General features: G+C 63.4%; 55 protein-coding genes and 2 tRNA genes (2 of these 57 cut by a window edge). 19 read left to right on the top strand and 38 right to left on the bottom strand.

What is annotated here, in order from left to right; genetic code table 11:
• Positions 1-4,633, bottom strand: partial view of an alpha-2-macroglobulin gene (locus LRP30_RS19785; RefSeq protein WP_249761426.1) — the 5' portion only. 572 nt of this gene lie to the left of the window's left edge; the window shows 4,633 of its 5,205 coding nt (coding positions 1-4,633); its start codon is at positions 4,631-4,633; its stop codon lies beyond the left edge, outside the window.
• 404 nt (positions 4,634-5,037) lie between these two features.
• On the opposite strand from LRP30_RS19785, the gene LRP30_RS19780 reads away from it, so the two are divergent.
• Positions 5,038-5,114, top strand: a tRNA-Arg gene (locus LRP30_RS19780).
• A gap of 2 nt (positions 5,115-5,116) precedes the next feature.
• Here the strand turns inward: LRP30_RS19780 and LRP30_RS19775 are convergent.
• The 12 genes from LRP30_RS19775 to LRP30_RS19720 form a co-directional block, all read right to left on the bottom strand.
• The gene (locus LRP30_RS19775) at positions 5,117-6,217 is read right to left on the bottom strand and encodes a tyrosine-type recombinase/integrase (RefSeq protein WP_249761425.1); all 1,101 of its coding nucleotides are present in this window, start codon (positions 6,215-6,217) and stop codon (positions 5,117-5,119) included.
• On the bottom strand, positions 6,214-6,405 hold the full coding sequence (locus LRP30_RS19770; protein ID WP_249761424.1) for a hypothetical protein: 192 nt from the start codon (positions 6,403-6,405) through the stop codon (positions 6,214-6,216). Before LRP30_RS19770 ends, LRP30_RS19775 begins: the two co-directional genes overlap by 4 nt.
• A 44-nt stretch (positions 6,406-6,449) precedes the next feature.
• On the bottom strand, positions 6,450-8,285 hold the full coding sequence (locus LRP30_RS19765) for a phage tail tape measure protein (protein WP_249761423.1): 1,836 nt from the start codon (positions 8,283-8,285) through the stop codon (positions 6,450-6,452).
• On the bottom strand, positions 8,272-8,493 hold the full coding sequence (locus LRP30_RS19760) for a hypothetical protein (protein ID WP_249761422.1): 222 nt from the start codon (positions 8,491-8,493) through the stop codon (positions 8,272-8,274). Before LRP30_RS19760 ends, LRP30_RS19765 begins: the two co-directional genes overlap by 14 nt.
• A gap of 144 nt (positions 8,494-8,637) precedes the next feature.
• Positions 8,638-8,973 carry a DUF2190 family protein gene (locus LRP30_RS19755; protein WP_249761421.1) on the bottom strand — a complete coding sequence of 112 codons (336 nt, stop codon included), beginning with the start codon at positions 8,971-8,973 and terminating at the stop codon, positions 8,638-8,640.
• 1 nt (position 8,974) lies between these two features.
• Positions 8,975-9,202 carry a hypothetical protein gene (locus tag LRP30_RS19750; RefSeq protein WP_249761420.1) on the bottom strand — a complete coding sequence of 76 codons (228 nt, stop codon included), beginning with the start codon at positions 9,200-9,202 and terminating at the stop codon, positions 8,975-8,977.
• 285 nt (positions 9,203-9,487) lie between these two features.
• The gene (locus tag LRP30_RS19745; RefSeq protein ID WP_249761419.1) at positions 9,488-11,230 is read right to left on the bottom strand and encodes an HK97 family phage prohead protease; all 1,743 of its coding nucleotides are present in this window, start codon (positions 11,228-11,230) and stop codon (positions 9,488-9,490) included.
• Positions 11,223-12,533 (bottom strand): phage portal protein, encoded by a 1,311-nt coding sequence (locus tag LRP30_RS19740; protein WP_249761418.1) that lies wholly within the window; start codon positions 12,531-12,533, stop codon positions 11,223-11,225. The genes LRP30_RS19745 and LRP30_RS19740 overlap by 8 nt, the downstream gene beginning before the upstream one ends.
• Complete coding sequence (locus LRP30_RS19735) at positions 12,530-12,997, bottom strand: hypothetical protein (protein WP_249761417.1); 468 nt, start codon at positions 12,995-12,997, stop codon at positions 12,530-12,532. The genes LRP30_RS19740 and LRP30_RS19735 overlap by 4 nt, the downstream gene beginning before the upstream one ends.
• Before the next feature lie 212 nt (positions 12,998-13,209).
• On the bottom strand, positions 13,210-14,979 hold the full coding sequence (locus LRP30_RS19730) for a phage terminase large subunit family protein (protein ID WP_249761416.1): 1,770 nt from the start codon (positions 14,977-14,979) through the stop codon (positions 13,210-13,212).
• Positions 14,976-15,197: a hypothetical protein gene (locus LRP30_RS19725; RefSeq protein WP_249761415.1), complete on the bottom strand. Its 222-nt coding sequence runs from the start codon at positions 15,195-15,197 to the stop codon at positions 14,976-14,978. The genes LRP30_RS19730 and LRP30_RS19725 overlap by 4 nt, the downstream gene beginning before the upstream one ends.
• A 415-nt stretch (positions 15,198-15,612) precedes the next feature.
• Complete coding sequence (locus LRP30_RS19720) at positions 15,613-17,475, bottom strand: AAA family ATPase (protein ID WP_249761414.1); 1,863 nt, start codon at positions 17,473-17,475, stop codon at positions 15,613-15,615.
• Positions 17,476-18,672: 1,197 nt separating this feature from the next.
• Between LRP30_RS19720 and LRP30_RS19715 the strand changes: the two genes are divergently transcribed.
• Positions 18,673-18,996, top strand: a complete 324-nt coding sequence (locus tag LRP30_RS19715) for a hypothetical protein (protein ID WP_249761413.1) — start codon at positions 18,673-18,675, stop codon at positions 18,994-18,996.
• A gap of 234 nt (positions 18,997-19,230) precedes the next feature.
• Here the strand turns inward: LRP30_RS19715 and LRP30_RS19710 are convergent, their stop codons facing one another.
• The 3 genes from LRP30_RS19710 to LRP30_RS19700 form a co-directional block, all read right to left on the bottom strand.
• Positions 19,231-19,650, bottom strand: a complete 420-nt coding sequence (locus LRP30_RS19710; protein ID WP_249761412.1) for a hypothetical protein — start codon at positions 19,648-19,650, stop codon at positions 19,231-19,233.
• Positions 19,651-20,293: 643 nt separating this feature from the next.
• Positions 20,294-20,587, bottom strand: coding sequence for a hypothetical protein (locus LRP30_RS19705; RefSeq protein WP_128933960.1), 294 nt, complete (start codon positions 20,585-20,587; stop codon positions 20,294-20,296).
• Between the two features lie 105 nt (positions 20,588-20,692).
• Positions 20,693-21,976: a hypothetical protein gene (locus LRP30_RS19700; protein WP_128944343.1), complete on the bottom strand. Its 1,284-nt coding sequence runs from the start codon at positions 21,974-21,976 to the stop codon at positions 20,693-20,695.
• A gap of 125 nt (positions 21,977-22,101) precedes the next feature.
• Between LRP30_RS19700 and LRP30_RS19695 the strand changes: the two genes are divergently transcribed.
• Positions 22,102-22,329, top strand: coding sequence for a DUF2171 domain-containing protein (locus LRP30_RS19695; protein ID WP_128933962.1), 228 nt, complete (start codon positions 22,102-22,104; stop codon positions 22,327-22,329).
• Positions 22,330-22,526: 197 nt separating this feature from the next.
• Complete coding sequence (locus tag LRP30_RS19690; protein WP_245473792.1) at positions 22,527-22,796, top strand: hypothetical protein; 270 nt, start codon at positions 22,527-22,529, stop codon at positions 22,794-22,796.
• A gap of 242 nt (positions 22,797-23,038) precedes the next feature.
• Here LRP30_RS19690 and LRP30_RS19685 read toward each other — a convergent pair whose 3' ends face one another.
• Entirely contained in the window at positions 23,039-23,227 is a 189-nt protein-coding gene (locus tag LRP30_RS19685) for a hypothetical protein (RefSeq protein WP_091894863.1), read from the bottom strand.
• 137 nt (positions 23,228-23,364) lie between these two features.
• On the opposite strand from LRP30_RS19685, the gene LRP30_RS19680 reads away from it, so the two are divergent.
• The gene (locus LRP30_RS19680) at positions 23,365-23,526 is read left to right on the top strand and encodes a hypothetical protein (RefSeq protein ID WP_164935011.1); all 162 of its coding nucleotides are present in this window, start codon (positions 23,365-23,367) and stop codon (positions 23,524-23,526) included.
• Between the two features lie 295 nt (positions 23,527-23,821).
• On the opposite strand, the gene LRP30_RS19675 is transcribed toward LRP30_RS19680, so the two are convergent.
• From LRP30_RS19675 to LRP30_RS19665, 3 genes are all read right to left on the bottom strand, one after another.
• The gene (locus LRP30_RS19675; protein ID WP_249761411.1) at positions 23,822-24,577 is read right to left on the bottom strand and encodes a hypothetical protein; all 756 of its coding nucleotides are present in this window, start codon (positions 24,575-24,577) and stop codon (positions 23,822-23,824) included.
• 183 nt (positions 24,578-24,760) lie between these two features.
• Positions 24,761-24,973: a hypothetical protein gene (locus LRP30_RS19670; RefSeq protein ID WP_249761410.1), complete on the bottom strand. Its 213-nt coding sequence runs from the start codon at positions 24,971-24,973 to the stop codon at positions 24,761-24,763.
• Between the two features lie 76 nt (positions 24,974-25,049).
• The gene (locus tag LRP30_RS19665; protein ID WP_249761409.1) at positions 25,050-25,286 is read right to left on the bottom strand and encodes a hypothetical protein; all 237 of its coding nucleotides are present in this window, start codon (positions 25,284-25,286) and stop codon (positions 25,050-25,052) included.
• A gap of 263 nt (positions 25,287-25,549) precedes the next feature.
• Between LRP30_RS19665 and LRP30_RS19660 the strand changes: the two genes are divergently transcribed.
• A complete protein-coding gene (locus LRP30_RS19660) occupies positions 25,550-25,897 on the top strand; it encodes a DUF6481 family protein (RefSeq protein ID WP_091894872.1) in 348 nt (115 codons plus the stop codon).
• A 126-nt stretch (positions 25,898-26,023) separates the two neighbouring features.
• On the opposite strand, the gene LRP30_RS19655 is transcribed toward LRP30_RS19660, so the two are convergent.
• On the bottom strand, positions 26,024-26,266 hold the full coding sequence (locus tag LRP30_RS19655) for a pentapeptide MXKDX repeat protein (RefSeq protein WP_028150975.1): 243 nt from the start codon (positions 26,264-26,266) through the stop codon (positions 26,024-26,026).
• 313 nt (positions 26,267-26,579) lie between these two features.
• Here LRP30_RS19655 and dctP point away from each other — a divergent pair, with 313 nt between their 5' ends.
• From dctP to LRP30_RS19640, 3 genes are read left to right on the top strand one after another with little or no spacing between them, the layout of a single operon-like run.
• Positions 26,580-27,602: a TRAP transporter substrate-binding protein DctP gene (dctP, locus tag LRP30_RS19650; RefSeq protein WP_091894911.1), complete on the top strand. Its 1,023-nt coding sequence runs from the start codon at positions 26,580-26,582 to the stop codon at positions 27,600-27,602.
• The gene (locus LRP30_RS19645; RefSeq protein ID WP_128941632.1) at positions 27,599-28,153 is read left to right on the top strand and encodes a TRAP transporter small permease; all 555 of its coding nucleotides are present in this window, start codon (positions 27,599-27,601) and stop codon (positions 28,151-28,153) included. Before dctP ends, LRP30_RS19645 begins: the two co-directional genes overlap by 4 nt.
• The gene (locus LRP30_RS19640) at positions 28,150-29,508 is read left to right on the top strand and encodes a TRAP transporter large permease (protein ID WP_128933969.1); all 1,359 of its coding nucleotides are present in this window, start codon (positions 28,150-28,152) and stop codon (positions 29,506-29,508) included. The genes LRP30_RS19645 and LRP30_RS19640 overlap by 4 nt, the downstream gene beginning before the upstream one ends.
• Before the next feature lie 139 nt (positions 29,509-29,647).
• Here LRP30_RS19640 and LRP30_RS19635 read toward each other — a convergent pair whose 3' ends face one another.
• The gene (locus tag LRP30_RS19635; protein WP_249761408.1) at positions 29,648-30,331 is read right to left on the bottom strand and encodes a GntR family transcriptional regulator; all 684 of its coding nucleotides are present in this window, start codon (positions 30,329-30,331) and stop codon (positions 29,648-29,650) included.
• 209 nt (positions 30,332-30,540) lie between these two features.
• On the opposite strand from LRP30_RS19635, the gene LRP30_RS19630 reads away from it, so the two are divergent.
• From LRP30_RS19630 to LRP30_RS19615, 4 genes are all read left to right on the top strand, one after another.
• The gene (locus tag LRP30_RS19630; RefSeq protein WP_128941721.1) at positions 30,541-31,149 is read left to right on the top strand and encodes a TRAP transporter small permease; all 609 of its coding nucleotides are present in this window, start codon (positions 30,541-30,543) and stop codon (positions 31,147-31,149) included.
• Entirely contained in the window at positions 31,149-32,414 is a 1,266-nt protein-coding gene (locus LRP30_RS19625) for a TRAP transporter large permease (protein WP_128933971.1), read from the top strand. The genes LRP30_RS19630 and LRP30_RS19625 overlap by 1 nt, the downstream gene beginning before the upstream one ends.
• 23 nt (positions 32,415-32,437) lie before the next feature.
• Positions 32,438-33,421 (top strand): TRAP transporter substrate-binding protein, encoded by a 984-nt coding sequence (locus LRP30_RS19620; RefSeq protein WP_128941629.1) that lies wholly within the window; start codon positions 32,438-32,440, stop codon positions 33,419-33,421.
• Between the two features lie 87 nt (positions 33,422-33,508).
• A complete protein-coding gene (locus LRP30_RS19615) occupies positions 33,509-34,435 on the top strand; it encodes a dihydrodipicolinate synthase family protein (protein WP_128941628.1) in 927 nt (308 codons plus the stop codon).
• A gap of 108 nt (positions 34,436-34,543) precedes the next feature.
• On the opposite strand, the gene LRP30_RS19610 is transcribed toward LRP30_RS19615, so the two are convergent.
• From LRP30_RS19610 to LRP30_RS19595, 4 genes are read right to left on the bottom strand one after another with little or no spacing between them, the layout of a single operon-like run.
• Complete coding sequence (locus LRP30_RS19610; protein ID WP_249761407.1) at positions 34,544-35,455, bottom strand: hydroxymethylglutaryl-CoA lyase; 912 nt, start codon at positions 35,453-35,455, stop codon at positions 34,544-34,546.
• 1 nt (position 35,456) lies between these two features.
• Positions 35,457-37,460, bottom strand: a complete 2,004-nt coding sequence (locus tag LRP30_RS19605; protein ID WP_249761406.1) for an acetyl/propionyl/methylcrotonyl-CoA carboxylase subunit alpha — start codon at positions 37,458-37,460, stop codon at positions 35,457-35,459.
• Between the two features lie 4 nt (positions 37,461-37,464).
• The gene (locus LRP30_RS19600; RefSeq protein ID WP_128933976.1) at positions 37,465-39,069 is read right to left on the bottom strand and encodes a carboxyl transferase domain-containing protein; all 1,605 of its coding nucleotides are present in this window, start codon (positions 39,067-39,069) and stop codon (positions 37,465-37,467) included.
• Between the two features lie 24 nt (positions 39,070-39,093).
• Positions 39,094-40,266, bottom strand: coding sequence for an isovaleryl-CoA dehydrogenase (locus tag LRP30_RS19595; protein ID WP_061881498.1), 1,173 nt, complete (start codon positions 40,264-40,266; stop codon positions 39,094-39,096).
• Between the two features lie 111 nt (positions 40,267-40,377).
• On the opposite strand from LRP30_RS19595, the gene LRP30_RS19590 reads away from it, so the two are divergent.
• Positions 40,378-41,406: an AraC family transcriptional regulator gene (locus tag LRP30_RS19590; protein WP_249761405.1), complete on the top strand. Its 1,029-nt coding sequence runs from the start codon at positions 40,378-40,380 to the stop codon at positions 41,404-41,406.
• Positions 41,407-41,493: 87 nt separating this feature from the next.
• Here the strand turns inward: LRP30_RS19590 and LRP30_RS19585 are convergent, their stop codons facing one another.
• From LRP30_RS19585 to LRP30_RS19575, 3 genes are all read right to left on the bottom strand, one after another.
• A complete protein-coding gene (locus LRP30_RS19585; protein WP_128933978.1) occupies positions 41,494-41,793 on the bottom strand; it encodes a DUF3551 domain-containing protein in 300 nt (99 codons plus the stop codon).
• 254 nt (positions 41,794-42,047) lie between these two features.
• Positions 42,048-42,539, bottom strand: a complete 492-nt coding sequence (locus LRP30_RS19580; RefSeq protein WP_128944372.1) for an Lrp/AsnC family transcriptional regulator — start codon at positions 42,537-42,539, stop codon at positions 42,048-42,050.
• Between the two features lie 205 nt (positions 42,540-42,744).
• Complete coding sequence (locus LRP30_RS19575; protein ID WP_249761404.1) at positions 42,745-43,050, bottom strand: ETC complex I subunit; 306 nt, start codon at positions 43,048-43,050, stop codon at positions 42,745-42,747.
• 256 nt (positions 43,051-43,306) lie between these two features.
• Between LRP30_RS19575 and LRP30_RS19570 the strand changes: the two genes are divergently transcribed.
• A complete protein-coding gene (locus LRP30_RS19570; protein ID WP_249761403.1) occupies positions 43,307-44,476 on the top strand; it encodes an OpgC domain-containing protein in 1,170 nt (389 codons plus the stop codon).
• Between the two features lie 24 nt (positions 44,477-44,500).
• Here LRP30_RS19570 and LRP30_RS19565 read toward each other — a convergent pair whose 3' ends face one another.
• A complete protein-coding gene (locus LRP30_RS19565; RefSeq protein WP_091894901.1) occupies positions 44,501-44,695 on the bottom strand; it encodes a hypothetical protein in 195 nt (64 codons plus the stop codon).
• Positions 44,696-44,957: 262 nt separating this feature from the next.
• Between LRP30_RS19565 and LRP30_RS19560 the strand changes: the two genes are divergently transcribed.
• Both LRP30_RS19560 and LRP30_RS19555 read left to right on the top strand, forming a co-directional pair.
• Positions 44,958-45,185, top strand: a complete 228-nt coding sequence (locus LRP30_RS19560) for a hypothetical protein (RefSeq protein WP_164935004.1) — start codon at positions 44,958-44,960, stop codon at positions 45,183-45,185.
• 718 nt (positions 45,186-45,903) lie between these two features.
• Positions 45,904-46,047 carry a hypothetical protein gene (locus LRP30_RS19555; protein ID WP_249761402.1) on the top strand — a complete coding sequence of 48 codons (144 nt, stop codon included), beginning with the start codon at positions 45,904-45,906 and terminating at the stop codon, positions 46,045-46,047.
• 82 nt (positions 46,048-46,129) lie between these two features.
• Here LRP30_RS19555 and LRP30_RS19550 read toward each other — a convergent pair whose 3' ends face one another.
• Positions 46,130-46,837: a hypothetical protein gene (locus tag LRP30_RS19550; RefSeq protein ID WP_249761401.1), complete on the bottom strand. Its 708-nt coding sequence runs from the start codon at positions 46,835-46,837 to the stop codon at positions 46,130-46,132.
• 1,013 nt (positions 46,838-47,850) lie between these two features.
• Between LRP30_RS19550 and LRP30_RS19545 the strand changes: the two genes are divergently transcribed.
• Complete coding sequence (locus tag LRP30_RS19545) at positions 47,851-48,063, top strand: hypothetical protein (protein WP_249761400.1); 213 nt, start codon at positions 47,851-47,853, stop codon at positions 48,061-48,063.
• Positions 48,064-48,410: 347 nt separating this feature from the next.
• Here the strand turns inward: LRP30_RS19545 and istB are convergent, their stop codons facing one another.
• Together istB and istA are read right to left on the bottom strand one after the other, a co-directional pair.
• The gene (istB, locus tag LRP30_RS19540; protein WP_249756397.1) at positions 48,411-49,253 is read right to left on the bottom strand and encodes an IS21-like element helper ATPase IstB; all 843 of its coding nucleotides are present in this window, start codon (positions 49,251-49,253) and stop codon (positions 48,411-48,413) included.
• Positions 49,250-50,752, bottom strand: coding sequence for an IS21 family transposase (gene istA / locus LRP30_RS19535; protein WP_249761693.1), 1,503 nt, complete (start codon positions 50,750-50,752; stop codon positions 49,250-49,252). The genes istB and istA overlap by 4 nt, the downstream gene beginning before the upstream one ends.
• A 271-nt stretch (positions 50,753-51,023) precedes the next feature.
• Between istA and LRP30_RS19530 the strand changes: the two genes are divergently transcribed.
• A complete protein-coding gene (locus tag LRP30_RS19530) occupies positions 51,024-51,341 on the top strand; it encodes a hypothetical protein (RefSeq protein WP_249761399.1) in 318 nt (105 codons plus the stop codon).
• A 162-nt stretch (positions 51,342-51,503) separates the two neighbouring features.
• Here LRP30_RS19530 and LRP30_RS19525 read toward each other — a convergent pair whose 3' ends face one another.
• The 5 genes from LRP30_RS19525 to LRP30_RS19505 form a co-directional block, all read right to left on the bottom strand.
• Positions 51,504-52,025, bottom strand: coding sequence for a hypothetical protein (locus LRP30_RS19525; RefSeq protein ID WP_249761398.1), 522 nt, complete (start codon positions 52,023-52,025; stop codon positions 51,504-51,506).
• A 169-nt stretch (positions 52,026-52,194) separates the two neighbouring features.
• A tRNA-Pro gene (locus tag LRP30_RS19520) sits at positions 52,195-52,271 on the bottom strand.
• Positions 52,272-52,345: 74 nt separating this feature from the next.
• Positions 52,346-52,831, bottom strand: a complete 486-nt coding sequence (locus LRP30_RS19515; RefSeq protein WP_128944356.1) for a DUF192 domain-containing protein — start codon at positions 52,829-52,831, stop codon at positions 52,346-52,348.
• 218 nt (positions 52,832-53,049) lie between these two features.
• On the bottom strand, positions 53,050-53,679 hold the full coding sequence (locus LRP30_RS19510) for a cold-shock protein (protein WP_164935008.1): 630 nt from the start codon (positions 53,677-53,679) through the stop codon (positions 53,050-53,052).
• Between the two features lie 198 nt (positions 53,680-53,877).
• Positions 53,878-54,470, bottom strand: partial view of an NAD-dependent protein deacetylase gene (locus LRP30_RS19505; RefSeq protein WP_249761397.1) — the 3' portion only. 169 nt of this gene lie beyond the right edge of the window; the window shows 593 of its 762 coding nt (coding positions 170-762); the start codon falls outside the window, past its right edge; it ends in the stop codon at positions 53,878-53,880.

Here is a 54,470-nt window from a genome sequence, read left to right as displayed (position 1 = left end):
GCGCGGTCTTGACCGGCTGGCCGTCCACTTCCATGGACAAGTTCTCCTTGGCCAGCGCCCGCGCCGCCAGCACCAGCCAAGCATTCTCCTGCGTGGAGGTGTAGGGCGTGAGCCCGCGCGCGGTCTCGACCCGCGATACCGCCTGCGTCAGCGTTGCCTTCGGCGCGTTGCCTTCACTGGCGAGCGACACCAGCGCCGCGGCATCGCGAAGCTGCGAGCCATAGTCGGTGCGGCCGAACTCCAGCACCGGTTTTGGCGCGAGACTGTCGAGGGCTGCGCCATAGACGCGTTCCGCGCGGTTGCGGTCGCCGACCAGCGCCAGCGCCGCCGCAAGCTGCGACTTCGCGATTGGGGTTGCGAGGTTGCTCAGCTTGGTATCGGCGAGATAGCGGAGATCGCCGATGGGAGCTGCGCCATTGCGTGCGAGCACATAGAGGCCATAGGCGAGCTCGCGGCCACCGTCCTTCTCCGGCTCGTTGGCATTGACGACGGAGTTGCGGATGCGGTCGAGCGCATTCTTGAACAGCACATCCGGCACCGCAAAGCCCTTTTCGCGGGCGCGGGTCAGGAAGTCCGTCACATAGGCATCCAACCAGGCATCGTCGCCGCCCGCCAACCACAGTCCGAACGAGCCGTTCGAACCCTGGCGCGCCAAGAGCCGCTCGATCGCGTCGCGGATGCGCTGGTCAACCTCGGTGTCCATGGCGAGGTGCGCGCCGGCGGCGAGATCGTTGACGTAGAGCAGCGGCATCGCGCGGCTCGTGATCTGCTCCGAGCAGCCATAGGGATAGCGGTCGAGCGCTTTCAGGATCGTCGCCGCATCGAGCGCGGTTGACAGGCTCGCCGAGACCGAGACGCTGCCGGTGCCCGGCACGAGGTCGGAGAACATGTCCGGCGTCAGCGTCAGGCTCTCGCCCTTCGCCAGCGTGCGGATCGAACGCCGTGCCAGCACCTGCGTCGCTGCTTTGACGTCGAGCGCATAGTGACGCGCGAGCGTAAGGCCGTTCGGTCCCTTGATATCTACGTCGAGCGTGGCCTGCCCCGCCGCCGTCGCGTCGATGGCCAGCGAGAACGCGTTGCGCTGCTTGGCGGCGAGCTTGACTGTGGTCGCGGGGTTGCCGGTCATCTTCACCGGGCCGGCTGTCTTCACGTTGATAACGTAGTCGCCGGCCTGGCCCTCGACATTGTCGATCTCGAGATTGACCGTGCCGCGGTCGCCGTTGAGCAGGAAGCGCGGCAGGGTCGTCGTCAGCACCACGGGATCGCGGATCACGACATCGGTGTTGGCGCGACCGAGTTTCGTGGCGGTCCACGCCACCGCCATCACGCGCGCGGTGCCGGCGAACTCCGGAATGTCGAAGCTCACCTCGGCTGTGCCATCAGCAGCAACGGTGACGATGCCCGAATACAGGGCCAGCGGCTTCTGCGTGGGCGGCGAGCCCTGAAGTTCGCCCGCACCGGCATCGCCGCCGGACTTGATCTGACCGCGCGTGCCCGACATGCCGTCGATCAGCTGGCCGTAGAGATCGCGGATCTCGGCGCTCAGGCGGCGCTGGCCGAGATAGTATTCATCCGGTGCCGGCGGCTTGTAGTTGGTGAGGTTGAGGATGCCGACATCGACCGCGACGACGACGACCTTGGCGTCCTCGCCCGGATTGAGTCCGTCAAGCCTAACCGGGATCTTCAGGGTCGAATTCGGCCGGATCAGCGCCGGTGGCGTCAGCTTCACCTGGAGTGTGCGGGTCTGCTTGTCGATGCCGAACCATTTCAGGCCGATCGCCCGGCCCGGCATGCGCTGGGCGGCCGCATCGAGCGGACGGCGCAGCGTCGCCACCACATAGGCGCCGGTGCCCCAGTCCTTGCCGATTGGAAGCTTCACCTGCGCGGTGCCTTCCTTGACGTCGATGGTCTGCGTCGTCAGCAGGCGATCGCCGAGCACGTTGATAGTCAGCTTGCCGGCGCTGCGCACATTGACGGACACCGTCATGGTGTCGCCGGAGGCGTATTGTGGCTTGTCGATCGAGGTCTCCAACAGGTCCGGCGTGTCGGCGCTGCCGTCGGAATACCAGCCGACGTCGAACTGCACCGAAGTCACCGGGCCGTCAGCGTCGTTCGACTTCACATCCAGCCGATAGCGGCCGGGCTGGGGGTTCAGCGAAATCCGCGACGGTTTGTCGGCGGCGATCACGACATCACCATCGGCAACGCGCGAGGTCGACTTGACCGGCTCGTACTCCCAGTAATTGTTCTGGCGGTACCACTGGTAGCGCGATTCCATCTTCAGGAGCTCGTAGCGCAGGCCATCGCGGGCGAGTGTCTTACCATCGGGCGAGACGAACACGACGTCGAACTCGGCCTTGTCGCCCTCGGCGACGTTCTTGTCGCCGAACAGCGTCTTGACGCCGATCATGGCGGTCGCCGGCGCGATCGGCAGCACGAGCTTGCGTTCGACGGCACGGCCGCCGGTCTCGACCATGCGGACGAAGATCTGTGCCTCCTGCGGCCGCGTCGAGGCCGGCTGCTTGTCCAGCGTCACCGGGAAGGTCGCAACGCCGTTGGCGTCAGCTTCGGGCAGGTTCTCCAGCGGCGTGCGCTCGTTCGAGGTCGTCTCCTCGTCGTCGACGCCGAACTGGTAGCCGGCAAAGCCCGGGCGCTGGCTCGCGGGGGCGACCAACATATCACCTTCGAGCTGGAGGCCCGAAGCCGGCGCGCCATAGAGGAAATGACCGTCCGCCTTCAGCTCCACTGGAGCATTAGCTTTGATCAGCTTGTCCTTGGCGGACAAGTCGAATTCGATCCGATCAGGGACGTAATCCTCGACCATGAAGGTGGTCTCGCCGACCGATGTGCCCTTTGGGTCGGTAAAGGCGCGCACCCGCCAGGTCCCGGTCGGGACGGCCGAGTTGAGCGGCACGGCGAGGGTGCGGCCGCCGGCACCCTGGTCGGACAGCACAGCGCGGCGGAATTCGACGCCGTCGGGACGCTCGATCACCAGCGTCAGTGGCCCCCCGGTGACCGCATTGCCCTGCCCGTCACGCAGCAGCGCGGTGAGATAGACGGTCTCGCTGGAACGGTAGACGCCACGCTCGGCATAGACGAAGGCATCTGCGCCGGCCGGGACTGCGCGCCCCGAGACGCCGCGGTCAGACAAGTCAAAGGCGGAGGTCTTCAGGCTGAGGAAGGCATAATCGGCCTTCTCGCCCGTGACCGTCAGCAGCGCCGGCGACAGCCCGCCCTCGCCGCGCGCGAGCCCCGCCTCGAACAGCACATGGCCGCTGTCGTCGGTCTTGCGGGTGGCCAAAATCTCATTGTTGCGGGCAACCAGGCGCACCTCGGCCTTGCCGACCGGATCGGTCGAGGCCAGCGAGTTGACGAAGACGTGGATGCCGTCATTGCCGGAATAGGCCGACACGCCGAGGTCGGAGACGATGAACCATTGCGTGGCGAGCTGGTACTCGTCGTTGGAGCCCGGCCCCTTGGCCGCAGCGGTCATGACGTACACACCGGGCTGGAGCTCGCCGAGCGCCTGGTCGACCGGGAAAGCCGTGGTGACGTCCTGGTTCAGCGTCATCGCGGTCGCAAGCTCGCCGGACCAGACCTTGACGCCGCGCTCATCGCCGAGATCTGAGAGCTGATATTTCGACAGCGTCTTCTGGAAGTCGCTGTCGACGACCGTGTTGATCAGGTTGCGGTCGCCGATGCGGAACACGTTGATGCTGACCGCGGGCGTGTTGACGCTGACCACGGGAATGCCGCGCTGGCCGGTTCTGGGCAGCACATAGGCGCGGCTAGTGAAGCGCACGAAGGGTTTTCGGTCGCGCACATAGACGTTGAACTCGGCCGATTTCGGCAGGCCCTCCTTCACGGCCGACGGCAGGCCGGCGCGCAGATTGATGTTGTAGCGCTCGCCGTGCTTCAGCCCGTCGACGCAGAGCTGCTTGCCTTCGGCCGACAGCGCCGGCTTGTCCTGCCCCGCCAGCGCCAGGAACGGCGCGAAGTCGGTGCGCTTGGCGAGCTCTTCCGAGAACTGGAAGCAAGCGCGCGGGCTCGCCGAATCCGAGTCCACGGTATAGTCGAGCAGCCGGAAACCATGCTCGTCGCGCAGCTTCTCATACTGGCCGCGGACTTCGGCGACCTCGCGCATGTCCAGGGACAGCCGCATCGCATCCAGCGCCGGCCGCCACAGCTTGCGTTCGGCCAGCGACTTGCCGAGCACGGCGAGCGCGTCGGACTCCTCGCCCGGATTGCCGGCGCGCGTATAGGCGATATAGGCGGCAGTCGAGGCACGCTCCCAGAGGAACGTCTGCTCGCTCGACGTCTTCGGCGAGATCTGGAAGATGACCTTGGCGAGCCGCAGCCAGTTGCCGGCATCATCCGGCGTGGTCGCCGCGATCTGCCCGAGCACCGAGAGGCCGGTGCGATAGTCGTTGCGCCGGAAGGCGGCGTCGGCATCGGTACGCAGCGTCGCGCTGGTCTTGGCGACCGGGCCCGCTTCGCTCTTGATCTGGGCCTCCAGCTTGATCGCGGAATCGGCGAGATCGTCGCGCTTGAACGCCTTGTCGGCGGCCTGTGCTGCGCTAAGGCCGAGCGCCAGCGTGGCGCAGAGTGTGACGGCGCGGATCAGACCGATCATGATGGACTCCCGGAAATCGCGGACGAACGCCGCGGCGGTAAATGAAATGCGCGGAATGGTGACGGACTCAAGGCGATGGAACCAAAGGTGCAAATCGTCGCATTCGCCATGACAAGGCAAGCCCAGAGGAGACCGATCAAGATACCGCCGCGCACGCCGTGTTGATGGCGCAGCAATACCAGACCAGTCGACCGGTGGCCGTGTCCCGGAAGCTAGCCAGCGCTCCCGGCGATGTGATCCATCGTCCAGTACACTGCCGCTCAACCCGGCACCCTGACACCCCACCGTTCCGCTTTGTCGCGGCTCTGAGGAAAACGGTTCGGTTCAGACTTGGCGAAACGCCAGATTTTTCATATTGGCATGGTAGATGAACAGCCAGCCCCCGAACCGGGGCGGCCGAAGACGGTCCCGTAGCTCAACTGGATAGAGTAGCGGATTTCTACTCCGCGGGTTGCAGGTTCGAGTCCTGCCGGGATCGCCATCTCACTTTTCGCCTCCTGTGATTACAATGGGTTGCGCTGCATTTTGGCTCACCGGGTTGGAAGGTGGGCCAATGGTTGTTCGCATTTTGGCCCCTGCGCTCTCCGCCAGCCGGATGCGGTTGGCCTCTTCGATGTACCGCTGCGCCTCGCCGATGGTCTTCCAGCCGAACCATGCCATCAGTTCGGGCGCGGTGGCTCCGTTGAGCGCGTGCTGGACAGCGGCTGCCTTGCGCAGCCCGTGCGCCCTGCCCGGCACCTTGGCCTCCCTACAGCGGTCGGCAAACCAATTGCCAAAGCCCGCCGCCGTGAACGGCTTGCCGTAATCCGTTGTCAAATAGCAGAGTTGCTCCGCCTTATGGTGCGCGAGCTCCGCGACCAAATCCGGCAGCAGCGGAATATCGAATTGCACGCCAGTCTTTTGCCGCCGCATTGAAAGCTTGCCGCTCTTGATATGCTGGCGGCCCATCCTGACTGCATCCGCTCTGGCGTGGCCTGTCTGCAAAATCAGTTCTAACGCAAGCCGCGCCTTGGTGCCGGACTTGTGCCGCTCCCTGTATTTGGTGATCTCGTCCTCCGTCCATGTGTGGAAGCCGCCAGACTTTTTCATCTTCGCGAGCTTGAGGCCAACCAACGGGTCGGTCTTGATCATGCCGACTGCCATGCAATGGTCGATAAAGCCGCGCATTGCTTTAATCCAGTTGCGCTGCGCGGCTGGCGTCTTGTCGCTGATGATGGCCTGCATGTGCTGCGCGCGCATCAGCGCAATGGGTTTGTCGCCGTGGTCCTTTCGGAAGTTTTCGAGGATGGCGCGGCGGTTCTTCTGCGTGGTGGTCGCCAGCCCCTTGGTGAAGGCGACGGACTGGTAATAGCTCACCAGCCCGGCGTTGACCGTGCCCGGTATGGTGCGCCCTGCCCCAAGCGCCAACTGCGCTCCGCTGCCCTTCGCCTGTTCATAGGCTTCCATGAACGCGGGCGACCAAGGCAACACGCCCTCGTCGATCTTTAGCCGCACCTTCTTCTGCCCGGGGCGGCGATAATAGAAAACAATTTTGCCGTGACGGCTCTTGAACTCGTGCACGTGCGGCGGGTTTTTGCGCTTCATTTCAATACGTTGTCCCAAGGGTTGACGCTGTTTGTTTGTTTTATTTGAGCGTCGGTGCCGTTGAAAAGGACGCGGAGCGTGCCGTTCGGATCGATCTCAACGCCACGCGGGTCAAGCCCAGCCGCCCGCGCAGCCTTAACGGCGCGGACGATATCGCTTTGCTTGAACTTATAATTCCCGCGAGACATTGGTGCGACCTAGACCGAGTCGTCTGCTTTGACAGCCTTGGCTGTTACGGAAGCGGCATGCCGGTGTTGAGGCTGTTGGGCGCGGCATCGGGGCTGGACTTGCCAGTGCTGCCGGGCCCGTTGGCAGCGATCTTGCCCGCCAAGTTCGCTACCGCGTTCTTGACGTTGTCCACGATGCGCAACAGTTCGCTGCCAGCCTCCACCTTGACGATGACTTCGGCCTTGCCCTCCACAGTGCCCGTGACGTCGGTCTTGACTTCGAGCGGCTGCACGGGCGGCATTTCGCTGCCATAGCCCTGCTTGCGCGGGTCGGCCACTGGCTCCGGCACGTAGCCAGGGCGCTTGCGCGGGTCGCGAGCGGGCAGCGGGAAGCTGCCGGGCGGGAGCGGCATCTCCTGATACTTGGCCCTGTTCGCTTCTAGCTCGTCCACGATTGAAGGGATGTGCTTGAGGTTTTCCTCAAGCTGTTCGAGGCGCTGAAGATCAAACAGGCGCAGCCTGCGCCTGCCGGTGTCCGGGTCCATGGGCTTGCCGCCGAAGCCTTCATCGCCGCGCTCGCGCAGGCCGAACTCAAGCTGCTTCTTTTCGGAGGTGAGGAAGTCATACACGTTCTTGATCGCCTGTATGTCCTTCTGATCGGCTTCCGGCAGGATGCCCAGCAGGCCCTTCTCCTCGATCTCCTTGGACTTTTCAGTGATGAAGTCGGACAAGCCCTTTCCGGACTTGTTGAACATCTTCGGCAGTTGCTCAAGCGCGGCCCCGACGGCAGTCACGCTTCTATTGACGCTTTCCGTCAGGCGCGCCATGGCGATGGCCGGCGTGTTCATCACCTTGGCGAAGTCCTGCGCGGTGCTGCCAGCCGCCTGCCGCAACTCGCCCATGACCTTCTTGTTCAGGTCCTTGTAGCTGAGCAGCGCCCGCATGCCGCGTGCGAACTCCATGTCGCTGAACAGCTGCGGGACTTTGCTCAGGTCGCCCTTGATCGCGTTGTCGCTCAGGTCGGTGAAGACCTCCAGCAGGTCTTTGCCTTCCTTGCGCGCCTTGGCCATCTCCTTGCGCAGGTCGATACCGAACTTACTGAACTTCTTGGTCGTCTCTTCGCTTTCCATCTTGGCGAAGATGTTTTGCATGCTGGATGCCGCCTCCTCGGTGGTGCCAGTGCCGTTCCTGATGGTCTGAAGCGCGGCCACAATGCGCATCAGCCCCTCTTCGCCCTTCATGCCAGCGGCCACGGCGGCAGGCGCAATGGAGGGGAAGTAACGGGCCATATCCTTCAACTCGAACTTGCCCGCCTTGCCGCCCTTCACCAGCACGTCGAAAGCGCCCTGCATCTTGTCGGTGGCGATGCCAAGGTTCTGGTTGAGCGCAAGCGTGGTGGTGGCCATGTCCTCAACTTCCGCCCCAGCCGCCTGCGCGGTTTGGGCGATAGCGGGAATGGCGGGCAGCGCTTCCTTCAGGTCCATGCCACCAGCCACGAGGCTTTCAAGCCCCTTGGTGGCCTTTTCGAACGACTGGCCGGACGCGAACGCAACATCACGCAACGTATTGCCAAGCGTGGCCACCTCCTGCTCGGTGGCGTCGGCCGTGATGCCGATGCGGCGGATTTGCAGGTCCGTCGCGGCGAAGCTCTTGTAAGCCGCCACACTACCAGCGGCGAGCGCGGCGGGCCCGAGGAAGCGCCCGGCCGCCCCAATGACGGCACCGTTAGCCATCTCTGCGGCGCGGCTGGCACGCGCTGCCACGCCAGAGGTCATCATGGTGGCGCGGTTGGCTGCTTGCGCGGCGCGGTTCATGCCTGCGATCTTGCCGGCGATCTGGCTGAAGACACCACCAGTCGCATCCTTCGCTGACAGTATGGCGCGAGCTTCAATGGTTTGCATGTGCCAGTTCCTTCATGATGTCGCGGTGGATTGACTTGTGGTCCGTCTTGGTGAGGCGAACGTCCACACACTCTTTGAAAAGTTCTGTGCTGACCGCCAGCACCGTGACGCCCACGCGGTTCTTGAGCGCCCACTGGTCGGTGGGGAGCTTGTCTGCGCGCAGCGCTGCGAGCGCCCGCGTCTTGATGACTTCGTGGATGTTGTTCATTGCTGCTTGCCCTGCTGTGTTAAGTGCGGCCTTGCCTACCTTGACCCGATGTTGGACGGATGGAGGAAACCCCATCCTCTGAGCGTGCCGGGAGGTCTGCTTTCCGTTGTCGGACGGGCCGCGTCGCCCTCTAAGGACGCACGCTCAGAAAGTACCGTTCAGCCTGATGCGCGCGACGGTGTCGGCCGCGCCCTGCGCCTTCATGTTGATGCCGATCTTGGTGTTGCCCGCCGCGACGTTGGTGACGTTCTTGGCCGCGTTATCCCAATAGACGGCTGCGAACGGAGCGGCCCACGCCTGAGCAGCGACCTTGGGAAGCTCGAAAACGCCAACCGTGGCGATCTCCACGTCCTCGCCAGCCGCCTGAGTGGTGGCGGCGACGCCGAACAGGCTGCCGATGACGTAGGCCGTACCGCTGACGGTGCCGCCAGCCGGTGCGGTCGCGGTCACCATTTTGCCTTCTTGGATGTAGTTCTTCATTTTAAAACCAGCCTTTCGATCTAACGTTGATGGTGCGGACTTGCGCAGCGCCCGTAAGCGCTGCGATTTCTGCTTCGGTGGCGGCGATGGCCTTCATCAAGTCATCGACGCTGCGGTATTCCACTTCGCGCTCGCCATTGGGCCCGGCGTAGCGGACGCGCCTTTCGCCGGAGCGTAGCGCGCCCTTGAGCGTTTCAAGCTCGGACTGGAGAGTTGCTAGGTCAGCCATGGCGCTCTCGGTCCTTTCCCTCGCCCGCGCTTGTCTCGTCGCGGTCCTTTCCTTGTGCCTTCATGCCTTGCGCGAGCTTGCTGAACTTCACCGTTCAGGCAGCCGCAACTAAGCGTGTGCTGCTTGCGCAGGTTGAAGCCTGCGACCCGCGTCCATCGCCCACAGTCGCAGCGGCAAGCCCAATAGGGCTGCTTGCCGCCGCCGTGAACCTCGAAGCCTTCGCGGCGCATCACTGTCAGCTTTCCGACGCTACGGCCTGTGAGGTCGATCAGGACGCCCACGGACTTACTGCCCTGCGTTCGTGTACCAGCCGCGCCAGTCAACGAAGCCAGCGCCGAAGTCCAAGCGGACCTTGGTCTGAACGCCATCGACTTCAAAGCCAGCGCGGCTCTCGGTCTGCGGGCCGGGAGCGCCAGCAAGGTGGGCGTATTCCAGGCCATCCACTTCCGCCTTGTCGGCCGCCAGCCACCAGCGGGTTGCACTGGTCAGGCGCGGCTCAACAACGAGGCTGAGGCGGCTGAACGGGTTCACGTCGGCCGTGGTCGTCGCATGGATTTCGGTGAGCCAGCTTTCGGCGCTCGTTTCCAGATCACTCGGCACGAGTAGGTATCGCGGCGTGACGGTGATAAGCGCACCAGCTGGGCCGGTCTGCTTGCGCATCGCCAAGCGCGCTGCGCTGAGCGTGGTGAGGTTAAGCGGTCCGCCTACGGCGGCAATGTTGCCGTGATCGACGTGGTGCAGCGCCTTGCCGTCGGACATGTTCGGGCCCACGCCAGCATTCGACTGGAGCAGGTCAACCAACTGCTGCGCCTCGAACGCCTGCGCGGCCAAGCCCAAGCGGCGGGCAATGTCGGTGAACGCGCCAAGGTCGTCGTTGACGATAGCCTGCCGCGTGAACGAGATGATGCGACCGAAGGTGGCCAGCTTGTAGCTCTCGCCGGCCTCCACCAGAGAACCGCTCTTGAACTCGCCGTGCTCGTTCACCTTCTCCAGCGTGACGCCAGCGCTGTCCAGCATCAGCTTGGTCTTGGCGCGGAAGTCGTTCGCGGTGGTCTGGCGGGCAAGCTGGCGAATGCCGCTGGCGGGCTGGCCGTAGGACGCGCGCAGGGTGCGGCCCACGGTGTTGGCCAAGATCTGCGGGAAGTCGCTGGTGGTCAGAGCACGCTCGATAAGCGCGCTGGCGGCAAGGCCGGTCGTGCTCAAGCCGCTGCGGCGCAGGACCTCGCGGGCCACGTCGAGCATGGTGTGGCCGACATACTGGCGCTCGGCTCCGTCCGGCTGGTAGCTGGCTTCGACGCGGGCGTACAGCGCACCACCAACCGCGCGGACGAAAGCCTCGCTGTTGTCCATGGTGTGGATGTTGTGGGAAGTGCGGATCACGGTGGTGTTGCTCCTTTGCAAAAGTTCATCGAGGATCGCTGAGCGAGCTTCCGCTTCGGTCGCCCCGCGATCGATTAGGCCGTCGATGGTGGCCTGCGAAACGCCAGCCTGCTGACCGAGGGAGCGGATGAGGCCATTGGTAGCGCCGCGCGTGCGGGCGTGCGGATCGGCGGGCACCGCGACGAAGCTGACCTCACGAATTTTCCACTGAGTAGCGGTACGAACGCGCTGGCCGTTAGCGTCGGTGCCGTCAGCCCACTGCGAAACCTCGTAGCCGATGCTGACCGAATTGATTTCGCCGTTGCGCACAGCCGCAACGAGACTGGCCACTTCCGGGCGGTTCGAAAGGCGCATGCGAGCGACGATGTTGTTTCCCTCGCGCCACGCCTCCTCAACGGTGCCGAGGATGTTCTCAAGCCCGTTCTGGCGATGGCTGTTCAGGACGGAAGCCCCGCGCAGCGTGGTCAGGTCGGCCGCCGCAGTGTCCAAAATCTCAGTGAACTGACCGTTGGCGTCACTGCGGGTCACAGCCGCGCCGGTGGAAATGATGGCCTCGATGGTGCCAGCCTCTGCATTGTACGAAGAAGGCCGCAGCGGCGCGCGGCGCGTCTCAAGGGCCGCAGCTTCGCGGACCAGCAGCTTAGTCATTCTCAGTCTCCTGTGTTTGGCTCGCGCTCGGCAAAGCCTTGGGTACGAAAGTATCGGCGGCGATCTCGGCATCGACGTCCTGGATATCGCGGCCACGTGCGCTGATAATCTCGGCGCGGCTGCGCAGGCCCGCGTTGAGCAGGATGACGTCAGCTTCAGCCTCTTTTTTCGGCTCAATCGACGCCCAATCCGGGAAGAGGAAGGTGGCGCTGCCGACGCTGACGGCCTGCCCGTTCAGCAGACGCAGCAGCGCCCAGCGGCGGTACAGCGGCTCGATAACTAGCGGAATGAGCAGGCTCGCGCGCGTGGCCTTGATACGGCGCTTGAACGCCTCCATTCCAAGTTTGCCGCTGCTGTAGTTCGTATCGGACAGGTCTCCGGTGGCGAGAGTGTAGGGAATGCCCACACCAGCGCAGATGTCGCGCTGCATCGATTTGAGCAGGCCGGGCGCGTCCGCGTTGTCCGGCATGGTTGGAAAGCGAATATCGGTGCCAACCGGAAGGACGCGAAGCGCGCCGGGTTCGAGGCTTAGATCGGCTTCCGGTGGCTTGGCGCTCGCATCGCCGAAGGCGGTGCCGCTGGCGTCGGTGATAAACCCGCCAAAGAGCGCGGCGGTGGAGGCGCGGGCCAGCAGCGCATCCGAGAGCTTTTCAAGCTCATGTAGGCGAGTGAGGACAGGTGAAAGCTCACTTATGCCACGCCGCTGGCCCGCAACTTTTTGTTCGAAGAAATGGATGATGTCATCGGCCGGGATGCGCCGCGCCGGAGCAATGGTAGTAAATGCTTGGTCCATCGCGTCGGGCAGAATGTGGTAGGCGACCACATTGTCGGCAGCATCAAGCTCCACGCCTGCAATGATCCGCCCACCGTTCTCAAGGTCGCGGGAGATCGAGCGGTCCAATTGCTCGTTGTTCAGTACTTGCAGCCGCAATTCGCCGTTGCGGTCCACCGTCATGCGGGCCAGCCCTTCGCCGTTCACGAATTGCGAGCGCACAAGAGTGCGCAGCGCGGCAGTGTTTGCCGCGAGCCAATTGGCGAAAGATTGCTCAACGTCGCGGTTGGAGTTGACGAGCTTGACGGACGGCGCGTCGGGGAAAAGCGCGTCGGTGTAGACGCTCGCAAGGCTGGCCGCCATCGGAGTGGAGCCGACCGCGAACGCAGCGCGACTTCCAGCCAAGTGCGCGGCGGCATGCGTCTGCGCTACTGGCGCGGACAAGGTGGCCCAAGCAGGCCAGCGAGGAGAGCCGGACGCGGCGTTGTAGTTGCGCTTGAACAGGCGCGTGATGACGGCGGGGAGCTTCATGCTGCATCCTCTTCCAAGTGCAGCCGCTCCATTCGCTCGCGCATCTCGATGGTGAGCAGGCCAATTTCGAGCACGATGTAAGCCGGGGGCAGGTTCTGCCGCTCTAAACCGACCGGAGGGCGTGTGCTCAGCGTGTACGTGCCGTCTTCTTCTTTCCAGACAAGGACGCGCTCATGGTGACTGCTTACGCGGCTCAAGTGCCAAGCCGTAACCACCTTCGGCCCAAGCTCGCACGTCATTTCACGCGCCACGCTCACGGCCACGCCAAGCTCGACCAACTGATGCATGGCGGCGAGCTTGATCACGCCGAGCGCGCTGTACTTGCGGTCTGCGCCCACACCGGGGAAGCGTTCTTCGACGTCAACGAACCCGTCGCGCGACCAGTTGCGCAGGGTCTGAGCCTTCAAGCCGGGCAACAGCTTGAGCAGGTCGCTGTGCGTAAGGAAGTGTTCGTAGATGGACATGCAGCGGTCTCCGTGGACCGCTTAGGCAATGATTTGCGCACGACCGGCAACAACAACAAAAAAACAAACAGAAAATTCGTGTTCTGCCGCGAATATCCTTGCGATCGCAGCGCGTTGTTACCTGTGCATAACGACGAACGAGAGCGTCTACAGATTACATCTTTTATGCGTTTTCGGGATCAATTTTGCTGCATGCTGCAAAAGGCGTTTCTTCACCTCTGCATGAAGCTGCTGCGAAACACCGTGGGCTTGGCAGGTAGCGGGCGCTCGACCTTTAGCGCGTCCTCGCGGTCAGTGAGCGAAGCGCTGATGATTTGCCGCGCCGCTATGGCGTAGCAGGTCGCGTCGAGCGCTTCGGCCTCCTTGCCCGGCAGCCGCTCAAAGCGGCGCTGCGGCACACCTTTGACGTAGCGCACCACCAGCCGCTCGCTGCACAGCTGATCAAACCATGCATTTTCGAGCGTGTGACTAAAACGGATGCCGTGATTGCGCTTCAGTCGCGAAAACAGCGCGGCTTTGACGGTGTCAACTCCCACCAAAAAGATGCGGCCCTTTTTCACCTTGCCGCTGCTACTGGCCTGCAACAGCGGGCGCGGCCCCGGCATGCCCTTGATCGCCAGCACACGGCGGCGCAGGCGCGGGAAGCAGAAGTTGTAGACGCTCTCCGTCCAGTGGCCGCCGCTATCAATCGCCGTGGCGTCAATGCCAAGCGTGTTGCCGTATGGATGCGACCAACGCTTTTGCAGAAGCTGGTCAAGCTCCAACCACGTTTCATCGTCCGTTGGTGCGCCCCAGATGACCTCATGCCCCAGAATGAACAGTTCGCCGTCCTTGGCGTGACCGAGGATGGTGGCTTCAAGGCGGTCACCCTGCACGTCAACGCCGCAGGTGATGAGCAACACTTCTTGCGGGATGGCATCGAGGCTGAACGCCTCGCGCCGCGCGGCAAGGTCGGCCTCGTCAAGTTCTTCGCCCGGCTCCCGCCAGCCTTCAGCCAGAATGGTGTTGCGAAAAACCTGTAGCTTGGTCGGGTCGCCCTGCGCCTTCAGAAATTCGGCGGCCAGTATGCCCCAGCGCGCATTCGCCAGCGGGCTGACCAAGCAGTTGATGCGGAAGCCTGCGTGGCCTTTGACCTCGGGCTTGGTCGCGCGCCATTCGCCATACATCACCATCAGGTTCTTCTGGCGCTCGTCCACCAGCGCTTGGCAGTGCGGGCATTTGTAGCAAGCAGTTTCAGGACGCCCCTCCTCCCAGACGATGTGCTGCCACTGAATTTCGTTGAAAGCGCCACACGCAGGGCAAGGCACTTCAAACACGCGCTGGTCGCTTTCGGCATAGCGGCGCAGCACAGCGGAAGTGTCCTCGAAAACTGGCGTGCTGCCGATGACGATTTTGCGGTTCGGGAAGGATAAGGTGCGGCGCTCGGCCAGCACGAGCGGGTCGCCTTCCGGCGTGATGGCCATCGCGTCGGCTTCGTCGGCAACCAGAATGCGGGCGGTCTTGGCGCGCAGGTTGCGCGGTGCACCAGCCGCGATGATGCGCAGGCTGCCGCCGGAAAAGCGGCGGGACAGCATGGTGTTGCGCTCGCCTTCCTTCTGGTCGTCACTGAGCATGCCGCGCAAAGCCGGGCTGGCTTCAAATGTCGGCTCAAGATCGCTGGTGGTGTAGTCCCGGCAGTCGCTTTCGGTCGGCAACAAAGCGATGATCGGTGCTGGGTCGTTCTTGACGTAGTGGCCGAGTGCGCCGGTCAGGAGCGCCGTCCAGCCGATGCGCACGCCCTTGACGACGGTCACACGTTCAATTTCCGGATCGCCAATCGCGGCGGCCATATCGCGTTGGTAGACGTATAGCCGCATCGGGCCAGGTAGCGCAGTTGACCCGGCAGGCAGGCGCACGTTCTTCTCAATCCAGTTGGGCAGGCTCAGGCGCGGCGGTGGCTTGAAGCAGCGGAAGGCGCTGGCCACCAGTTCAGCGGGGGTCATTGGCGACCACCTTCCGAAAGCTGCTCCAGCGCTTGACGGATTTCATCCTCGATCGTCCTGAGGTCCGCCGCGTTCAGGTGCGGCAGGCGCGCGGCCAGCCGGGTCGGCAGCGCCAGCATGGCGGCGCGGGTCGCGGTGCAGATTTGCCGCCAGCCGCTTTGCACCTCGTTGATCGGGATGACGGAGCCTTCCAGCTTCTGCCGTTTGATGCGGTACATGGCCGCTTGCTCCGCCAGCAAAGCGTCGCGGGCGGCTGGGGTGCCGGTGGGCGGGCGGCCCCGCCGTGGGGGTTGTGCGGTCATTTTGGGGTTCCAAGTTTTACCCGGGCGTTAAGTAATTTTGTTTGCAGCGGGCCGAAACCCGGGACGGATACCGCCGTGGTGGGGCGGGCCAGCGGGGACCCAGCCGACAGGCGTCGGTGCTGGTGCGGTTGTTCGGCGTCGGTGCTGGGTTGGGCCGAGCGGGGCGCGTAAGCCGAGCCAGCGGGCCGCGCTGCCGATGTCCCAGCCTGTGCCCCCGCGCTGCCACCACGTGCGCCACCACCTGCCACCCCTATAAGGGGGGTGGCGCAGGTGGCGCAAACGGTGCGCCGCGCCACCTTTAAGGTGGCGCAAACCCTTATTGACCAATGGGTTAGCAATTTGCGCCACCCTCATTTCGCGCGTCACCCTCGGAAGGTGGCGCACCATTGGCCATTCTCACCCACTCGCGCGGCTTGCGTTGGGCGTCGGGCGCGCGGAACACGGACAGCCAACCGCGCTGCACGAAGCTGCGCAGGGCACGTTGCAGCAGGTCCTTTTCGGCCTTGGTCTCTGCCCCGATGCCAAGCGCCATGGCTAGTTGCTCGCCCGCCCATCCCGAGCGGGCCTGCCTGTCGAAGCGCCACGGGCCACCCTCCGCGAATGCCGCTGCAACTTCCATCTGGGTCATGTTGCCAAGGCGGGCCGCCGCCTCCGGCGCTGTGAAGGCAAACGGCTTCAACACCACCACGTTCTTGCGCGCGTCGTCGAAGCTGAACTCGTCGTAGTTCACGCGCTCAAACCACGTGCTGCTTTCGGCTGGTGCGAGGTTGGTCTTGCCGTCGTCCATACGGAAGTAGAAGCCGCGCCTTTCCGCATCAACGTTTGCGCGCTCTGCCTCCTCCGCCGTCATTGCGTTGAGGACGCGCACCACGCGCGCCGCGTTCACCAGAGCAGAGGCACCGCGCACATTATCGGCGGTCCGCGCTTCCTGCCCCTTGGTCATGTGGTGCGAAACCATCAACGAGCAGTTCGTCTCCCGCGCTATGCGGGCCAACGCCTTGGCCACCAGATCGACCGCGCTATTGTCGTTCTCGCTGATCTGGTGCGCGCTCACCAAGGGATCGATCATGACGACGTCAAACCTGTTCGCCTTGATTTCCCTGATGATGCGAGTGATGGCCGCCTGATTGAGCGAGGCGCGACGCCTTTCGTCTTCGCTGGCCAGAACGAGCTTCATGTTGCTGTTGTCCACGAACAGGCGATCACCGACGTCCGCGTTGGCGATGCCATGAAACTTCGCTGCCGCCTTCAGGCGCGGCACCAGCACGTTGTCGCCGTCTTCCAGATTGATGTACCAGACGCGCAGCGGGGTTTGCGGCGTGGGATGGAGCAATTTCCTGCCGGTGGCCATTGCAAGCGCTTCTGTCAGCAGCAGCGCGCTCTTGCCAAGCCCGCCCGCGCTCGCCGTGACGGAAAGCGTGCCGCGAATGTAGCTGTTGCCGTAGACATAGTCTGGCCAAGGGATTTCATCGTCACCGCAAAGCGCAAACCGCGAAGCGCGGATCGCACCACGGCGCTCCTCGGCAATGAGGCACGGCTCTTCGTCAACCAGCCGCAACAGCGCTTCAACCGTGCCGCCATTGTTAAACCAGTATGTCACATCCTCGGTGCGAGGGAGGTCTGGCAGGCGCAGGACGCGCAGGCTTGCGGCATAGTGGCGGAACGCATTGACCGCGTTAGCGGCGTTCTCTTCGCCCTTGTCGTCATTGTCCACCAGCACCACAACATGACGGTCCGTGACCGCTTTGGCGATGATTGCTGAAAGCACTTGCCCCGCTGCTGTGGTTGCCACCAGCCCAAGCCGCGTGAGCGTGTCCGCGTCCTTTTCGCCTTCGCACCAAAAGACAGTCTCGGCGCGGTCTGCCGCTACAAGATGGGGCCAGCGGTACGGGACCTTGTCCAAGCCAGCGTCCGCATATTCGTTCTCCGCCGCCGCGTCATAGTGGCCCTGCCTGAAAGCTTTTGAGCGGACGCTCCTGCGCTCATAGCGACGGGAGAAATAGATCGGGTGGCCGTTGAGGTCCGTATATTCGTAGGTTTCTACAATTGCGTAGCCTTGAGCGGTCAGGTCCGCGTCGTAGTAAGCCTTCCGCGCGTGCGGCTGGTCCGCCTGCGCTGCCTCCTGCTCGTTAGGTCGCCAAGCGCCATTTGAGCTGCGCCTGTTTCCGTACCTGTCCCCGCTAATGGTAGTCATAGCTTTCGCCTCAATCTTAGATTGTGAGGCAGCCCCAGCGCATCCATGAGGATGCACTTGCATCCTTCACCCGTGCTCTGTATGCGGGGGCTGCTGTTGTTAAGAATGTTGAGGGGTCGCCATAGCCCGTGGCGGCCCCTTCCTTTTTAGGGGCCTGCCGGTGAGCCAATTTCCGAAATGGCCCTTACGCGCCAATCAGCGCTTTTAGAGCGGTGGGCCAGCCTAAGCCCTTGTTGCAGGCTAGAATGGTTGTTCTGCCGGGATCGCCAGCCTTTTACCTGATAATTCAGAATCTTACGCGCGTATCGGCTCTGTTCTGCGAGCCCTTTCGTGTTGCGCGGCGTTCTCTGTCGCTTGCGGCAATTTCAACGCGATACGCGGCATTCCCAACTGCTCCACGCAACACGGGCGCAACACCGCCCTTTCGCCTTCTGTTCACGACATGGGGGAAGCAATGAGTGCTGTCGATATCGTCGGCTGGATCTTGCTGGCCGTCACGTTGTGCATCGACAACAAGCCACGCGCATAGCCGTTGTCCACACCCACGACAGGCTGTAGCTCGCGCGCATTCCGAGCCGCTAGGAATCGATAATTTGCGAGGTACTTACGATGCCGCTTTGATGGCGGCATGCCTCGCCCGATCAAACGTCACACGCCTACGCTCGCAGACGGCCGGCCGCTCAAGATCAGCTTCGGCCAGATGCGCGAGACGGGGCTGTGCGGCGTCCTGGTCTAGCCGAGACCTATTGCCGCTCTTCGTATTTGTCGCAGCGAGGATCGCTTCGCTTCACCCGGACAAGCTCCCGGAACATCGGCCCGTCACAGTGGAGCAGCGTGTATTCCTTATAAGAAGGCGCTGGCACGCGCCAGCAAAGAGCCTTACCGCCGGGCACTGTGTACGTATCCCCGCGGCTTGTCGTGTAGCTGCACGCCGACTCAGGCGTCTTGATCTTCTCTTGTGCGTGAGCTGGGCCAGCGAGGCGAACGCGAAGAACGCCACCGACAACACGCGCATTTTGCTCTCCTCCACAACCGTGCGGTCGTAGGCCTCGGAGATAAGGCGGGAACGTCGGCGCCACGACGGCACACTGTCAAAGCTGCAGCGTACAGCTCCCAGAAGTGCGCGCGAAGAGCCGACTTCCCTTATCTTGCGCTCGGCCACGCTTACCCTCTAGCCTGCCGGGCTGGGGGATAGACATGGTTGCACAAGGCTGGGGGCGGCCTTTCGAGGATCCGATTAAGGTGGGCGGCCGCAAGCTGGTGACGTTGCGCGACGCCGGTGAGTACATCGCAGGGCTTCCCAAGGCCGAGCACGACGCGCCGGAATGGCAAGCAGCCGTGGAAGCGCTGATCCTGGTAGCCGAGAGCGGCGGACCAACAGTCTTCGTATACGTCAACACCGGCAAGCAGGCTGGCGATAAGGACCACATTGAGGTGTTCGCTAACCAGGATGCCGCAGAGAAATGGTTCGAGGAAAACGACCCCGACGACGTAGCGTCCGAATATGAGGTTCTCGAATAAACGCGCATTCGCCGACATGGATGCGCCTTCTAGGCCAGTACGCCTGGGTGGCCCGCCAGCGTGAACCGGCGGGCACGTGTCACACACCTGTGGCATGGCCATTGCACAGTCGAAACCAACTGGGATTTCAGTGCTCAGTTTGAGAATGAAACGCTGCCGGGACATGTATTTCGAGCCCGGCAGCGTCTTGTTTTAGGACGAGTGGGACAGATCCTCAGCGGCGCTCTTCCGGCATCAGGCGCATGGGCACATCTCCGGGGACTGCTGCTTGGCCTCTTCCGGATCATCGTCCTCCCGGTCACAGTCGTTCTGCTCAAGGTCGTTATAGCCAGACGACCGCCACGCGTGGGCCTGATCTATGATGCGATCGAAACTGCCCAAGGACGGCTCGGCATCCTCCGGCGGCTCGCATTCGTCGGCGCCGGGCGGCTGGCCATAAGCCACGCCGCACCATGGCTCAAGGTCCGGATCGGCCTCCAAGCTGTCGAGGAAGTCGATTAGATCCTTGACCAGCTCCCGGGCAGGGCGCGCCATTCCGCCGTCGATCGGCGTCCCCATGAAGGCCTCGAGGCGAAAGGCAACCCTCTCGGAGGCGTTGGCGAGTCGAATGCCATGGGTAAGGTGAAGGATTTCTCCGATATCGGCGGCCGGCACATGGTGCACCTGAATGACAGCACTCAGAGCCGCAACAGCTTTGCGAGCCGCTTGGCCAAGAAATGCCAGGTCAACCGGATCGGTAACGACTGGATGACCGCCGGCGTCTTCGTGCCAGCCGAGCCGAAGGCTAAGCCGGATAGAAATAGACCAGAGGCAGAAAGACGTATGTCCACCAGGCGAAGCCGGCCAATCCGGCCAGTACGAGCATATCCTCGTCGGTCATGGGGATCTCCGAGAACAGTTTCGATTACCCTCCAACCAACGAGCGGCGGTGCGCGTTTCAATCGCGCATCAATTATAAGTTCCGCAAACTCGGACATTGCTGGATGCCGCGTCCCGCCGTCCGAGAGGAACTGTTTTGGCGATTGCCGATTGAATCATGGCGTTACTGCGTAGGAGGCAACAATGCGCCTTCACCTCCATACCCCTTCGGTCGATTTGGTTGCCCTCGCGGCCGGCACCCTTCTGGTCCTCGGTTTTATTGCCGCGATAGCAGTGCTGGTGCGCTAGAAAAAAACCGTGACGCGCGTCCGTCCAACAGATGGCGCTCAAGTGACCCTTGCAATCACGGCCGGCGACACCGTCTCGATGGTGAGTGAGCTTGCAAAGGCTGGATTGCCGGACGACGCAGCCAAGGAAATCACCGATATTGTCGCGTTGGAGAAACCGCAGAGCCGTCTGTGTCGTCGCCGGCCCGGATGCTGAGACCGTCGAGCATCGCTCCGATGAACCAGGACAGCTCTCTGGTGTTCGGCTTGGTCATGACGAGCCCGGTGATGGTCTTGTGCGCGGCGACCAACTGAGTGTGCTGCGGCATCTGGTCGAGTGCTTCGTGCGCGAGACAGTGCAGCTCGAAGCGCTGCTTGCGATCGGTCGGCAGATGTTTGAGCACCGTCAGCTCGCGCCCCTCACGCCGGAGCAGCGTATATTTCAAGGTCGTGAGGGTCCCGCGGGCTTGCGAGAACTGGTCGAGGATCTTGTACGGCGCGAGCGTTGATTTTGGCTGTTATGCCCGTTCTGCCGGGATCGCCAGCCGCGTTCATCTTCCAACCTCAGCCTGATGCATCGTCCACCACCGGGCGATGGCCGCGGCCAGATTATTCCACAGCTCTGTCGGCAAATCCGGGACCGCCACCCGGACGCTATACTGGTCCGTGGTCGCATCGTGAAACCACTCGGTCGCGGCGAAGTCGAAACCGAAGCTGCCGGCGTGACGGATGGGAAAGCCCTCTCCGTGCAGTTCGTTGCTCATGTCTTCGGCGGCCTGTCGCGCCCTCGCCTCGTCGAGCCGGCGCCTGCCTCGAAGCGTCACGTAGAGGCCGTGGGTGAAATGGAGCTCGGCCGAGAGCGCCGGGAGCTTTGCGGCAAAATATCGTGCCGTGCTTCGTCCGTTGCGCAAGATCGCTGCAACACGCCTTTTCGTCAGAGCCCAATAGGTCACACTGCCCGCAAAGGGCGGGAAGTGTGCCGGCAACGCCGCGCCGCCGAGCAGCCGCACCGCGTTACGCGTTTCGGCGGCGAGCCCTTTGCAGTCAAGGCGCCCCGCCCGCTGCTCGTGCTCACTGCCGTGCACGAAAACCGCCGAGCCGAGCCGGCCATATTCCGCTCCGAGCGAATCGAGCTTGTTGTGGCTTCGCACCAGCACCAGCGGAATTCCGTATCGCCGGGCCCACCGCAGGACTCGCCTGATGCGACCCGATCTGCCGGCGAAACAGGTCGTGTCGAAAACCAGGAGATCGAGCCCCGAGCCATCACTACGCAGCGCGGCCTCGAAAGCGCCGGCAAAGGAGCAGGAATCCAGCAGAAGCATGCGCGGAGAATTCGCTCTGGCAAACCCATCGCCTAGCGGAAGCTTCAAGTCTACGAGCTGCAGATGAGAGATAAAGCTCCGGATCAGCTCCAGCGTCTCGCCGTAGGAGCCTGGGAGCACGATAATGTCAGCCTTGTCGACGATCTGCGCGGTGGCAAGGAGCACGGCGGAGAGCGCTGCCATGCCTGACGCGGTGTAGATCGCCGTGCTCGTGCAGCCGCACTCGAGCTCATAGAACGAAGGACCGCGTACCCTGAGATCGGCGCGCTGGTAGTCGTAACTGAACTCGAACGGTCCGCTGGCAGGATAGGCCGTATGCGACCAGGCCGTCTCCGTCGCCTTCCACTCATGCAACTCATGCTCCGCCCTCAGCGCCGCAGTGATCTGGAATTTGGACCTGACGACCTCGTCGACGGATCGCGGACGTGCCAAATCGAGCCGGTTCCTCAGACAATCATTCAACAGCCTGAGTTCCTGATGCTTTCGTTCCAGATAGGCTGCAAGCGTCTCCATGCGGATCTTGGACAGGTGCCATCTGCAACGTCAACGTCCGGGCCCTACGTTGGGTCCAGCATCTGCCCGCGCGGTCTGCAACGAAGGCCCCTCTTCGCAGTTAAAGACTGTGCAAGGAGGCCATCATGGCTAATATCAGAGAGCACATGAAAATCATTGGCAAGGACGGTGCCCATGTCGGCACCGTCGACCGCGTCGAGGGCAACCGCATCAAGCTGACCCGGAAGGACAGCCCCGAGGGTCACAAGGACCATCATCACTATATCGACATGAAATATGTCGGCGCCGTCGAGGGCGACGTCGTCAAACTGTCGGTGAATGCCGACGCCGTGCCGAAGACGGAAGCGGCATAAGAAAATAAGCCCCTTCGGGGGCTTTTTCTTAGTTCACAGAGCCGCTTCGAGCCTCGCCGATTCGAGGGGCCTTCTAATCTTCGCACACTTCAAGAAAGCGTGCGCAGACCTGTGCGGCGGCCCGAAGAGCCCTACCTATCCGGCATGCAAAAGAGCTGTCGAAGGATATTGTGATGCCGCCATCCGATTGGACAAGAATGGCCATCACATCCGGGGTTGCCGCCACCGCCATGGCGTTTTTGGCGATTGACGCTGCCGTGGATGTGAGCCCGGGCGGCATCGCAAAGCGCCTTGAAGTGGTACAAGCTTCTCTTACGGACGCCGCAGTCGGTCACCATCAACTGGCCTTCGCCGTTCGGGCCTGGGCGCGTGGAAGCGACCAGACGCATCGTCCGGCCGCCTATCAAACATGCATCGAGCGTCACGAGCACAGGCCGCAGCCGGGAGGCATCGATCGCGGCGTTTGACGGCAGCAGTTGGCGCTGCCGCCCGCGCAGCATCATGCGGTCGATCCTGTTCAGGATGAAGCGGGCTAAATCCTTGTGAAAAATGCTGCGCGTCGTGGAACGAGACCACCACCGGCACGTTGGATGTGGCGAAATAAGGTGGTGCCGACCTACCAGCCCCGGTCGGCTTTGAAGGACCCCGTGCTTGTCCCCCGAGCACGGGGTTTTTCTCGTCGCGAATGAGGCTGCCGGCCGCAATGCGGCTAGTCCGTCCGCTCCTCACGCCGATCGCGGGCGAGCTGGTGCCAGGCCAGGGCCAGCTGGATCAGGCGTTGCCGATCGGCGCCTTCGGACGCTGCGGCCCGCCTCATCGCGGCCTCGGCCTCGTGCTGTGGATCGTACTTGCTGCACATGAGGCTGACCCTATAACCGGCCGATCTGGACAAGCGCATGGCAATTTCGCCCGTATGATTGCGGGGTACTTTCCTCGGCATCCAAGGCTCGTTTGAGGGTCTGTGAACTGCGTCACAGCCTGCACCCCGTATCTCCGCTAAACAGCGCTCCAACGCTCCACGGTGGTGTTCAGGTCATGACACACAAAGCAGCAGCCGAAGTGGTCGTCCCGACGCAACGACAAAGGTCCGACCTGCTCGGCATCGCCTATCTCGGCACCATCACCATCGTGATGCTGGCCTGGATCGGCGGCCTGGTCTGGGCCGCGATGGCGTTCTTCAACTGGCTGGTGTCTTGACGCGCAAGGCGCCGAGCCTGCCGCGAGCGAGCTCAGGGGCCGTGCGCTAGAACAAATGGGGCAGCATCTGCGAGAGTTTGATCCCGCCGCAAACGATGATGGCCCACAACGCCACGCTGATCTGGATGGCATCCAGCATGTCCCACATCCCCCGCGAATCGTCCCCGACGTTTTTCTTTTGAGACTTGCGCGAGGCGGCAACGAGTACCAGCGCTAATTTGAAGCCATCGCCGGCGCGTAAAAAAAGAGGCGGGCCTCGGCCCGCCTCTGCTGCTTCAGATCCAGCTTGGAAAGCTCAATAGCACGCGCGGGGATCGGCCTGCACATACTGGCCGTTCGGATAGCGGTAATAGCAAGTGTCCTGCGCCCAGTAATAACCGGGCTGAGATGCGGCCGTAGCGCCGGCAATTGCTCCGGTCGCCCCGCCGAGAACCGCGCCTGCGGCAGCTCCCGTTGCGTTGCCCGAGAGCAGGCCACCCAGCACGCCACCGACGATGGCGCCGCCCAGTGCGCTTGCGCCGGGATCGGCCGGCTGCGGAGGCGGAGGTGGCGGCGCATAGGCGACCGGAGGTGGGGCATAGGCCACCGGCTCATCGTCGATGTAGTCCTCTGAAATGTAGGCCGGCGGGCCCGCCATCCGCTGCGGATAATAATACCAGACGCCGCCAACGTCCCACCACCAGCCGGATCGACCGTTGCGGACTTCGTGACGCCAGCGCCCGCCGTCCCAGGCGAGATTGCCGCGATAGGCGTGTCCGCCCCAGTCGCGCGCCGGAGCGGGACCGCGCGCATAACGTCCCGGCGGCGGACCGCCGGCGTTGCGCGGGCCGGGACCGGCAAGGGGCTGCGGTGCGGGCCGGGCCGCCTGCTGCGGCGAAGGACCATTGCGCATGTTCTGATTGGTCTGGGGCGGCGCGCCTGCGCTCGGCCTCGCCGGCAGTTGGCCGGCCTCCTTTGGCGGTCTGGCCTCCTGCGCCTGCGCCGACAGCGCGAGCAACGACATGGCCGAAACCAAGGGAATGATGATCTTCATGCGGCTGGACGCACTCATGCGTGCTTGACCCCCTACTCTCGATTGCCGTGGTCCCTGGCGCGATAGACGATTCGCCTCACGCTGGGCTGATGCCGGCCGACATAACTGACCTGCTTGATCGGCTAAGTCCCGTTACAAATGATTAAGATCAGGCCAATTTTTCGACCCCAAAGGGCGGCAGAGGGTCGCGCTGGACCGCTCCTAGCGCGCCGGCTCGATCACATTGCAATTGGTCCGCCCCGACATCAGGCAGTCCTGCATCTTGCTTGCCGAGGTGAGGTCGCGGGCAAGCCACCAGCCGACGCCTAGGATCAGAAGCGCGATGATCAAGCCGGCAATCGCGCCGCGGCGGCTGTCAGGGGGTGGAGGTCTTCTAGGGGATTTGGGCTTCCGGCCCGGTTCAGGCTTGGGCATGGCTACCTGATTGCGCAACCGGACTGGCTTTATCACCTCTGCGGCAGCCCGTCACATCCCGGTCAGCCTCTCACGCTCAGCCCCGGGTCTGCCGGATCGCATCCTTGCGCGAGGTCTCGACGGCCGGAATTGCCTCCTGGATCCGTGGTGCACAGGTTGTGAGCACGAACGCTGTTTGGGTGCATTCCCAATCCGCACCGAGAACGGCGCTCTCGATCGGCTGCGGACGGGCTAGCAGCAACGCGGCGCCGGCCAGCGCTGCCACCACGAAGGCCGCTGCGAGCGCCTTCAGGCTCGGTCGGAAGATCGTCATGCCCGTGCTCCGTCTCGTTGGGGCGGACGCTAGGCGCCGCGCCGCATGCTCCCTTATGAGGGACATCACAATTCGGCAGTTTTTCCGGGCTACGAGATCGTCGGGGCTGGCGATTTTTCGTTGACCTGGTCGGCTGCGATTATGGGTGGCTTCGCGACGCGCGCCGATGTACACGCTTCTGCGTCGCGTGGCGCCTGCTATGCCCAGCCGACGTACCAACAGGCACTGATGTAGGATTGAAAGCGAGGAAGACAAGGCTCGTAATGAGTGGATTCAGGGAACCCGGCTTCGCAGACCGGCAAAAGGCGGCACAGGACGCCCGCAAAAATCTTTTGAACAAGTTCAAGTCGCAGCCGGGTCCCGATGATCCGGCCGTTGCGGCACGCCGCGCCGAGCGCGAGGCCCTCGCGGCCAAGCGTGCCGAGGCAAAGGCTGCGCGCGAAGCCGAAAAGGCCGAGCAGAAGCGCCTCGAGGAAGAAGCCAAGGCCGCCGAGGCCGCGCGAATTGCACGCGAGGCCCAGGAAGCCGCCGAAAGGCAGGCAGCCCTGGAAGCCGAGCAGAAGGCCAAGCGCGATGCCCGCTACGCGGCCCGCAAGGCCAAGCGCAAGTAACGCTCAAGAGTAACGTTCAAGTGAAATTGAACTGAAGCGCCACTCCGGGGCGGTCCGTGGGGCCGCACCCGGAATTCGAGATCGCGCGGCTCGCCTCAGGCGAGCGTTGTGCGACGAGGACGGGGATCAATTCTTCTTCATCATCCCGTCGTCTTTCTTCATCCCGTCCTTCGACATGTGATCCTTCTTCATGCCGTCATCCTTGGACATCGTATCCTTCTTCATGCCGTCTTTGGACATCGTGTCCTTCTTCATCATGCCGTCGTCCTTGCCCATTTTGTCCTGAGCAAAGGCGGCCGGCGACAGTGCGAGACCAAGCGACAGAGCGGCAGCCGAAACGCCGAGCACGATGCGGGTGCGAATGGTCATGAGCAGTCTTCCCTTCGAGATGGTGTTTGTCAGCGACGGATGCCGCTATCCTGTCTCGACGGATTGCCACGCAGCGTTGTTACGCGCTCGCCGATAAATTTCTGCGGTCCCGTGCCATCCTTTGGCTGGCGTCGTCCCGCGCGGATCGGAAGTGTGCAGCGCAGCACGACCGGCACTTGCCGCGACATTCGGTCTCGAACTATCAGATGAGAGATCATCGGGTGAAAGACCGGCTAGGATGGGCCTACGCGCCGGTCTCAAAGACCAGACCCGACCCAAATCACCAAACAAGAACGTCCAAGGGGATCACACCATGCTTACGCGCCGCCATCTGATCGCGACTGCCGTCGCCGCACCCGCCATTCTTCGTTTCGGCACCGGTACGGCGCAGGCCGCCACCACGCTGAAGATCTCGCACCAGTTCCCGGGTGGCACCATCGACAAGGGCGATTTCCGCGATCGGCTCTGCCGAATGTTCGCCGCCGAAGTCGCCAAGCGCAGCAATGGCGACATCGCCGCTGAAATCTATCCGAACTCCTCGCTGATCAAGACCAACGCGCAGTTCTCCGCGATGCGCAAGGGCGCGCTCGACATCAGCCTCTATCCGATGCCCTATGCCGGCGGCGAGCTGCCGGAGACCAATATTGGTCTGATGCCGGGCCTCGTGACCACCTATGACCAGGGACTGCGCTGGAAGAAGGAGCCGGTCGGCAAGGCGCTGACCGACTTCCTCGCCGACAAGGGCATCATCCTGCTCACCTGGGTCTGGCAGGCCGGCGGCGTCGCCAGCCGCTCCAAACCGATCGTCGCGCCGGAAGACGCCAAGGGCATGAAAGTGCGCGGCGGCTCGCGCGAGATGGACATGGTGCTCCAGACCGCGGGCGCCTCGGTGCTGTCGGTGCCATCGAACGAAATCTACGCGGCGATGCAGACCGGCGCCTGCGATGCCGGCATCACGTCCTCGACCAGCCTGATCTCGTTCCGTCTCGAAGAGGTCGCGAAGTCGCTGACCTCAGGCGCGGGTGCCTCCTACTGGTTCATGCTCGAGCCGCTGATGATGTCGAAGGCAATCTTCGACAAGCTGCCGAAGAACCATCAGGACATCCTGCTCGCTGTCGGCACAGAGCTCGAGGCCTTCGGTCGCAAGGGCGCGCAGGACGACGACATCGAGGTCGCCAAGGTCTATGAGAAGGCCGGCGCCAAGGTCTCGGTGCTCGATGCCGCGACCGTCGGCAAGTGGCGCGATATCGCCCGCGACACCGCCTGGAAGGACTACAGCGCCAAGACCGCGACCGCTGCGAACCTGCTCAAGCTCGCCACCGACGTCGCGGCATGAGCCACGGTCCGCTTCCGGATCGTGATGACCAGGCGAACGCTGCCGCAAGGACAGGCCTTGCGGCGGCGATCGATCGCGGTCTCGCCGTCCTCAACAGCATCATCATCGTGTTCGCAGCGATCGCGTTGGTCGCGGCATGCACGATCCTGAGTTATAGCGTGCTCAGCCGCGCTCTGTTCAAGGCCGCCAATTACTGGCAGGACGAGGCCGCGGTGTTCCTGCTGGTCGGCGCCACCTTCATGACAGCGGCCTACGTGCAGCAGAACCGCGGCCACATCGGCATCGAGGCCTTCGTCGGCCTGCTCTCGCCGTTCGCGAACAAGGTCCGCCTCTGGCTGGTTGACGCCGCAACGTTCCTGTTCTGCGCCTTCTTCACCTGGAAGTCCTGGACGCTGGCCCATGAAGCCTATGTCGACGGTCAGGTCTCGAACTCGATGTGGTCGCCGCCGCTCGCTATCCCCTATTCGCTGATGGCGCTCGGCATGAGCCTACTCTGCGTCCAGATCATCGTGCAGCTTGCGCTGCCTTTCGCAGGAGCCAAGCGTCCATGAGCGTTTTCGGTATCGGCCTCGCCTACGGCATCGCGACGCTGCTCGTGATGTTTTCGGGCATGCCGATTGCGTTCGCGCTTGGCGCGGTCGCAGTCGTGTTCATGGGCATCTACATGCCCGCCGCTTCGCTCGATACGGTGACGCAGAACGTCTACGAGGAAATGGCTTCGATCACGCTCTTGTCGATCCCGCTCTTCATCCTCAAGGGTGCCGCGATCGGCAAGTCGCGCGCCGGCCAGGATCTCTATTCGGCGCTGCATGCCTGGCTGCATCGCGTGCCCGGCGGACTTGGCGTCGCCAACGTGTTCGCCTGCGCGCTGTTTGCGGCGATGGCGGGCTCTTCGCCTGCGACCTGCTCGGCAATCGGCTCGGCCGGTATCCCCGAGATGCGCAAGCGCGGCTATTCCGGCGGCTTTGCTGCCGGCATCATCGCTGCCGGCGGCACGCTTGGCATCCTGCTGCCGCCCTCGATCACCATGATCCTGTTCGCGGTCGCCGCCGAAAAGTCGCTCGGGCGGCTATTCCTCGCCGGCATTGGGCCCGGCCTCTTGCTGGTCACCCTGTTCGGCGCCTATGCCGTGATCCGCTTCCGCCGGGAATACAAGGCAGCCGAGGCGATCTACAAGAACGGCGGACCGCAGGCCGCGATCCTCACGCGTGACGAGTATACGCTCGCTGAACGCTTCAGCGTGCTGCCGCGCGTCATTCCCTTCGTGCTGCTGCTCACCGGCGTCATGATCGCGCTCTATGGCGGCTACGCCACGCCGTCGGAAACCGCCGGCCTCGGCGGCCTCCTGGCGCTGGCGCTGATCGCGGCGATCTACAGCGTGTGGCGGCCGAGCGATCTTGCTCCGATCATGCGGTCGACGATCCGGGAATCGACCATGCTGATGATGATCATCGGCATGTCGCTGCTCTATTCCTACGTGATGAGCTATCTGCACATCTCGCAATCGGTCGCCGAATCCATCGTCGCGATGCACTTGCCGCGCTGGGAGCTGCTGTTCGCGATCCTCGTCATGGTCGTGGTGCTCGGCTTCTTCCTGCCGCCGGTCTCGATCATCCTGATGACGGCGCCGATCATCCTGCCGCCGCTCCGCGCCGCCAATTTCGACATCATTTGGTTCGGCGTGGTCATGACCATCGTGATGGAGATGGGGCTGATCCATCCACCGGTGGGCCTAAACATCTTCGTCATCCGCAACGTCGCGCCCGACATTTCCCTGAGCGAGGTGATTTGGGGCACGCTGCCCTTCGTGCTCTTGATGATGGCCGCGGTGCTGCTGCTCTGCTTCGTGCCGGAGATATCGACCTGGCTGCCCGATCTGGTGATGGGGCCGGACGGGAGCAGGTAGAGACAATCGCAATTGCCGTAGGGTGGGCAAAGCGGCTTCTCCGCCGTAGCTCGAAGAGCGAAGGCGGAAGCGTGCCCACCACTCGTGAATGCGACTGCGGACAGATGGTGGGCACGGCGCAAATGCGCCTTTGCCCACCCTACGAATTCTCCTTCCGGCGTTGCTTCGGCGCGATCGCCACCACCTGCAACAGATCCTTGCGCACGGCCTCGATGTGCCGCTCCAGGAAGCGGCAGGCCTCCTCGATCTTCTGCGCACGGCACAGCGCGATCAGCTCGGCGTGCTCCTTCTCGGCGATCCCCATCGCCTTGGTGTTGGAGAGCTGGAGACGCGTGTAGCGATCACTGGTCTGGAGCAGTGACAGCACGATCGCGCGCGTGCGCGGCTGCGGGGCATGAACGTAGAGCGCCATGTGGAAGTCGGCGTTGAGTTGCCCCCATTCGCTGACGTTCCTCGCCTTGATCGCTTTCTCGAAGCTCCGGTGGATGTCCGCAAGCCCGTCGAAATCATCAGCGGTGAAACGCGGCGCGGACTGCGCCAGAAGGCGCGGCTCCAGGATCTGGCGCAAGTCGAACACGTCGTTGATCTCGTCCAGTGACAGTTCGGAGACGATGGCGCCCTTTTGCGGCACGATGCGCACCAGCCCTTCCGCCTCGAGCTGGAATAGCGCCTCGCGAACGGGAATACGGCTGACGCCATAGGCATCGCCAAGCGCATCCTGCCGCAGCTGCGATCCCGCCGGATATGTGCCGTCGAGGATCGCCTGCCTGAGCTGGTCGACGATCGCAGCCGAGAGCGTGCGATGCTTCAGAGGCTGTTTCATCTCACCTTCTGTCTTCCTTCGCGACTCATCCGGCCGAAGCGGTCCCTCTCTTGCATGTTGAAGGGCCTAGCAAAAGCCGGTGCCCAGCAAGAGCGCGGACTGCCGCCGAAATGACCGCAATCTCCGTTTGACACGCCAAATGTATAAATTATACATTTGGCGATAGCACGACAAATCTCGGGGTTGGGGCCTCCATGATCGAGCAGACGATGCCGGCCACACGCGCATTCAGCGTTCGACGCTTCATTGTCCGCGCGTCCAGCGCCCTGCTCGCGGTCGAGCGCCTCGCGCTGATGGGCCTGATGTACCTGCTCACCGGATTGATCCTGGTGAACGTCGTTACCCGCTACTCGCATTTCCCGATCTACTGGATCGACGAATCCGCGGTCTATTGCGTGGTCTGGCTGACCTTCATCGGCGCCTCCGCTATGACGCGGCTGCGGCTCGATTTCGCGGTGACCATGCTGACGGAACGGCTTTCGCCGCAGCACCAGAAGCTCGCCAAGGTGATCTCGACCGGCCTCGTCGTCGTGTTTGGCGCCGCTTTGATCGTCACCTGCGTGCTCTGGATGGACCCGGTAGGTCTCGCCCGCGCCGGCTTCGATGGACGCAAGCTCGCGGCCGAAACCTTCAACTTCCTATATACCGAGCACACCCAGACGCTGAACTGGCCGACCTGGATACTCTATCTGACGCTGCCGATCTTCGCGGTGTCGATGACCATTCACGGGCTCGCCAATTTGCTGGAAGATCTCGGGCTGGTCCCGCGCGTCACACCTAAGGGCTTTCAGCTCTCCGAGCTGGACGGGGTCAACTGATGATCACGTCAGCGGCCTTCATGGCGTTCATGCTGGTCGGCGTGCCGATCGGCCTCTGCCTGTGCCTCGCCGGCCTCGTCTACATCGCTGCATCCGGCAACCCGGTGCTGTTCCAGTCTTACCCGCTCCAGCTGTTCGGCGGCGTCGACAGCTACGGCCTGATCGCCATTCCGCTCTTTATCCTGATCGGCGAGATCATGAACGGCGGCGGCATCACAAGGCGCATCGTCGACATGGCGATGGCATTCGTCGGCTCGTTCAAGGGCGGGCTCGCCTACGTCAACATCCTCGCCAATATGTTCATCTCCTCGATCCTGGGCTCTGCGACCGCGCAGGTCGCGATCATGGCCCAGATCATGGTGCCGGAGATGGAGAAGAAGGGCTACGACAAGACCTTCGCCGCGGGACTGACCGCTTATGGCGGCATGCTCGGGCCGATCATCCCGCCCTCGGTGATGTTCGTGGTCTACAGCGTGCTGGCGCAGGTCTCGGTCAGCGACATGCTGATCGCCGGTATCGTGCCGGGCGTTATCCTCACGGTGATGTTCTGCCTCGTCATCGCGCTGATGGGCTACGTCTACAACTATCCCCGCGCGGATTATCAGACGCCGCGTCAGCGCATCATGACGATCCTGCGGACGTCTCCGACACTGCTGATCCCGATCGTCATCGTCGGCACCATTCTCGGCGGTCTCGCCAACGCGACCGAATCCGCCGCCGTCGGGGCCGTCGCAGCAGCACTGGTCGGAAAATTCTGGACCAAGGAGTTCGAGTTCTCCCAGCTGCCGCAGATGATGCTGCGCAGCGCCATCTATTCGGCGATCGTGCTGTTCCTGGTGGCGGCCGCGGCGGTGTTCTCCTGGGTCCTGATCTTCGGCAAGGTGCCGCAGGAGACTGCCGCCTGGATCCAGACGGCCGCCAAGGACCCGGTCAGCTTCATGCTGATCTGTAACGTCATCCTGCTGGTGATCGGGACGGTGATCGACGGCATTCCCGGCCTGATCATGACGGTGCCTATCCTGCTGCCGGTCGCGACCGACGTCTATCACATCGACCCCCGGCATTTCGGCGTCGTGGTGGTGATCAATCTCGTGCTCGGCCTGCTGTCGCCGCCGGTCGGCCTTTGCTTCTTCGTCGCAGCCGCCGTCACCGGTGCCAAGCCGGGCAAGATGTTCATGGTGACGCTGCCCTTCTTCGTCATCGCCTGCGTCCTCCTCGTGCTGCTCTCGCTCTACCCGTCGCTCTCGCTGATCCTCGTCAAATAGGCCCGTCAAAAAGGAGCCCGACCATGCCGCTTTCACGTCGCCGCTTTCTCGCCGCCAGTGCCGCCGCATCGGTGTTCGCGCCGTCGCTGGCGCTCGCCCAGGCCAAGGAATTCCGCCTCGGCCTGATCACGCCCAACGGCCATTCCTGGAACAAGGCCGCGCTCAAATTCGGCGACGATCTTAAGGCGGCCACCAGCGGCCGCCTTACCGTGAGCGTGTTCCACTCCGGGCAGCTCGGCAACGAGCCGGCGATGATGCAGCAATTGCAGTCCGGCGCGCTCGACATGGGCTTCATCCAGGCCGCCGAGCTCGGCTCGCGCGTGCCGCACATCGCCGCGATCAACGCGCCCTACATCGTCCGCTCGACGCCTGCGGTGGCAAAATTCGTGCGGCATCCGGCGGCGGTGAAGCTGTTCGAGGTGCTGCCGCAGGAGACCGGCACGATCGGGCTCGGTTGGGGCATCACCGGCATGCGCGCGGTGTTCTCGTCAAAGGATCTGAACACGCTGGCCGACATTCGCGGCATGAAGCTGCGCATCAATCCGACGCCGGTCTATCGCGATTTCTATTCCTCGCTGGGCGCAGCGCCGACGCCGATCCCGACGCCGCAGGTGTTCGACGCCATGGCCAACGGCCAGGTCGACGGCCTCGAGGCCGATCTCGAATTCTCCTGGAACCAGCGCTTCGACAAGGTGTCGAAGGTGATCCTTCAGATGAATGCCGTCTTCATGCCGATGGCGGCGGTCGTCTCCGGTCGGGTCTGGCAGTCGCTGCCCGCAGCCGACCGCGAGCTGATCACCAAGACGATCAGGTCGACGCTGGATGTGCAGATCGACGAGCTCGCCGGCAATGAGCCAGCGCTGATCGAAAACTTCAAGAACGCGCCGATCCCGATCCGCCAAGTCGATGCCAAGGACACCGAGGCCGTCATTGCCGAGTTCGACAAGATCTGGCTGCCCAAGGCCCCTGTTCTCGCCGAACTGCGCAAGGTCGGCGCGACACTCTGATCTTAGCCGTCATCCTCTTCACAACACCCGGCGGATCCAGCCCCCCGCCGGCGCAATCTACCTTGCAAATTTACCTGGAGTGAAATCATGAGCCGCCGCGTTTCCTGGGAAGGCGTCTTCCCGGCCGTTACCACGCAATTCAATGACGACCTGTCGCTCAATATCGATGCGACCGCCAAGGTCATGGATGGCCTGATCCGCGACGGCGTCTCCGGCCTGATCGTCTGCGGCTCGGTCGGCGAGAACACTTCGCTGGAGCGCAAGGAGAAGGTCGCGATCATGGAGGCCGCGAAGTCGGTTGCGGCCGGCCGCGTGCCCGTGTTGTGCGGCATCGCCGAATTCACCACGGCGTTTGCGGTCGAGACTGCCAAGGAAGCCGCGCGCGTCGGCATCGACGGCGTGATGGTGATGCCGGCCCTGGTCTATTCCTCCAAGCCGCACGAGACCGCCGCGCATTTCCGCGCCGTCGCCTCCGCGACCGACCTGCCCGTGATGCTCTACAACAATCCGCCGATCTACAAGAACGACGTCACCCCGGACATCCTGGTCTCGCTCGCCGACGTCGACACGGTCGTCTGCTTCAAGGATTCCTCCGGCGACACCCGGCGCTTCATCGACACAAGGAACATGGTCGGCGACCGCTTCGTGTTGTTCGCAGGCCTCGACGACGTCATCGTCGAGAGCGTCGCCATGGGCGCCGTGGGCTGGGTCTCCGGCATGTCGAATGCCTTCCCTCGCGAGGGCGAGACGCTGTTCCGCCTCGCCAAGGCGGGGCGGTTCGCGGAGGCGATGCCGCTCTACGAATGGTTCATGCCGCTATTGCACCTGGACGCACGCCCGGACCTCGTCCAGTGCATCAAGCTGTGCGAGCACATCATGGGCCGCGGCACGGCACTGACGCGCCCGCCTCGCCTGGCACTGCTGCCGCAGGAGAAGGCCGAGATTGAGGCCATGATGGCCAAGGCGCTGAAGAACCGGCCGCGCCTGCCGGATGTGGGCCTGAAGGCGGCTTAGGCGAAAGCTCTCTCCGTCGTCATTGCGAGAAGCTCTTGCGACGAAGCAATCCAGAATTTTTCCACGGAGGGACGCTGGATTGCTTCGCTACGCTCGCAATGACGAGGACTAGGAAACAGCGCGCTTCCGCTTGGCGTTCAGCGCGGATGCCACGCGGCTCACCGGCGGCTTGCCCAGCACGCCGCTCATCTCGTTGGTCGCCGCCAGCAGCTTGTCCATATTGACGCCGGTCCTGATGCCCATGCCTTCGAGCATGTAGACGACGTCCTCGGTCGCGACATTGCCGGTCGCGCCCGGCGCGTAGGGGCAGCCGCCGAGGCCGCCAGCGGCGGCGTCGATCACACGGACGCCCTCCTCCATCCCCGCATAGAGGTTGGCGAGCGCCTGGCCGTAAGTGTCGTGGAAATGCATCGCCAGATTTGCGGGCGGGATGTTGGCGGCTACCGCGCGCAGCATCTGCTTCGCTTTATCAGGCGTGCCGACCCCGATGGTGTCGCCGAGCGAGATCTCGTAGCAGCCGAGCTCCCATAGCGTGTTGGCGAGATCGGCGACTGCCTTCGGCTTGATCTCGCCGTCGAACGGGCAGCCGAGCACGCAGGAGATATAGCCCCGCACTTTGACGCCGTCGGCCTTGGCGCGCGCGAGCACGGGCTTGAACCGCTCGATGGACTCCGCGACCGTGCAATTGATGTTCGCCAGCGAAAAACCTTCGGAGGCTGCCGCAAACACCGAGACGACCTGCGCGCCCGCAGCACGTGCGGCATCATAGCCCTTCTCGTTCGGCACCAGCACATGGAATTCGGCGCCCTGCACATGGCTCACGCCGCGCAGCACGGCGTCCGAGCTTGCCATTTGCGGGATCGCCTTGGGCGAGACGAAGGCGCCGACCTCGACCGTACTGAGGCCGGCCCCTACCAGCGCCTCGATGAAGGCAATACGGGCCTCGACGCTGACGGGCGTCTTCTCGTTCTGGAGCCCGTCGCGCGGTCCCATTTCGATGATGCGGACTTGATCGCTCATCTCACTCTCCCGAAGGCTCGACCACGGCGAGCTCGACGCCCTCCTGCACGATGTCGCCGACCTTGCATTTGATGGATTTCAGCACGCCCGCATAGGGCGCCCGCAGCGTCTGCTCCATCTTCATCACTTCGAGCGTGAGGATCGGCGCGCCCTTGTCGAGCTTGGCGCCCTCCTCCGCCAGCACGGCGACGACGGTGCCCGGCAACGGCGCCGCGATCTTGTCCTCGCCGGCATGCTCCTCGCTCTCGCCGCCGAACGGATCAACCCAGTGCAGGTCGAAGCGGCCGTTGCGCGTGCGCAAATACAGCTCATGGCCGTCGATCACGGCCGCAACGGAAGATTTCAAGCCATCAAGCGTCAGATCGAATCCGCCGTCGTGCTGCGCAATCGTGAACGCCAGCTCGCGTTCGCCGATCAGCAGCGTCGAGGGGCCACTGCCGTAGTTCAGCGTAATCTTCTGCTCCGCCCCGTGGCCGACGCGGAAGGCAAAACTGCGCTGGCGGCGGCCGACCGGCTGCCAGCCGAAGGTCTGCCAGGGCGAATTCGCCTGCGCGCGTGAGGCCTGTTGCTCCTCGTTGATAACAGCGGCCACGGCGGCGCACAGCTCGAGTTCGCCGGGAGCCGGTGCGGCCTGCGTCAGGACCGCCAGTTCGCGCTCGATGAACCCGGTGTCGACCGCATTCGTCCGCACTTTTGGATGCGTCATCAGCGCCGACAGGAATGGAATGTTGGTGACGATGCCGCGGACGTCGGATTCCTCCAGCCCCCGGTTCAGCCGCTCGATCGCGACGTCCCGCGTCGGCGCCCACGCGATCATCTTGGCGAGCATCGCATCGTAATAGGGCGATACGCTGTCGCCCTCGCGATAGCCGGCATCGATGCGCAAGCCCCCGGTCTGCGCCGGCAAACGCCAGGTCGAGATCTTTCCGACCGACGGCATGAAGTTCTTGGTCGGGTTCTCGGCGTAGACGCGCGCCTCGATCGCATGGCCGTTGAGCCGAATCTCGTCCTGCTTCAAAGGCAGCGCTTCGCCGAAGGCGACGCGCAGCTGCCATTCGACGAGGTCGATGCCGGTGATCAGCTCGGTCACGGGATGCTCGACCTGGAGGCGCGTGTTCATCTCGATGAAGAACACATCCTTGCCGTCGGAGACGAACTCGATGGTACCGGCGCCGACATAGTTCACCGCGCCCGCCGCCTTTCGCGCGGCGGCGCAGACGGTCTCGCGCTGGGCAGGATTGAGCGTCGGCGACGGCGCCTCCTCGATCACCTTCTGATGCCGGCGCTGGAGCGTGCATTCGCGCTCGAACAGCGAGAGCAGATTGCCGTGGCTGTCGCCGATCACCTGCACCTCGATATGCCTGGGATTGTCGACGTATTTCTCGATCAGCATGCGATCGTCACCGAACGCAGCCTTGGCCTCGCGCTTGGCGCTGACGATCGCGGTCTCAAGTTCGGCAGCCGAACGCACGATGCGCATGCCGCGGCCGCCGCCGCCGGCCGACGCCTTCACCAAAATGGGGAAGCCAATCCTCTCGGCGGCCTTCGCAAGCGTTGCCTCGTCCTGGGCTTCGCCGTGATAGCCGGGCACCAGCGGCACGCCGGCCTTTTCCATCAACTCCTTCGAGCCGGACTTCGAGCCCATCGCCGTCATCATCCCGGCGGTCGGGCCGACGAAGACCAGCCCCGCATCGAAGCAGGCCCGCGCGAATTCGGCATTCTCCGACAGGAAACCGTAGCCGGGGTGCACAGCTTCCGCTCCGGTCTTGCGCGCGGCCTCGATCAGCCGCTCGACACTGAGATAGCTGTCGCGGGCTCGCGCCGGCCCGAGCAGCACGGCCTCGTCGGCGAGCGCGACATGCATCGCGTCGCGGTCGGCCTCGGAATAGACCGCGACTGTGCGGAGGCCCATCGCCCGCGCAGTGCGGATGACGCGGCAGGCGATCTCGCCGCGGTTGGCGATCAGGAGCGTGCGAAATCGCCGGTAGAGCTTCGAGCGGTCCATCGCATCACATCCTGAACAGGCCGAATTTCGTCGGTTCGATCGGCGCATTCGACGCCGCGGAAAGGCCGAGCCCGAGCACCAGCCGCGTGTCGGCCGGATCGATCACGCCGTCGTCCCAGAGCCGCGCGGTCGCGTAATAGGGATGCCCCTGGCTCTCATATTGCGCACGAATGGGGCTGCGGAATTTCTCTTCCTCTTCTTTCGACCAGCTATCGCCCTTGGCCTCGATATTGTCGCGCCGGACCTGGCTCAGCACCATCGAGGCCTGTTCGCCGCCCATCACCGAGATGCGCGCATTCGGCCACATCCAGAGGAAGCGCGGCGCGTAGGCGCGGCCGCACATGCCGTAATTGCCGGCCCCGTAGGAGCCGCCGATCACGACAGTGAATTTCGGCACCGAGGCGGTCGCAACCGCCGTCACCAGCTTGGCGCCGTCGCGCGCGATGCCACCGGCCTCGTACTTCTTGCCGACCATGAAGCCCGTGATGTTCTGCAGGAATACCAGCGGAATGCCGCGCTGGCAGCACAGCTCGATGAAATGCGCGCCCTTGAGCGAGCTCTCGCTGAAGAGAATGCCGTTGTTGGCGATGATGCCGACTGGAAAGCCCCAGATGTGCGCGAAGCCGCACACCAGCGTCGTGCCGTAGAGCTTCTTGAACTCATCGAATTCGGAGCCGTCGACGATGCGGGCGATGATGTCGCGCACGTCGAACGGCTTGCGGCCATCGACGGGGACGACGCCATAGATTTCCTCGGCCGCAAACAGCGGCTCGCGCGGCGCATGCATATTGAGGTTCGGTCGCGTCGGTGGCTTCAGCGTGCCGACGATACGCCGCGCGATGCCGATCGCGTGCGCATCGTTCTGGGCGTAGTGATCGGTCACGCCCGACTGGCGCGAGTGCACGTCCGCGCCGCCGAGTTCTTCAGCGCTGACGACTTCGCCGGTCGCGGCCTTCACCAGCGGCGGGCCGCCGAGGAAGATGGTGCCCTGATTTCGCACGATGATGCTCTCGTCCGACATCGCCGGGACGTAGGCGCCACCGGCGGTGCAGGAACCCATCACGATCGCGATCTGCGGAATGCCCTGTGAGGACATCTGGGCCTGGTTGTAGAAGATGCGGCCGAAATGCCGCTCGTCCGGAAAGATCTCGTCCTGGAGCGGCAGGAAGGCGCCGCCGGAATCGACCATGTAGACGCAGGGAAGGTTGTTTTGCCGCGCGATGTCCTGCGCGCGCAGGTGCTTCTTCACGGTCATCGGATAATAGGTGCCGCCCTTGATGGTGGCGTCGTTGGCGACGATCACGCATTCGCGGCCCGAGATGCGCCCTACCCCCGTGACGACGCTCGCCGAATGCACGTCGCCGCCATAGAGGCCATAGGCCGCGAGCGGCGATAGCTCCAGGAATGACGTCCCGGGATCGACCAGCAGGTCGACGCGCTCGCGCGCCAGCATCTTGCCGCGTGCTGTGTGGCGATTGCGCGAGGCCTCACCGCCGCCGCCGGCGACCTGGCTGAGCTTTTCACGCAAGTCCGCGACGAGGTTGCGCATGGCCTCGGAATTGCGCGCAAAGTCTGATGAGGACGGATCGATGCTGGAATGAAGCGGCATGGTGATTCCAATGAGGTGAACTCTTTAAGCCGTCTCGGCCATCAGCTCGCGGCCGATCAGCATGCGGCGAACCTCCGAGGTGCCGGCGCCGATCTCGTAGAGTTTGGCGTCGCGCCACAGACGTCCGACCGGGAATTCGCTGGTGTAGCCGACCCCGCCGAGCGCCTGGATCGCCTCGCCCGCCATCCACGTCGCCTTCTCCGCGGAATAGAGGATCGCGGCAGCCGCATCCTTGCGCAAGCTGCGCGCGTGGTCGGCGCGGTCGCAGGCACGCCCCACGGCGTAGACATAGGCGCGCGTGGCCTGCCAGGTCGAATACATGTCGGCGAGCTTGCCCTGCATCAGCTGGAAATCGCCGATCGGCTGGCCGAACTGTTTTCGTTCGTGCATGTAGGGCACCACCGCATCCATGCAGGCCGCCATGATGCCGAGCGGGCCGCCCGAGAGCACCGCGCGCTCATAGTCGAGGCCGGACATCAGCACCTTGACGCCCTCGCCCACCTTGCCGAGCACGTTCTCCTCCGGCACCTCGCATTCGTCGAAGAACAAGGGATAGGTGTTGGAGCCCCGCATGCCGAGCTTGTCGAGATGCTGGCCGTGGGTAAACCCCTTGAAGCCTTTCTCGATGAGGAAGGCGGTCATGCCGCGCGGACCGGCCTCCGGATCGGTCTTGGCGTAGACGACGAGCACGTCGGCATCGCCGCCATTGGTGATCCACATCTTCGAGCCGTTGAGCACGTAGCGATCGCCGCGCTTGTCGGCACGCAGCTTCATCGAGACCACGTCGGAACCGGCGCCGGGCTCGGACATCGCGAGCGCGCCGACATACTCTCCGGAGATCAGCTTCGGCAGATAGCGCTGGCGCTGCGCGTCGTTGCCGTTGCGGCGGATCTGGTTGACGCAGAGGTTGGAATGGGCGCCGTAGGAGAGCCCCACGGCAGCCGAGCCGCGCGAAATCTCCTCCATGGCGACGATATGGGCGAGATAGCCCATGTTGGACCCGCCATATTGCTCCGGCGCGGTCATGCCGAGCAGGCCGAGGTCGCCGAAGCGCTTCCAGAGGTCCGCCGGAAATAGATTGGCCTTCTCGATGTCGGCAGCGCGCGGCGTGATCTCCGCCTCCACGAAGGCGCGAAGCGTGTCGCGCAGCATGCCGATGTCTTCGCCCAAATCGAAATCGATGCTCGGGATGTTCAAGGCGATTCCTCCGTATTTTGGCATCCGAACCTAGCGGGGCTCCGGCGCTCTTGCGGTCGAAAAGGTTGCATTTTCCGCCAAACTTGGCGAGGATTTTCCGAGGGAATTCCGATGCCTTTTCAAGCCGCCACCGCGATCCCGCGCCGTGCCATGACCCCCGCCGCCTTCGTCCGCGGTGTGGTCGCCGCTTATGAACGATACGGCCGCGATCCGGCGGAGGCGCTGAGCCGGGGTCAGGTAGCGCCGGACCTTGTCAATTCTCCGGGTGGGCGGATCACGGCCGCCCAGTTCGAGGCCCTGGCGGGCCATGCCATGCGCGAGCTCGACGACGAGGCGCTCGGCTGGTTCTCGCGCCGGCTGCCATGGGGCACCTATGGCATGCTGTGCCGCGCCTCGATCACGGCGCCGACGCTGGAGGTGGCGCTCAAGCGCTGGTGCCGGCATCACCGCCTGCTCACCGAGGACGTGCTGCTCGATCTCGAGCTCAGTGAGGAGACCGCGGTCGTCTCCATCCGGGAGCAGCGCGATCTCGGCGGCTTACGCGAATTCTGCCTCGTCACCCTGCTCCGCTACGTCCTCGGCTTCTCCTGCTGGGCGGTCGATTCCGCGATCGCCTTGCGCGCGGCGGAATTTCCTTACCCCCAGCCCAGCCACGTCTCGGTCTACCCGACCATCTTCTGCCGCAATATCCGCTTCGACGCGGACCGCGCCGCGATCATCTTCGACAAGCATTATCTGTCGCTGCCGCTCACGCGCAGCGCCGCCGACCTCGATAACATGCTCAAAGGCGCTTTGCGGCTGACGGTGCTGCCCTATCGGCGCGACCGGCTTCTTGTCGAGCGCGTGCGCCGGGTGCTCCGCAACGCGCGCGGACGCAGTCTCGGCGCCGAGGATGTCGCGCGCGAGCTGGCGCTGTCCACCCGCACCATGCATCGGCGCCTGCGCGAAGAGGCCACCTCGCTGCGCGAACTCAAGGAAGAGGCAAAGTTCGAGCTCGCCAAGCAGGAGCTGATGCGCGGCCGCACGCCGATCAAGCGGATCGCGGAAATTGCCGGATTCCGCAACGAGAAGAGTTTTTCGCGTGCCTTCCGTACCTGGACCGGCGCCTCCCCGCGCGAGTTTCGCGGGCGGTATCGCTGAGGGACTGTCGCCTCACTGCCACAAAATGACGGCCCCCGAGATGACCCCCGGAGGCCGTGTTTTTCGAAACCGGTTAGAATTCAGCCGTTAGTTCGAGTTGGTCTGCGCGCCCGGGCGAAGCTTGGTACGCGACCGCGTCTGCTTGGGCTGGTAGGCCAGCGCGTCATTCGAGGTCTTCGCACCACCGCTCTGCGAGCAGGTGCCGCCGATGCCGCCGGCAGCGGCCCGGCAGGCTTCCATGGTCGGATAGCCGCAACCGTGAGCGGCCTGGGCACCGTTGGTAATGCAGAAATCGTCTGCACGCGCGGCGGGTGCGGTCATCATGAGAAACGCGGATGCAAACAGCGTCGCAGCGGATGCGACAAACGTCTTCGAAGTCGAGGTCATGGTTCTTTTCCTGGCTCAGGGTCCCACAAAAGAGGCCTCGGCACGCGATGCAGGCCGAGGTTCGCACCTTGGATCTAGGCGGCGACCCCGAACCGACAATCACGGTTCAGCGCATCGCAGGACTTCCGAAATCACATGTCACAGTTAGGTGATTTAGTCATCCTTATAGTGCCGAAGTCGGGACGTATGGCAGGGTAGCGCTCCGTCGGAATTTTCGTAAGCCTGGCGGTGACGGCGCCTGCAACGCAGCGTCCCTAGCCCGCCGATACCGCGGCGACCTCCTGCAACGGCAGTGGCACGTCCTTCGCGACGCCCAGCACCGGAAAGCTGCGGACGTTCTTCACATTCGGCATCGCGGCGAAATGCAGGAGCTGCTGGCGCATGCTCTCGACGCTTGGCGCCACGCATTTGAGGAGATAGTCGGTGTCGCCCGAAATCCGCCAACACTGCTGGATGCGCGGGATCGCGGCAATCGAGCTCTCGAACGCCTCCAGCACGGGCTGGGCCTGGCTGCCGAGCTGGATCGAGACGAACGATACCACCTCATAGCCGAGCCGCCGCTCGTCGATGACGGCGCGCACCGCCCGGATCACGCCGCGGCTGAACAGCGATTTCAGCCGCCGCAGGCAGTTGGGTGCGGACACCCCGACCCGCAGCGCCAGCTCATTGTTGCGAACCCGCCCGTCCTGCTGCAGTTCGGACAATATCTTCAGATCGACGCCGTCGAGCTGGTCACGCCCCGCCATACCCACCTCGCCCATGAGCTTGTCATGTGCGGCAGCGAAGCATGCGGCGGAATAGCTGCCAAGGGCCGGAGCCGGCGTGGTAGCTGATCCGCGGCGTGGGATGGTCGGATGCGAGGTTTATAATGTGTGAGCGGAATATCTTCCCGCCGTCATGGCCAGGCCTTGTCCCGGCCATGACGGAAGTCTTTGACGCCGGGTTGGGCCCTCAATGCGTCCAGGGCTCGCCGCGGCGGAACGAGAAATTGTCGGCATAGGCGGCCGGCCGGCGCACCGACTCCTGCGGCTCGATCACCTGGTAGGCGATGCCCTTGCGCTCGCAATAGGCGACCGCCTCTTCCTTGCTGTGGAAGCGCAGCGTGATCTGCTGCTTCATGTCGCCGGACGAGGTCCAGCCCATCAGCGGCTCGACCGAACGCGGCTGCTCCGGCTCGTAATCGAGCTGCCATTCTTTCGTCTTGGACCGGCCGGATTGCATCGCGTTCTTGGCGGGCTTGAAAATGCGTGCGGTCATGGGTGGTCCGGGCCTCTTCGTCTTTTCGTTCGAACTGGATGCGTCACGGTGGCAGTTGGTGGAAATCTCAGGGATAGTATAGAGACACCGTTCGGGAAGTGTTCGGTGATTCCGGCTCCCCGGGTGCCCTACCTATGGGTATAGTCATTATGCTGCACCGTGACAATTGCGTACCCGCCTTCCGCGCCGGGACCCCGCCCGGCGGCACTGGCTCCCCGACATCAGCGTATTTGTTCCTTCCGAAAGCTCCCGTCGCATGGCCTTCCTGAACATCAGCGCAACGCTTCCCGAAAAGGGGCGCGACCTCCGGCTCGACCTGTTTCGCGGTGTCGCGAACTGGGCGATCTTCCTCGACCACATCCCCGACAACGTCGTGAACTGGGTTACGACGCGCAATTACGGCTTTTCCGACGCCGCCGACCTGTTCGTCTTCATCTCCGGCTACACCGCGTCCTTCGTCTATGCGCGGATGATGCTGGAGCGCGGCTTCGTCGTCGGCGCCACACGGCTGACCAAGCGGGTCTGGCAGCTCTATGTCGCCCACATCATCCTGTTCGTGATTTACATCGCCTCGATCAGCTATCTCGCGCTGCGCTTCGGCGATTCCGAGATGATCAACGAGTTCAACGTCGCCGGTCTCGTCGACAACGCCACCGAGACGCTGCGTCAGGGTCTGTTCCTGCGCTTCAAGCCGCTCAATCTCGACGTGCTGCCGCTCTACATCGTGCTGATGGGACTGTTCCCGCCGGTGCTGTGGTTCATGCTGCGCAAGCCCGACCTGACGATGGCGCTGTCCATCGTGCTGTGGCTGGCCGCGCGCCATTTCGGCTGGAATCTGACGGCCTATCCGGCCGGCCAGTGGTATTTCAACCCGTATTGCTGGCAGGTGCTGTTCGTGTTCGGGGCCTGGTGCGCCTTGGGCGGCGCGCGGCGCTCGATGACGCTGATCAACGCGCCGATCACGCTCTACCTCTGCCTCGCCTATCTCGCCTTCGCGCTGATCATGACCATGGCCGGCCGCTTCCCGACCTTGGGCGGCATGTTCCCGCAATGGCTGTTCTCGGCCTTCAACCCGAACGACAAGACCAACCTGGCGCCCTACCGCTTCATCCACTTCGTCGTGATCGTGATCCTGGTGATCCGCTTCGTGCCGAAGGAATGGCCGGGCCTGGAGTGGAAGGTGTTCGATCCGCTGATCGTCTGCGGTCAGCAGTCGCTCGCGGTGTTCTGCGTCGGCGTGTTCCTATCCTTCGTCGGCCATTTCGAGCTGTCGATGAGCTCGGGCTCGCTGTTCGCGCAGCTCTTCGTCAGCATCGCCGGCGTCGCGATCATGACGACGGTGGCCTATTACATCTCGTGGTCGAAGAAGCAGGACAAGCCGTTGAAGCCGCCGCCGTCAAAGCCGGCTGCGGCGAAGGCCGCCTGATGGTGACGCGGCGCCGATGCCGCGTCAGGCCGCCTCTTCGCCGTCGAACTCGGTGAACTTCTTGTAGATCCAGTCGCGGCCGTCGTGGCGGCGCCAGACCTTGCCGTAGACGAGCTGTCCGTTGATCGAGCGGCGCGGCACGATCACGGTCCAGAGATGCCAAATCTCGGTCCAACTCGACTGCGGACCGGCGGTTTTGGAGTTGCGATCGGAAGACATGGCAGAACTCACTGGCGCAGAGCTCGGCTGCTACGCGCGCTGCCACGAACAGTGATCTGTGTGAGCACGGATTTCAGGCAGCCCATCGCGAGCCGTGCTCGATCTGATAACAGCAACTAAGGCGCCCGCAACAACCGCTCGCCCTTAACCTAACTGATCAACCTTACTTCTCGTGCGCAAACGGCGAGATTGGTTGAAAGCCGGCGTCGACTTTTCTAGAGTGCGTGCGCGATTTGAGAGCGCGCCGTTTTGAGGACGCGCGGTGTTTTTAAGCCGACACATATTTTCAAAAGAATTGACTGGCCAGGACGACCACAATGAATTTGCAATGTGCATGTCTGCGCTTGGCGCTGCGATCGACAACGTCTGTCCCGATCGCAAAGACACCGTCCCAGCAGCCGCCGAAGGCCGCCAACGACAACGAGACAGTCTGGCCGTTCGTGCCGTTTCCGGCCGGCTGGCACGCCTCGAGCTGACGGGCCAGATCTGAAAAAGTGACGCCTGAAAAGCGCAACGCCGCGCAAGCGGAGTATCATCGCTTGGCGGCGTCCGTTTAGGCATTGGGCGCTGAAATCCCCAACACGCATATGTCTGTGGCGCCGCGCAGAAGGTTCGATGAGCGTCCGGCAATTCTGCGCTGCTCTGAGGGCTGCAATGGCTTGAAAGATCGCGCCGAAGTCGCGCTGAAAGGAGAATGTGCGAAGGCTTCCGCCGCGCCTTTCGGCCCAGACGACGGCAACCAATCACTACGCCACGCGTTGCAGCTTTTTCCCGCCTGTCCGGGGCATCCGAGAGTGTCCGCGATCAGCGTGCGCCCGCCTGCACGGACGGCGTCTCACGTCCATGTGAACTGGAGCGCGGCCGGTGAATTTCCACGAACGAGCAGAGATCAATGAACGGCAGAAGGCAAGGCCAGCGGAGGCCGTGAGCCAGGTCGATACGCCTGAGGAACTTCGTCGAGACGCCGGAGGCCGGAAGCTCGCTGCTCGCACTCGGCGGGCTCGGCCTCGCGGCAATCGCGATGCTGGGCTGGATTTGCGCCCTCGCCTGGTTCGCCTGGCGCCTCGTCGATTGGCTGCTGTCTTGAGGCGGCCCCCGAATCCCGAGGCAAGAGGCATCGGCCTGGGCATTCTTGGGGTACATGTCGGAACTGGTCGGGGCAGCTGGATTCGAACCAACGACCTGCAGTACCAAAGCAGGCAGTTCCGGTGGACAAGGCGGCCATTACGGGACAATGGACGAGCACCCCCTCCGGGCGCTCGGGGAGCGCCTTTCCATTCTACGCCATCAGTTTGGCGGGCAGCGCCTACGATCCGGCAACCGTCGAGATCATCTGCGGCGGCACGCAGTGATGTGGACCGGTGCTAGCTCCGTCCCCGATTCCATCCTGAATCGCTACCAAGAGCAACCGCCCCGCGAGCAAGGGGAGTTTCGTTAGCGTTTCTTCGGAGCCACCACGACTCGAAGCGTCCCAGGAGCGGGGCTATTTGGTCCGCCCGCGCTCGTTGCTATTCCGCCGAGCGATTTCTGAAGAGCATTCGACAGCACGGTGAACGCAGTTTTCACCCAAGGTCGCCCAACCATCGCGTTAAAGCTCGCGGTGATTTCTCCTTCTCCCAGGGAACTGGTAACCACGGTCACTCCCGAAGGTTGTCCGCCAACAGACATCGCGGTTATGGCGTCAGGGTCCATGGAGGGCGGGATTGGTCGCCTCGATGTGATTTCCCATCCCGCTTCCTGCATCGCGAAGGCAATCTCCTGCGCAAACTCGAAGCTTTCCGGATCATCGCGCAGGTACATGACTTCAGTCGGTGCTTTGGGCTGTGTACTGAGATCGCTGATAAACTCTTCACGGTTCAAGCGCCGCGGAGCGATCTGTTTACGCAATTGCTCCAGCTTCAGCTCTGCCTCTTTTTGGCGCGCTCGCGCTTCCTCGATCTGCGCTTGCGCCTTTGCCGCCTCCGCTTCGGCGGTTTGTCCTTTGGCATCGGCTGCCGAGATCTTTGTCGCGGCCTCGGATTTGTAGGCTTCCAGTTGTCTCGTAGCTTCTTCGGCTTCGAGATGTTGCAGTCGCACTACAGCCGTGGTTGCTATCCCAACCGCGACGGCGGCCAGTGCGGCAAATCCCAGTGATATGAGCATGGCCGTCTCCCAGCCATGTAAGTCGAGCCCCCACATCCGCCTTGCTTTCCTGGAGAAGATAGCACTTTCGGTCATATATCCGCCCGCGACTCGCGACGGAGCATGACACGCGGCGGCGTATACAAGCAGAGGGATTCCCGCTTATCCTACCTATTCACGGGTGTGACCGAGGCCGGGCGCAAGGATAAGGCTAGAAGGTGGGCAAGATTATTTTTTCAGAATAAGTCCCATTGCGCGCGCCATTCGCCTCACGGAGCCGGTGTGCCGACCGAGCGCCGCCGCTATCTCCGATACGACGCGACGACGCGCCAGCCACGCAAGCCGCTTCCGCTCAGCCTCAGTCCATCCCTTTGGCTTCGACGATCTCATCTCGCAATGATCGAATGAGCTCGATGCGAGCGATATTGGGAAATTTACGGGGGGCGGCGAGAGACTAAAACGCGCCGAGCGCCCCCTGGACGCGGATGGAAGAAAATCAGCGGGGCGAGCGCAAGGGCAACGCGGGGCAACGAGCGGTGGATTGATTGGTCCTTTGATCTGCCGCGACTCAGGAGCCGCTTCGCCGGCTTTGGGGCTGCAGCCGGCTTCTGCATGGCTACCCACTATGCGTCATTTGAAATCACGGCGCCGGCGGCGGGCCGCTGCTCGATGCCTTGCGGAAATGAGCGCCCTAATGGCATAGCCAGCGATGACGCCGATGATGAATGCGGCGGCCACTATGAAAGGTACAGAGAACCGCTCCATACCAGCCGAATGCGGTACCAGGCTGCAGCGTTCCTACCTGGGGCACCAGAAGGGCCGGACCGTAAAGGCTTAGTGCAACACTCGTGCGGCCTCGCCGAGCCGGACCTTCTCTCTTAGATCCTCCAGTTCCTGAAGCATTTTGATTTGCTCGTCGTGATGTTGGCGCAACCTGATGCGGGTATGGCCATCGATGGGATGCACCGCGTCACGCAGATCATCTCGGACCACGCGCACGCGCTTCCGGGACGCCTACGGAATGGGGGCAAGCCATGAAGCGCCGGCGCCGATCGCACAGGAAGCGCAACCGGCAGCGGCTGGCTGCGCACGACCGCGAGGCGATGAACGGAAGGCCCGCCGCGCTGGCGGGCCTTCCTTATCTCCAGGACCAGCCGGACTGCATGTATCGGCGTTTGCGGGCTTCGCGCAGAGCCCAAACACGTGATTTCGCAATCGGCGCGATCGTCATGTTGCTTGATTTCTGACTTCCCGTGCACCCTATAGGAGGCCCCAATCATTCAGATGAGGAGGTCAAATGAGGATTAATCGGGCGGGCCAACAGGCGCTCGACGCCATTATCGAGAAGTGGAAAGCCGAGCAGCAGCTACGCGACGCAGAGGTTCGGCTCAGGAAGGCTCTCAGCCAGCCGAAGTCCCCTCCACTGAAGAGGCGCATTTAGGCTCAGAAGAAGGGCGCGGGGCTTCGGTCCCGCTATAGCGCGACAATCAGGATGAGAGCGGCGCGTCAATCAAGATGAGACGAGGCGGCCGAGTCAGGAGATAATTGACGCTGGCCGCCGGCTTGGCAAGCGTTGATTGACGCTGCGCGACAATCAAGCGGCGCTGCCAGCGTCAATCGCAGTCTTGTCGAGTTCGTTGGGGGTAGTGTGAACAGGCGGCCGGCCTGGACCGCGCTTGCGATCGAGGGCAACTTTTCGACGGTAACTTTCGACGTTCATCTCGAGGATCGTGGCGTGGTGGACCAAACGATCGATGGCAGCCAACGTCATTGCTTGGTCCGGGAAGATACGCCCCCATTCGCCAAATGGCTGATTGGCCGTGATCAGCAGCGAGCGTCGTTCGTAGCGGGCGGCGATCAACTCGAACAGCACACTGGTTTCCGCCTGATCCTTGCTCACATATGTGATGTCGTCGAGGATCAGGAGGTCATAGCGATCGAGTTTGCCGATCGCGGACTCCAGCGCCAGCTCGCGCCGCGCGACCTGCAGCCGTTGCACCAGATCAGTGGTGCGCGCGAAGAGAACGCGCCAACCGTTCTCGACGAGAGCCAGGCCGATCGCCGCGCCGAGATGGGTCTTGCCGCCGCCCGGTGGACCGAACAAGAGCAAATTGGCGCCGGCCTTCAACCAGGCGTCGCCGGCAGCGAGCGCCATCGCCTGTGCCTTTGATAGCATCGGCACGCTCTCGAAGTCGAAGGTGGCGAGCGTCTTGCCGGCGGGCAAACGCGCTTCCACCATGTGTCGCTCGATCCGACGGCGGGTACGATCGGATGCCTCGTGCTCGGCAAGGGCGGCGAGGAAGCGGGCGGCAGGCCACCCTTCCTTGTCCGACTGTGCGGCGAGCTTCGGCCAGATCGCCTTGACGCCCGGCAGGCGGAGCTCATTGAGAAGCAACTCGACACGAGCAGCATCGACGGAGGTGGCGATGCTGGTCATGCTGCCTCTCCCAGATTCGAGCGGCCCGACATGACGCTGACGGAGGCGAGTTCATCGTAGACGTCGAGCGGCGCCAGCTTGACGGCGACGCGCGGGATCGAGGCCGCCTCGGGTCGGAAGCGGTCGCGCAGCGCGGCAAGATCGGGTAACTGTCCGGCGTCCAGATCCATCGCGATCGCCTTGGCGAGCTCGGCTTCGCAGGCTCGCTCGTGGGCCAGCGCTAGAAGTTCGACCGTCACCTTGCAGGCGCGCCGATCGTCACCGTGCTCCCGCAAGGTCTCGAACAGGCGTCTGTAAGCGGCGCGCGGGAAGAGCTGGTCGCGATAGACGAGGTTGAGGAGCGCCATCGGCTTGCGCCGCAGGGCATGGATGACGTGCCGATAATCGACGACATGCCCGCCCTGGCTCTCCGACACAGGCCGACCGCGCCGCAACGTCACAACCGGCGTGACGCCGAGGAAGCATTCGAGCCGGTCGTCGAAGATGCGCACACGCAGGCGATGGCCAATCAGCCTTGAAGGAACGGTGTAGAACACGCGCCGCAGGATGAAGCCGCCTGACGACGTCACCGGGATCACTTTCTCGTCGAAGTCGGTCGTGCGGCCTTTCGGCAGCGGCGCCAATGCCTCCTTCTCGAGCGCGATCGGCTTGGCGAGATTGGCGTTGCGCCGGCCGACAATCTCGTCGACAAAAGCCCGGTAGGCATCGAGACTGGCGAAGTCGCGCGTCCCCCGCAGCAACAGCGCATCTTCCAGTGCGCGCTTGAGATGGCCGTGCGCACTCTCGATCGAGCCGTTCTCGTGTGCAATGCCCGCATTGTTGCGTGTTGGTGCCATGCCATAGTGGCCCATCAGCGCAGCGTAGCGCTGTGTCAGATCCTCACGCGCGTCAGCCGCCAGATTGCGGAACGCCGCCGATAGGCTGTCGCTGCGATGCTCCCGTGGAACGCCGCCAAGCGCCCACAGGGCGTTCTGCAAGCCCTCCGCCAGGGCGACGAAGCTTTCGCCCCCGAGCACGACATGGGCATGCTCGAAGCCGGAGAACGCCAACCGGAAGTGATAGAGCCGGTGATCGAGTGGCTCACCTACGATGGTAATGCCGAGCGCGCTCACGTCGGTGAAGTCGGACAGACCCAGCCGCCCGGGCTCGTGCTCTTGGCGGAAGATCACGTCCTGTTCGGGGCCGTTGAGCGCCCGCCACGCATTGATGCGCCGCTCCAGCGTGCGTCGGATGTTGGGGTTGAGGTCGCGATGCCGCCGGCGCAGTTCGTCCAGCACACCGATCACGCGGATGCCGGGAGCAGCCTTCAGGATCGGAACGATCTCGGCGTCCCAATAGGGCGCGAGTGGATCGGATCGTCGCCGGCCCCTCGGCGCCTTCTTCTGCGATGGCGGGCGCGCATCGCCCTCAATCCGATACGCACTCGCTTTCGAGAACCCCGCCTTGGCCGCGGCCGCTTCGGGGGACAATGTCAGTCGGTAGGTCATGTACAGCCTCATCTGGTGGTCGGTGATGTGAAGGCCAGGCAAGGCATCGATTCCCTCTTGTCGAGACGAATCAAAAGCTTGCACCAGCCCCGCCCAGCCGCCAGACGGGTCCAAAAACGCGCGACGCCGATGGGGACGGTCCTCCGGTCGGGCTACGCCCTCCCTTCGGTCCGTCCCCATCGGCGCAGTCTCACCTTGATTGTCGCTGGAGTCTCACCCTGATCGCCGCCGCGCAGGTCCCGCGTTTTCTTTCGTGATAGGCTCCGTTCAAGGAGTCGCACTCATGGTCAAGCACGAGCCGGAGATCAGGCGGGCAAAGGCCAAGCTCTACGTGGAGGCGTGCAACAGGGCTGTACATGATGCGCCTTGGACCGCGGGTAGAACCAACACGATCGACAAAGGGGGGATCTATCGGGCACTGGAGCTCGCCGAACAGGCATATGAAGCCCATGACCTCCCGTACGAGGGCGGACTCTCAAAGATGTCGAAATACCCTCCCGGACGCTTCAAGTGGGTTTGCGACGATACCGCGAGCGCCGATGAGTGCGTGAAGGTGCTCGACACCAAAACAGGCCGCTCAGTGGCCTGGCCCTACTTTTAGGCCCCTCACCCTCGCCGGCCGGCGGCGGCCACAACTCCCACGAAAACGACCGCAAGGACGATCCATCCCACCGTCGACACCGCATCCATGATCTGCCCCCCTCTGACCCGAGGGCACCATGGGAACCGGCGGACGCGATGTTCCTGAGTCAAATTGACTCACTTAGAAGATGTGAAGGTGGGCAAGGTATTGCCAAACGTCTGCGGCCAGCTTGCCGATAACCGCCCCGCCCGCCTTTTCTCCGATCCACTTCAAGGTTGGAGCAAGTGTCTCGCGCACCGCAGCGACGCGCACTCGCGCCGCCTCCAGCAACCGACGGCCGGCAGATAACTCGGCGACGATCTGCTCCCTCTCCTCTGGCTCGCCCGGAAAATCGTTCGTCTCTTTGACGGCGGCGACGAGCTCATCGAGCTTTTCAAGCGCCTGTTGCTGCTCAGGCGAGTTGTGGCTCAGCGAGACAACACGATCTGACGCGGGGATCGTTCGGTTCGCGCGAACCAGCACAGCTTCCAGGCCATTGAGAAGCAGCTTCTTGGCACGGTAAAAACGATCGTCAAGGTATCCAACCAGGACCATCTTTGAGCCTTCTACGATCATCGAGCTGATCACAGAGGGCTCCATCTGTGCGGTGACCGCGTTCACGCGGTCCAGCCAAACAAGCCACGCGACGGACGGCGCCACCATGGCGAGGGCTCTTTTCCGCGAAGTTGTCCCAGGTGAACTTCCGTCCCTCGGCAATCAGGTCCGAGATCTCCGCGATATCAACCGGCATTCCAGTCTTCCCATAATCTTTCCAATCGGAAAATCTGGGAAGACAAAGCTGCAAAATATTACGCTAAGTGATTGATTTTATTGGTCGGGGCAGCTGGATTCGAACCAACGACCTGCAGTACCCAAAACTGCCGCGCTACCAGGCTGCGCTATACCCCGAATGTCCGGCGAGCCCCGTCGATACACGCTTCCCGGCGCGCCAGCAAGGCGCCAATGACGCCGTTCCCGGGCGCCTATTTGCTGCCGAACAGCGGATGGGCGACCCGGTCGCCAGGACGGATGCCGTATTTCTGCGCTGTTCCCGCCACCACCTCCAGCACCGCCCGGGCCGGCCCCTGGGAGGAGATGATCTTGGTCGACATCGGCTCGGTGTTTTCGGCGATGCGCAGGATGCGGCCGTCGGCGCGGATGAAGATCATGTCGAGCGAGACGTAGGTGTTCTTCATCCACATCGACACTTCCTGCTCGGGATTGAAGTCGAACAGCATGCCTTTGCCGTCGGCCAGTTCCTTGCGGTACATCAGGCCGGTCTGCTTCTCCTGCTCGGTCGTCGCCATCTCGACCGAGAACACCTGCACGCCGTTTCTGGTGACGATCTCGAGCGGCTGGAAGCTCGCGGCGCGGACAGATCCGATTGCGACCGCCATGCCGGCAACGACGAGGATGGCGGCAAGCCAGCCCTTCGCAACGGACCAGACGGCCTTTCGATCAGAATTCATGGGGGCTCTCGGGGCGTGGGACCTGGAACAGTCCTTACGCAACGGTCGCCGGAAAAGCCAGAGGCGCGCTGGCTGGCCGGCACGCCTCTGCTCACGATTGCGGGAATTGATGCCTTTAGAGCGTTTTCAAGCGAAGTGGATACCGGTTCGCGTGAAGAAAACGCGTCAAAACAAGAATCTAGAGCTTCGGTTCTGATTCAATCAGAACCGATAAGACTTTAGTGCGACTGCAAGCCCGGCGACCCGGTCTCGGGATGGATCTCGGCCGCCATCATGCCCTTGGAGCCGGGCCCGAATCGGACCAGCACATATTGGCCGGGACGCAGCTCAGTCATGCCGAAGCGGCGCAGTGTCTCCATGTGCACGAAGATGTCGGGCGTGCCCTCGCCGCAGGTCAGGAAGCCGAAGCCGCGCAGCCGGTTGAACCATTTGACCTGGGCCCGCTCCAGGCCGCTGGTCGGGGTGACCGTGACGTGCGTGCGCGGCGGCAGCATCTGCGCCGGATGGATCGCGGTGGATTCGTCCATCGAGACCACGCGGAATGCCTGATAGCCCTTGGCGCGCTGGACGCACTCAACGACGATGCGGGCGCCCTCGTAAGCAGTCTGGAAGCCGTCGCGCCTGAGTACGGTGACGTGCAGCAGCACGTCGGGCCAGCCATTGTCGGGCACGATGAAGCCGTAGCCCTTTGAGGCGTCGAACCATTTGATGACGCCGTGAACCTCGACGAGGTTGGCGCTGCCCTCACCCAGTCCGGTGAAGGGGCTGAGCGCGCTGTCGCGACCGCTGCCGTGCTCGCCCACGGGAACTCCGACCTTCTTGGACTCAAATCCGTCCGACGACCCCATAACCCCGGACCCCACACTGCCATGCAACCCGCCATTTTGGCGGCGCTCGAATCACGCGTCTTAAGAGAATGTTCTCAATTCGACGCGACGCGAATCTTTCGACTCAAAAGATAACACTCCCGGTTGCGAGGCATAGACAAAAAAGAGATTCGCCGGAACCTATGAACAGCTTGCACAGCCGCGAATCAAATTGATGCCTCAATTGCCGGCAAAGGGCCCGAGCGTTTCGCCGATGTCGTGATGGATCACGAGGTCGGCGATGTCGTCCTGCTCGGTCGGCTCGCGATTGATGATCACAAGTCGTGCGCCGGCGTTCTTCGCCATCATCGGAAAGCCCGCTGCCGGCCACACCACCAGCGAGGAACCGATCGCGATGAAGAGGTCGCAGGTCTGCGACAGCGCAGCTGCGCGCTGCATTTCATCCTCGGGCATCATCTGGCCGAACGAAATCGTGGCGGTCTTCACCGGCTCGTCGCACATGGTGCAATTGGGCGCGGCGCCCTCCGCATCGAAACGGCGCTTCACCCAGTCGAGTTGATAGGCCTGCCCGCATCCGATACATCGCGCATAAGTAGTATTTCCGTGAAGTTCAATCACGTGCTCGGCAGCCAGCCCCGAGGCCTGGTGCAGATTGTCGATGTTCTGGGTGATGACGGCGGGAACCTTGCCCGCGCGGTAGAGCGAGGCCAAAGCGCGGTGGCCGCGGCCCGGCTTTGCCGCCGCGAACACCTCCTCCATCGCAAAGCGCCGGCGCCAGGATTCGTCGCGCGCATCCTGGCTCGCCACGAACT

This window comes from Bradyrhizobium sp. C-145, from assembly GCF_023375135.1.
GTDB lineage: Bacteria > Pseudomonadota > Alphaproteobacteria > Rhizobiales > Xanthobacteraceae > Bradyrhizobium > Bradyrhizobium zhanjiangense.
Note: the sequence above shows the minus strand (reverse complement) of the source record. Positions and strands in the feature narration are given on the sequence as shown.

Bases quoted from the DNA above. Each gene is read 5' to 3' on its own strand.
- LRP30_RS19775 (WP_249761425.1), bottom strand. From the start codon at position 6,217: ATGAAGCGCAAAAACCCGCCGCACGTGCACGAGTTCAAGAGCCGTCAC.
- LRP30_RS19770 (WP_249761424.1), bottom strand. From the start codon at position 6,405: ATGTCTCGCGGGAATTATAAGTTCAAGCAAAGCGATATCGTCCGCGCC.
- LRP30_RS19765 (WP_249761423.1), bottom strand. From the start codon at position 8,285: ATGCAAACCATTGAAGCTCGCGCCATACTGTCAGCGAAGGATGCGACT.
- LRP30_RS19760 (WP_249761422.1), bottom strand. From the start codon at position 8,493: ATGAACAACATCCACGAAGTCATCAAGACGCGGGCGCTCGCAGCGCTG.
- LRP30_RS19755 (WP_249761421.1), bottom strand. From the start codon at position 8,973: ATGAAGAACTACATCCAAGAAGGCAAAATGGTGACCGCGACCGCACCG.
- LRP30_RS19750 (WP_249761420.1), bottom strand. From the start codon at position 9,202: ATGGCTGACCTAGCAACTCTCCAGTCCGAGCTTGAAACGCTCAAGGGC.
- LRP30_RS19745 (WP_249761419.1), bottom strand. From the start codon at position 11,230: ATGACTAAGCTGCTGGTCCGCGAAGCTGCGGCCCTTGAGACGCGCCGC.
- LRP30_RS19740 (WP_249761418.1), bottom strand. From the start codon at position 12,533: ATGAAGCTCCCCGCCGTCATCACGCGCCTGTTCAAGCGCAACTACAAC.
- LRP30_RS19735 (WP_249761417.1), bottom strand. From the start codon at position 12,997: ATGTCCATCTACGAACACTTCCTTACGCACAGCGACCTGCTCAAGCTG.
- LRP30_RS19730 (WP_249761416.1), bottom strand. From the start codon at position 14,979: ATGACCCCCGCTGAACTGGTGGCCAGCGCCTTCCGCTGCTTCAAGCCA.
- LRP30_RS19725 (WP_249761415.1), bottom strand. From the start codon at position 15,197: ATGTACCGCATCAAACGGCAGAAGCTGGAAGGCTCCGTCATCCCGATC.
- LRP30_RS19720 (WP_249761414.1), bottom strand. From the start codon at position 17,475: ATGACTACCATTAGCGGGGACAGGTACGGAAACAGGCGCAGCTCAAAT.
- LRP30_RS19715 (WP_249761413.1), top strand. From the start codon at position 18,673: ATGGTTGCACAAGGCTGGGGGCGGCCTTTCGAGGATCCGATTAAGGTG.
- LRP30_RS19700 (WP_128944343.1), bottom strand. From the start codon at position 21,976: ATGGAGACGCTTGCAGCCTATCTGGAACGAAAGCATCAGGAACTCAGG.
- LRP30_RS19695 (WP_128933962.1), top strand. From the start codon at position 22,102: ATGGCTAATATCAGAGAGCACATGAAAATCATTGGCAAGGACGGTGCC.
- LRP30_RS19690 (WP_245473792.1), top strand. From the start codon at position 22,527: ATGGCCATCACATCCGGGGTTGCCGCCACCGCCATGGCGTTTTTGGCG.
- LRP30_RS19685 (WP_091894863.1), bottom strand. From the start codon at position 23,227: ATGCGCTTGTCCAGATCGGCCGGTTATAGGGTCAGCCTCATGTGCAGC.
- LRP30_RS19680 (WP_164935011.1), top strand. From the start codon at position 23,365: ATGACACACAAAGCAGCAGCCGAAGTGGTCGTCCCGACGCAACGACAA.
- LRP30_RS19675 (WP_249761411.1), bottom strand. From the start codon at position 24,577: ATGAGTGCGTCCAGCCGCATGAAGATCATCATTCCCTTGGTTTCGGCC.
- LRP30_RS19670 (WP_249761410.1), bottom strand. From the start codon at position 24,973: ATGCCCAAGCCTGAACCGGGCCGGAAGCCCAAATCCCCTAGAAGACCT.
- LRP30_RS19665 (WP_249761409.1), bottom strand. From the start codon at position 25,286: ATGACGATCTTCCGACCGAGCCTGAAGGCGCTCGCAGCGGCCTTCGTG.
- LRP30_RS19660 (WP_091894872.1), top strand. From the start codon at position 25,550: ATGAGTGGATTCAGGGAACCCGGCTTCGCAGACCGGCAAAAGGCGGCA.
- LRP30_RS19655 (WP_028150975.1), bottom strand. From the start codon at position 26,266: ATGACCATTCGCACCCGCATCGTGCTCGGCGTTTCGGCTGCCGCTCTG.
- dctP (WP_091894911.1), top strand. From the start codon at position 26,580: ATGCTTACGCGCCGCCATCTGATCGCGACTGCCGTCGCCGCACCCGCC.
- LRP30_RS19645 (WP_128941632.1), top strand. From the start codon at position 27,599: ATGAGCCACGGTCCGCTTCCGGATCGTGATGACCAGGCGAACGCTGCC.
- LRP30_RS19640 (WP_128933969.1), top strand. From the start codon at position 28,150: ATGAGCGTTTTCGGTATCGGCCTCGCCTACGGCATCGCGACGCTGCTC.
- LRP30_RS19635 (WP_249761408.1), bottom strand. From the start codon at position 30,331: ATGAAACAGCCTCTGAAGCATCGCACGCTCTCGGCTGCGATCGTCGAC.
- LRP30_RS19630 (WP_128941721.1), top strand. From the start codon at position 30,541: ATGCCGGCCACACGCGCATTCAGCGTTCGACGCTTCATTGTCCGCGCG.
- LRP30_RS19625 (WP_128933971.1), top strand. From the start codon at position 31,149: ATGATCACGTCAGCGGCCTTCATGGCGTTCATGCTGGTCGGCGTGCCG.
- LRP30_RS19620 (WP_128941629.1), top strand. From the start codon at position 32,438: ATGCCGCTTTCACGTCGCCGCTTTCTCGCCGCCAGTGCCGCCGCATCG.
- LRP30_RS19615 (WP_128941628.1), top strand. From the start codon at position 33,509: ATGAGCCGCCGCGTTTCCTGGGAAGGCGTCTTCCCGGCCGTTACCACG.
- LRP30_RS19610 (WP_249761407.1), bottom strand. From the start codon at position 35,455: ATGAGCGATCAAGTCCGCATCATCGAAATGGGACCGCGCGACGGGCTC.
- LRP30_RS19605 (WP_249761406.1), bottom strand. From the start codon at position 37,460: ATGGACCGCTCGAAGCTCTACCGGCGATTTCGCACGCTCCTGATCGCC.
- LRP30_RS19600 (WP_128933976.1), bottom strand. From the start codon at position 39,069: ATGCCGCTTCATTCCAGCATCGATCCGTCCTCATCAGACTTTGCGCGC.
- LRP30_RS19590 (WP_249761405.1), top strand. From the start codon at position 40,378: ATGCCTTTTCAAGCCGCCACCGCGATCCCGCGCCGTGCCATGACCCCC.
- LRP30_RS19585 (WP_128933978.1), bottom strand. From the start codon at position 41,793: ATGACCTCGACTTCGAAGACGTTTGTCGCATCCGCTGCGACGCTGTTT.
- LRP30_RS19580 (WP_128944372.1), bottom strand. From the start codon at position 42,539: ATGGCGGGGCGTGACCAGCTCGACGGCGTCGATCTGAAGATATTGTCC.
- LRP30_RS19575 (WP_249761404.1), bottom strand. From the start codon at position 43,050: ATGACCGCACGCATTTTCAAGCCCGCCAAGAACGCGATGCAATCCGGC.
- LRP30_RS19570 (WP_249761403.1), top strand. From the start codon at position 43,307: ATGGCCTTCCTGAACATCAGCGCAACGCTTCCCGAAAAGGGGCGCGAC.
- LRP30_RS19565 (WP_091894901.1), bottom strand. From the start codon at position 44,695: ATGTCTTCCGATCGCAACTCCAAAACCGCCGGTCCGCAGTCGAGTTGG.
- LRP30_RS19550 (WP_249761401.1), bottom strand. From the start codon at position 46,837: ATGCTCATATCACTGGGATTTGCCGCACTGGCCGCCGTCGCGGTTGGG.
- LRP30_RS19545 (WP_249761400.1), top strand. From the start codon at position 47,851: ATGAAGCGCCGGCGCCGATCGCACAGGAAGCGCAACCGGCAGCGGCTG.
- istB (WP_249756397.1), bottom strand. From the start codon at position 49,253: ATGACCAGCATCGCCACCTCCGTCGATGCTGCTCGTGTCGAGTTGCTT.
- istA (WP_249761693.1), bottom strand. From the start codon at position 50,752: ATGAGGCTGTACATGACCTACCGACTGACATTGTCCCCCGAAGCGGCC.
- LRP30_RS19530 (WP_249761399.1), top strand. From the start codon at position 51,024: ATGGTCAAGCACGAGCCGGAGATCAGGCGGGCAAAGGCCAAGCTCTAC.
- LRP30_RS19525 (WP_249761398.1), bottom strand. From the start codon at position 52,025: ATGGTGGCGCCGTCCGTCGCGTGGCTTGTTTGGCTGGACCGCGTGAAC.
- LRP30_RS19515 (WP_128944356.1), bottom strand. From the start codon at position 52,831: ATGAATTCTGATCGAAAGGCCGTCTGGTCCGTTGCGAAGGGCTGGCTT.
- LRP30_RS19510 (WP_164935008.1), bottom strand. From the start codon at position 53,679: ATGGGGTCGTCGGACGGATTTGAGTCCAAGAAGGTCGGAGTTCCCGTG.